The 56026-nt window shown below is 64.2% G+C and carries 58 protein-coding genes and 1 pseudogene (2 of these 59 running past the window's edge); 19 read left to right on the forward strand and 40 right to left on the reverse strand.

The window, feature by feature from the left end; translation table 11 throughout:
- From FJ424_RS21210 to FJ424_RS21225, 4 genes are all read right to left on the reverse strand, one after another.
- Positions 1-632: the 5' portion of a beta-ketoacyl-ACP synthase III gene (locus FJ424_RS21210; RefSeq protein ID WP_140658589.1), read on the reverse strand. The gene continues 340 nt to the left of window position 1, outside the view; the window shows 632 of its 972 coding nt (coding positions 1-632); its start codon is at positions 630-632; its stop codon lies off the left edge, out of view.
- A gap of 9 nt (positions 633-641) precedes the next feature.
- Positions 642-1709: a phosphate acyltransferase PlsX gene (gene plsX, locus FJ424_RS21215; protein ID WP_140658590.1), complete on the reverse strand. Its 1068-nt coding sequence runs from the start codon at positions 1707-1709 to the stop codon at positions 642-644.
- Positions 1710-1839: 130 nt separating this feature from the next.
- On the reverse strand, positions 1840-2388 hold the full coding sequence (locus FJ424_RS21220) for a DUF177 domain-containing protein (RefSeq protein ID WP_140658591.1): 549 nt from the start codon (positions 2386-2388) through the stop codon (positions 1840-1842).
- Positions 2389-2399: 11 nt separating this feature from the next.
- Positions 2400-2942: a ubiquinol-cytochrome C chaperone family protein gene (locus FJ424_RS21225; RefSeq protein WP_140658592.1), complete on the reverse strand. Its 543-nt coding sequence runs from the start codon at positions 2940-2942 to the stop codon at positions 2400-2402.
- A 117-nt stretch (positions 2943-3059) separates the two neighbouring features.
- Between FJ424_RS21225 and FJ424_RS21230 the strand changes: the two genes are divergently transcribed.
- The 3 genes from FJ424_RS21230 to FJ424_RS21240 all read left to right on the forward strand — a co-directional run bounded on the left by FJ424_RS21230 (position 3060) and on the right by FJ424_RS21240 (position 5252).
- Positions 3060-3584, forward strand: coding sequence for an outer membrane protein assembly factor BamE (locus FJ424_RS21230; RefSeq protein ID WP_140641443.1), 525 nt, complete (start codon positions 3060-3062; stop codon positions 3582-3584).
- Between the two features lie 131 nt (positions 3585-3715).
- Entirely contained in the window at positions 3716-4261 is a 546-nt protein-coding gene (locus FJ424_RS21235) for a dTDP-4-dehydrorhamnose 3,5-epimerase family protein (RefSeq protein ID WP_226891823.1), read from the forward strand.
- Position 4262: 1 nt separating this feature from the next.
- Complete coding sequence (locus FJ424_RS21240; protein ID WP_140658593.1) at positions 4263-5252, forward strand: glycosyltransferase family 2 protein; 990 nt, start codon at positions 4263-4265, stop codon at positions 5250-5252.
- A 96-nt stretch (positions 5253-5348) separates the two neighbouring features.
- Here the strand turns inward: FJ424_RS21240 and FJ424_RS21245 are convergent, their stop codons facing one another.
- From FJ424_RS21245 to FJ424_RS21390, 29 genes are all read right to left on the reverse strand, one after another.
- Positions 5349-7490 carry a sodium-translocating pyrophosphatase gene (locus FJ424_RS21245; protein ID WP_140641439.1) on the reverse strand — a complete coding sequence of 714 codons (2142 nt, stop codon included), beginning with the start codon at positions 7488-7490 and terminating at the stop codon, positions 5349-5351.
- A gap of 254 nt (positions 7491-7744) precedes the next feature.
- Entirely contained in the window at positions 7745-8494 is a 750-nt protein-coding gene (locus tag FJ424_RS21250; RefSeq protein WP_140641437.1) for an ABC transporter permease, read from the reverse strand.
- Positions 8491-9429: an ABC transporter ATP-binding protein gene (locus FJ424_RS21255; RefSeq protein ID WP_140658594.1), complete on the reverse strand. Its 939-nt coding sequence runs from the start codon at positions 9427-9429 to the stop codon at positions 8491-8493. Before FJ424_RS21255 ends, FJ424_RS21250 begins: the two co-directional genes overlap by 4 nt.
- The gene (locus FJ424_RS21260; protein ID WP_140658595.1) at positions 9426-10592 is read right to left on the reverse strand and encodes an ABC transporter permease; all 1167 of its coding nucleotides are present in this window, start codon (positions 10590-10592) and stop codon (positions 9426-9428) included. The genes FJ424_RS21255 and FJ424_RS21260 overlap by 4 nt, the downstream gene beginning before the upstream one ends.
- 278 nt (positions 10593-10870) lie before the next feature.
- The gene (locus tag FJ424_RS21270) at positions 10871-11782 is read right to left on the reverse strand and encodes an ABC transporter substrate-binding protein (protein WP_140659087.1); all 912 of its coding nucleotides are present in this window, start codon (positions 11780-11782) and stop codon (positions 10871-10873) included.
- A gap of 158 nt (positions 11783-11940) precedes the next feature.
- Positions 11941-13164, reverse strand: a complete 1224-nt coding sequence (locus tag FJ424_RS21275; RefSeq protein ID WP_140659088.1) for an MFS transporter — start codon at positions 13162-13164, stop codon at positions 11941-11943.
- On the reverse strand, positions 13161-13655 hold the full coding sequence (gene nusB / locus FJ424_RS21280) for a transcription antitermination factor NusB (RefSeq protein ID WP_140641427.1): 495 nt from the start codon (positions 13653-13655) through the stop codon (positions 13161-13163). Before nusB ends, FJ424_RS21275 begins: the two co-directional genes overlap by 4 nt.
- Positions 13652-14146, reverse strand: a complete 495-nt coding sequence (ribH, locus tag FJ424_RS21285; protein WP_140641425.1) for a 6,7-dimethyl-8-ribityllumazine synthase — start codon at positions 14144-14146, stop codon at positions 13652-13654. Before ribH ends, nusB begins: the two co-directional genes overlap by 4 nt.
- Positions 14147-14286: 140 nt before the next feature.
- A complete protein-coding gene (locus FJ424_RS21290; RefSeq protein ID WP_140659089.1) occupies positions 14287-15276 on the reverse strand; it encodes a methyltransferase in 990 nt (329 codons plus the stop codon).
- A gap of 94 nt (positions 15277-15370) precedes the next feature.
- Entirely contained in the window at positions 15371-15988 is a 618-nt protein-coding gene (locus FJ424_RS21295) for a riboflavin synthase (RefSeq protein WP_140659090.1), read from the reverse strand.
- 61 nt (positions 15989-16049) lie between these two features.
- Positions 16050-17177, reverse strand: coding sequence for a bifunctional diaminohydroxyphosphoribosylaminopyrimidine deaminase/5-amino-6-(5-phosphoribosylamino)uracil reductase RibD (gene ribD / locus FJ424_RS21300; protein WP_181182195.1), 1128 nt, complete (start codon positions 17175-17177; stop codon positions 16050-16052).
- A 2-nt stretch (positions 17178-17179) separates the two neighbouring features.
- Positions 17180-17659: a transcriptional regulator NrdR gene (gene nrdR / locus FJ424_RS21305; protein WP_027167964.1), complete on the reverse strand. Its 480-nt coding sequence runs from the start codon at positions 17657-17659 to the stop codon at positions 17180-17182.
- A gap of 113 nt (positions 17660-17772) precedes the next feature.
- A complete protein-coding gene (locus FJ424_RS21310) occupies positions 17773-18366 on the reverse strand; it encodes a hypothetical protein (protein ID WP_246677316.1) in 594 nt (197 codons plus the stop codon).
- Between the two features lie 107 nt (positions 18367-18473).
- Entirely contained in the window at positions 18474-19787 is a 1314-nt protein-coding gene (gene glyA / locus FJ424_RS21315; RefSeq protein ID WP_140659091.1) for a serine hydroxymethyltransferase, read from the reverse strand.
- A gap of 126 nt (positions 19788-19913) precedes the next feature.
- On the reverse strand, positions 19914-21554 hold the full coding sequence (locus tag FJ424_RS21320; protein ID WP_140659092.1) for a Na+/H+ antiporter: 1641 nt from the start codon (positions 21552-21554) through the stop codon (positions 19914-19916).
- Between the two features lie 104 nt (positions 21555-21658).
- Complete coding sequence (locus FJ424_RS21325; protein ID WP_140659093.1) at positions 21659-22597, reverse strand: acetamidase/formamidase family protein; 939 nt, start codon at positions 22595-22597, stop codon at positions 21659-21661.
- Positions 22582-23343, reverse strand: a complete 762-nt coding sequence (locus FJ424_RS21330) for an alpha/beta fold hydrolase (RefSeq protein WP_140659094.1) — start codon at positions 23341-23343, stop codon at positions 22582-22584. The genes FJ424_RS21325 and FJ424_RS21330 overlap by 16 nt, the downstream gene beginning before the upstream one ends.
- 1 nt (position 23344) lies before the next feature.
- Positions 23345-24100, reverse strand: coding sequence for a glutamine amidotransferase (locus FJ424_RS21335; protein ID WP_140659095.1), 756 nt, complete (start codon positions 24098-24100; stop codon positions 23345-23347).
- On the reverse strand, positions 24097-25056 hold the full coding sequence (locus FJ424_RS21340) for a nucleoside hydrolase (protein ID WP_140659096.1): 960 nt from the start codon (positions 25054-25056) through the stop codon (positions 24097-24099). The genes FJ424_RS21335 and FJ424_RS21340 overlap by 4 nt, the downstream gene beginning before the upstream one ends.
- Positions 25053-25970: an ABC transporter permease gene (locus FJ424_RS21345; RefSeq protein WP_140659097.1), complete on the reverse strand. Its 918-nt coding sequence runs from the start codon at positions 25968-25970 to the stop codon at positions 25053-25055. The genes FJ424_RS21340 and FJ424_RS21345 overlap by 4 nt, the downstream gene beginning before the upstream one ends.
- A 13-nt stretch (positions 25971-25983) precedes the next feature.
- The gene (locus tag FJ424_RS21350; protein WP_140659098.1) at positions 25984-27012 is read right to left on the reverse strand and encodes an ABC transporter permease; all 1029 of its coding nucleotides are present in this window, start codon (positions 27010-27012) and stop codon (positions 25984-25986) included.
- The gene (locus FJ424_RS21355) at positions 27012-28547 is read right to left on the reverse strand and encodes an ABC transporter ATP-binding protein (protein ID WP_140659099.1); all 1536 of its coding nucleotides are present in this window, start codon (positions 28545-28547) and stop codon (positions 27012-27014) included. Before FJ424_RS21355 ends, FJ424_RS21350 begins: the two co-directional genes overlap by 1 nt.
- Before the next feature lie 87 nt (positions 28548-28634).
- Positions 28635-29624, reverse strand: a complete 990-nt coding sequence (locus FJ424_RS21360; RefSeq protein ID WP_181167104.1) for a BMP family ABC transporter substrate-binding protein — start codon at positions 29622-29624, stop codon at positions 28635-28637.
- Between the two features lie 53 nt (positions 29625-29677).
- Entirely contained in the window at positions 29678-30679 is a 1002-nt protein-coding gene (locus tag FJ424_RS21365) for a LacI family DNA-binding transcriptional regulator (RefSeq protein ID WP_140659100.1), read from the reverse strand.
- Positions 30680-31170: 491 nt separating this feature from the next.
- Positions 31171-32424 carry a L,D-transpeptidase family protein gene (locus FJ424_RS21370; RefSeq protein WP_140641397.1) on the reverse strand — a complete coding sequence of 418 codons (1254 nt, stop codon included), beginning with the start codon at positions 32422-32424 and terminating at the stop codon, positions 31171-31173.
- A 485-nt stretch (positions 32425-32909) separates the two neighbouring features.
- The gene (locus tag FJ424_RS21375) at positions 32910-33425 is read right to left on the reverse strand and encodes a MarR family winged helix-turn-helix transcriptional regulator (RefSeq protein ID WP_040983294.1); all 516 of its coding nucleotides are present in this window, start codon (positions 33423-33425) and stop codon (positions 32910-32912) included.
- A gap of 302 nt (positions 33426-33727) precedes the next feature.
- The gene (locus FJ424_RS21380) at positions 33728-34150 is read right to left on the reverse strand and encodes a DUF6163 family protein (RefSeq protein WP_140641396.1); all 423 of its coding nucleotides are present in this window, start codon (positions 34148-34150) and stop codon (positions 33728-33730) included.
- On the reverse strand, positions 34147-35190 hold the full coding sequence (locus FJ424_RS21385) for an enoyl-CoA hydratase/isomerase family protein (protein ID WP_140659101.1): 1044 nt from the start codon (positions 35188-35190) through the stop codon (positions 34147-34149). Before FJ424_RS21385 ends, FJ424_RS21380 begins: the two co-directional genes overlap by 4 nt.
- A gap of 137 nt (positions 35191-35327) precedes the next feature.
- Positions 35328-35549 carry a hypothetical protein gene (locus tag FJ424_RS21390; RefSeq protein WP_140659102.1) on the reverse strand — a complete coding sequence of 74 codons (222 nt, stop codon included), beginning with the start codon at positions 35547-35549 and terminating at the stop codon, positions 35328-35330.
- A gap of 90 nt (positions 35550-35639) precedes the next feature.
- Here FJ424_RS21390 and FJ424_RS21395 point away from each other — a divergent pair, with 90 nt between their 5' ends.
- From FJ424_RS21395 to FJ424_RS21410, 4 genes are all read left to right on the forward strand, one after another.
- Entirely contained in the window at positions 35640-36461 is an 822-nt protein-coding gene (locus tag FJ424_RS21395; RefSeq protein WP_140659103.1) for a DUF2066 domain-containing protein, read from the forward strand.
- 121 nt (positions 36462-36582) lie between these two features.
- Entirely contained in the window at positions 36583-37614 is a 1032-nt protein-coding gene (gene hemB, locus FJ424_RS21400; RefSeq protein WP_140659104.1) for a porphobilinogen synthase, read from the forward strand.
- A 98-nt stretch (positions 37615-37712) separates the two neighbouring features.
- A complete protein-coding gene (locus FJ424_RS21405) occupies positions 37713-37841 on the forward strand; it encodes a DUF86 domain-containing protein (RefSeq protein WP_264296195.1) in 129 nt (42 codons plus the stop codon).
- A 190-nt stretch (positions 37842-38031) separates the two neighbouring features.
- The gene (locus FJ424_RS21410) at positions 38032-38679 is read left to right on the forward strand and encodes a dihydrofolate reductase family protein (protein WP_140659105.1); all 648 of its coding nucleotides are present in this window, start codon (positions 38032-38034) and stop codon (positions 38677-38679) included.
- A gap of 244 nt (positions 38680-38923) precedes the next feature.
- Here FJ424_RS21410 and ppk2 read toward each other — a convergent pair whose 3' ends face one another.
- Positions 38924-39844: a polyphosphate kinase 2 gene (gene ppk2 / locus FJ424_RS21415; RefSeq protein WP_140659106.1), complete on the reverse strand. Its 921-nt coding sequence runs from the start codon at positions 39842-39844 to the stop codon at positions 38924-38926.
- Positions 39845-40099: 255 nt separating this feature from the next.
- Between ppk2 and FJ424_RS21420 the strand changes: the two genes are divergently transcribed.
- The gene (locus FJ424_RS21420; RefSeq protein WP_140659107.1) at positions 40100-41143 is read left to right on the forward strand and encodes an aldo/keto reductase; all 1044 of its coding nucleotides are present in this window, start codon (positions 40100-40102) and stop codon (positions 41141-41143) included.
- A 16-nt stretch (positions 41144-41159) separates the two neighbouring features.
- Here FJ424_RS21420 and FJ424_RS21425 read toward each other — a convergent pair whose 3' ends face one another.
- Together FJ424_RS21425 and FJ424_RS21430 are read right to left on the reverse strand one after the other, a co-directional pair.
- Positions 41160-42131 (reverse strand): glycosyl transferase family 90, encoded by a 972-nt coding sequence (locus FJ424_RS21425; protein WP_140659108.1) that lies wholly within the window; start codon positions 42129-42131, stop codon positions 41160-41162.
- A gap of 115 nt (positions 42132-42246) precedes the next feature.
- Positions 42247-42912, reverse strand: coding sequence for a GntR family transcriptional regulator (locus FJ424_RS21430; protein ID WP_140659127.1), 666 nt, complete (start codon positions 42910-42912; stop codon positions 42247-42249).
- A gap of 130 nt (positions 42913-43042) precedes the next feature.
- On the opposite strand from FJ424_RS21430, the gene FJ424_RS21435 reads away from it, so the two are divergent.
- The gene (locus tag FJ424_RS21435) at positions 43043-44290 is read left to right on the forward strand and encodes an MFS transporter (RefSeq protein ID WP_140659109.1); all 1248 of its coding nucleotides are present in this window, start codon (positions 43043-43045) and stop codon (positions 44288-44290) included.
- 37 nt (positions 44291-44327) lie between these two features.
- A pseudogene (locus tag FJ424_RS21440) lies at positions 44328-44701 on the forward strand (DUF423 domain-containing protein).
- Positions 44702-44715: 14 nt separating this feature from the next.
- On the opposite strand, the gene FJ424_RS33665 reads toward FJ424_RS21440, so the two are convergent.
- Positions 44716-44853, reverse strand: coding sequence for a hypothetical protein (locus FJ424_RS33665; RefSeq protein ID WP_181182196.1), 138 nt, complete (start codon positions 44851-44853; stop codon positions 44716-44718).
- 59 nt (positions 44854-44912) lie between these two features.
- Positions 44913-45056: a hypothetical protein gene (locus FJ424_RS33670; protein WP_181167102.1), complete on the reverse strand. Its 144-nt coding sequence runs from the start codon at positions 45054-45056 to the stop codon at positions 44913-44915.
- A gap of 175 nt (positions 45057-45231) precedes the next feature.
- Between FJ424_RS33670 and FJ424_RS21445 the strand changes: the two genes are divergently transcribed.
- On the forward strand, positions 45232-46311 hold the full coding sequence (locus FJ424_RS21445; protein WP_140659110.1) for a LacI family DNA-binding transcriptional regulator: 1080 nt from the start codon (positions 45232-45234) through the stop codon (positions 46309-46311).
- Between the two features lie 56 nt (positions 46312-46367).
- Here the strand turns inward: FJ424_RS21445 and opgC are convergent, their stop codons facing one another.
- On the reverse strand, positions 46368-47582 hold the full coding sequence (opgC, locus tag FJ424_RS21450; protein ID WP_140659111.1) for an OpgC domain-containing protein: 1215 nt from the start codon (positions 47580-47582) through the stop codon (positions 46368-46370).
- Between the two features lie 204 nt (positions 47583-47786).
- Between opgC and FJ424_RS21455 the strand changes: the two genes are divergently transcribed.
- The 5 genes from FJ424_RS21455 (at position 47787) to FJ424_RS21475 (ending at position 52962) form a co-directional block, all read left to right on the forward strand.
- Entirely contained in the window at positions 47787-48461 is a 675-nt protein-coding gene (locus FJ424_RS21455; protein ID WP_246677317.1) for an alpha/beta hydrolase, read from the forward strand.
- Positions 48462-48568: 107 nt separating this feature from the next.
- Positions 48569-49648, forward strand: coding sequence for a toxic anion resistance protein (locus tag FJ424_RS21460; protein ID WP_140659113.1), 1080 nt, complete (start codon positions 48569-48571; stop codon positions 49646-49648).
- A 10-nt stretch (positions 49649-49658) separates the two neighbouring features.
- Positions 49659-51230 (forward strand): substrate-binding domain-containing protein, encoded by a 1572-nt coding sequence (locus FJ424_RS21465; protein ID WP_140659114.1) that lies wholly within the window; start codon positions 49659-49661, stop codon positions 51228-51230.
- 8 nt (positions 51231-51238) lie between these two features.
- Positions 51239-51856, forward strand: coding sequence for a 5-bromo-4-chloroindolyl phosphate hydrolysis family protein (locus FJ424_RS21470; protein ID WP_140659115.1), 618 nt, complete (start codon positions 51239-51241; stop codon positions 51854-51856).
- Positions 51856-52962 carry a substrate-binding domain-containing protein gene (locus FJ424_RS21475; RefSeq protein ID WP_140659116.1) on the forward strand — a complete coding sequence of 369 codons (1107 nt, stop codon included), beginning with the start codon at positions 51856-51858 and terminating at the stop codon, positions 52960-52962. The genes FJ424_RS21470 and FJ424_RS21475 overlap by 1 nt, the downstream gene beginning before the upstream one ends.
- 21 nt (positions 52963-52983) lie before the next feature.
- Here the strand turns inward: FJ424_RS21475 and sthA are convergent, their stop codons facing one another.
- Complete coding sequence (sthA, locus tag FJ424_RS21480; protein ID WP_140541258.1) at positions 52984-54372, reverse strand: Si-specific NAD(P)(+) transhydrogenase; 1389 nt, start codon at positions 54370-54372, stop codon at positions 52984-52986.
- Positions 54373-54541: 169 nt separating this feature from the next.
- Between sthA and FJ424_RS21485 the strand changes: the two genes are divergently transcribed.
- From FJ424_RS21485 to FJ424_RS21495, 3 genes are all read left to right on the forward strand, one after another.
- A complete protein-coding gene (locus tag FJ424_RS21485) occupies positions 54542-55234 on the forward strand; it encodes an isoprenylcysteine carboxylmethyltransferase family protein (protein ID WP_246677318.1) in 693 nt (230 codons plus the stop codon).
- Between the two features lie 108 nt (positions 55235-55342).
- On the forward strand, positions 55343-55768 hold the full coding sequence (locus FJ424_RS21490; RefSeq protein WP_140659118.1) for an RDD family protein: 426 nt from the start codon (positions 55343-55345) through the stop codon (positions 55766-55768).
- Between the two features lie 149 nt (positions 55769-55917).
- Positions 55918-56026, forward strand: the 5' portion of a protein-coding gene (locus FJ424_RS21495) for an arginyltransferase (protein WP_140659119.1). Its footprint extends 656 nt past the window's final position; only the first 109 of its 765 coding nucleotides appear in the window; its start codon is at positions 55918-55920; the stop codon falls past the right edge of the window.

The raw sequence follows: 56026 nt of genomic DNA on the forward strand, positions 1-56026 counted from the left end.
AGATGACCGACGGTTCCCGTGGTAGAAGGACCGCCGTCGACGAAGAGCTTGTCCTTGTGCACGCCATCGGAACGCAGGCTCGCCGCCAGCACGCCGCGATCGGCAATCGCGCCCGCTCCGTCTGCCGCTTCCAGAACCAGCGCGCCGGCGCCGTCGCCGAACAGCACGCAGGTCGAGCGGTCGCTCCAGTCGAGGATGCGCGAGAATGTTTCCGAACCGATCACCAGGACGCGTTTGGCCAGGCCGCCCCGGATATAAAGGTCGGCGGTGGCGACCGCATAAACGAAGCCCGAGCACACCGCCTGCATATCGAAGGCAAAGCCATGATGCATGCCGAGCCGGTTCTGGATTTCGACGGCGGTCGCCGGGAACGTGTTGTTGGGCGTCGAGGTCGCCAGGATGATGAGGTCGATATCGGCGGGCGTCATGCCGGCGCTATCCAGCGCCGCGCGCGCCGCCGCCTCGCCAAGCGAGGCTGTTGTCTCGTCGTCGGCCGCGACGTGGCGTTGGCGAATGCCGGTGCGCTGAGCGATCCACTCGTCCGAGGTTTCGACCATGCCTTCGAAGTCGGCATTCTTCATGATGCGGCGGGGCAGCGCGGCACCGTTGCCGCGCACGACTGATCTGATCAAGGCTCTGTCCTATTCCTCGGCGTCGGCGACGCCGGATTTCCTGTTTGCCTGCGCGGTCGGGTTGCGCGCATGGAACAGATCGAGGTCGGCCTCGATCCGGTCAAGCAGATTGTTGCGCACCATGTCGTAGCCGAGTTCGACGGCGGCCGCGAAGCCGTCGGAATCGGCGCCGCCATGGCTCTTCACCACGATGCCGTTCAATCCCAGGAAGACGCCGCCGTTGGAGCGCCCGACATCCATCTTCTCGCGCAACCTGTCGAAGGCGCCCTTGGCGAAGACATAGCCGATCTTGGCCATGAACGTGCGGCTCATGGCGGCGCGCAGATAGCCGGCGATCTGCCTTGCGGTGCCCTCGGCGGTCTTGAGCGCGATGTTGCCGGCAAAACCCTCGGTAACCACCACGTCGACCGTGCCCTTGCCGATATCGTCGCCCTCGACGAAGCCGCGATAACTCATCGAAGCCATGTTGGCCTCGCGCAGCATGCGGCCGGCTTCCTTGACCTCTTCCTGGCCCTTGATCTCCTCGACGCCGACATTGAGCAGGCCGACGCTCGGCCGCTCGATGCCGAACACCGAGCGCGCCATACCGGTGCCCAGAATGGCGAAATCGATAAGCTGGTGCGCATCCGCGCCGATGGTGGCGCCGACATCGAGCACCACGCTTTCGCCGCGCGTCGTCGGCCAGAGCGCTGCGATCGCCGGGCGGTCGATGGTGGCCATGGTGCGCAGGCAGAATTTCGACATCGCCATCAGCGCGCCGGTGTTACCGGCCGAGATGCAGGCCTGCGCGCCGCCGTTCTTGACCGCTTCGACGGCCTTCCACATCGACGACTTCCAGCGACCATGGCGCAGCGCCTGGCTCGGCTTGTCGTCCATGCGCACCGCGATCTCGCAATGGACGAACTCGCTTATCTCGGCGAGTTTCGGGAACTTGGCGAGTTCGGGACGCACCACGTCCTCGCGGCCATAGATGACGAAGCGGATGTCAGGGCGGCGGATGGCGACCGTCATCAGCGCCGGGATGACCACGCTCGGTCCGTGATCGCCGCCCATGGCATCGATGGAAATCCTGATCACGTAGTGCTTTTCTCACGGGTTGCCTGGCTTGCGGCTGACGCCTGCCAGGGTAAGGGGGCTCGCGAAGGTTCGGCGAAAATAGCGGTTTTGCGCCTAGGCACAACCAACTTTTCCAAAATCCGGACCACTCTCAGGATTTTCCGAGCAGCGAACGCAGCTTTTTCTGGAATTCGCTTTCTTCGGATTGATCGTCGCCGGCGACGTCGAGCGAGGCTCCCGGCTTGCGCGGATAGGGGTCGATCGCCAGGCCGAAAAACTGTTCGGCCAGCGCGCCGACATCGATGGTGTCGCCGGAAAATATTTCCGGACTGTCCGGTCCGTCGGCGTCGAGGATCATCTCGCCGCCGCCCTCGAAACCCTCGCGCCCAAGCTTCGACTGCTCGGGCAGAAACAGCGCCTCGACGGGCTCGTCGATATGCGCGGTGACCGGATCGAGCGTGACGATGCAGGCCTGCGTGATGTCGGCCTCGACGCGACCGGTGACCTTGACGCCATTGCGCTTCCAGGAGGCCACAAGCAGTTCGGCGCGATAGTTTTCGACCGAAAGCAGTTCGTATTCGGCGGCAAGCGCCTCGCGCTGGCGCTCATCGGCCTCGACCAGGACAGGCAGGCCCTTTTGCGGCAGCCGTGCGACATTGGCGACAAAGGATACAGGGCTGCGCAATTCGTCGTCTTTCATCCCGGCCTCCTTCACGCGGCCCCGGCGGACGGGAACGCGGCGATGCCGGCGACGATCGATTCGGTCGGCTGCGCGGCAAGCTTCTGGCTAGCCTCGCAGACATAGTCCGCCAGCAGCGGCGCCTGCGGCCAGGGGCCGGAGTCCGGCCTGACGTTGCGGGCGAGCGCCGCCGCAAGCGCCACCCGGTCGTCTTCCTTGAGCGCGTCGTCATAAGCGGCCGTACGGCCGTAAAACATCTTTGCCAGCTTCTTCATGCGCTTGGGCACGCCGACATCGCTGATGCCAAGTTCGCGCAGCGAATGCTCGACATCGAGGAAGAACTCGTCGATCAGCACTTGCGCGACTTCGGCGGCCACACCTTGCTCGCCACGCAGCCGGTGTTGGACGAGATACATGTGCAGCGACAGCATCTCGAAGCGGCCGAGCGGCGTATCGGGCACATTCCAGTCGGAATAAAACACCGCTTGCCGCGCCGCCGCCACGATTCGTGCGTAGAGCGCGTCGGTGATAGCGCGGTTGGCATTGCGTTCGCGGCCAAAAAGGCGCTGGAACATTGAGGGCGGTCTCCCGGGGACCTGTTGTTTGATTTGGCCTTGTTGCATCGGCATGCAAGCTGGTTTACCGGTTTTGCGGCCCAGCGCAAGTTGCGGGGATGTGATGGAGAATTGTTGTTGGGTGCGCTGAAATTCAAGTCGTTCTTTGCGCCCGCCCCGTTGGGCGTGGCTTCGCTGCTGGTAGTGGTGTCAGCGCTTTCCGCCTGCAATTCGTCCAAGATGTTCGGCGATCTCCATCCGAGCGAAACGCTGACGAAAGGCTACGTCATCGACCAGCAGGCGATCGATTCGGTGCCGGTCGGGTCGAGCCGCGAGCAGGTGCTTTTGGCGCTGGGCACGCCGTCGACGACGGCGACCTTCGACAACGAGGCCTTCTACTACATCTCGCAAACGCGCAAGCGCTATGTCGCCTTCGACAATCCCCGCATCATCGACCAGCATGTGCTGGCGGTCTATTTCGGCGCCGACGGCCGCGTTACCCAGATCGCCAACTACGGCCTCAAGGACGGCAAGATCTTCGACTTCATCTCGAGGACGACGCCGACCGGCGGCAAGGACCAGAACTTCCTCAGCCAGATCATCAGCGGCGCCAGCAAGCTGGCGCCCGGCATCCCCGGCGGCGGCAGCGGCGGTACGCCTTAAGTCTATCGACGGCCTGCAGAACAATCAAACCCGCCGCCTAGCCGGCGGGGTTTTGTTTAGGTGCGGCCAAGACGCATACTTGCTTATATTCCGGCGTCCCCCTATCAATTTGCTGGGGATTGGGACCGGTCATGAGCAACAGCGATCGTACTGTGCCGCAAGGTTGGATGGCGACAGGCACGCCTGACCGGCAAACCGTGACACCTGACTGGCTTGTCGTCGAAGCGCCGACAATCGACGGCGTCGCGCTCAAGGAAATCCGACCTGTCGCGACTTCGACCGGCTACCTCACCGAGGTTTTTCGCGAGGAATGGGATCTCGACGGACTTCCGGTCGGACAGGTGTTTCAGCGCACGCTTTATCCCGGCGCGGTGACGGGATGGCATGCCCATGGCGTCACAACCGACCGGCTTTTTTGCTCGGTGGGCAGCGTTCGAATCTCGCTGTTCGACGGTCGCAAGGCCTCGCCGACATTCGGCACGGTTTGGCACAAGATTGTCGGAGCGGTCAGGCCCGCTATCGTCATCATTCCGCCCGGCGTCTGGCACGGTGTCGTCGCGCTCGGAGCGGAGACTGCTTTGGTGCTCAACCTCGTCGACAAGGCCTACGCCTATGACGCGCCCGACCATTGGCGCCTGCCGCCGGACACCGAACAGATCCCCTACAAGCTGGTGTAGCGTGGAACAGGCCGGTCAAGGCGCGGCGATCGGACCGATCGAACCGCTGGTCTCGGTCGTGATAGCGACGCACAATCGTCCGGCGGTGCTGCATCAAACGCTGAAGAGCCTCGTTGGCCAGACCCTGCAGGACTGGGAAGCCATGGTGATTGGTGATGCGTGCCGGCCGGACACCGCGACAACGGTTGCCGCTTTCGGCGACGCCCGCATCTCCTATATCGATCTTCCCGTGAACTTCGGCGAGCAGTCGGGGCCTAACAATATCGGCTTTGCCAGAGCACGCGGCCGTTTCGTTGCCATATTGAACCATGACGATCTCTGGTTTCCCGACCATCTGACGTCCATGAGCGGCTGGATCGACGCCACCGGCGCCGATGTGGTGATCGCCCGGGGTGCGGTCATCGAGTCGGCCGCGAGCAAAGGTTCCAGGCATATGATCCTCGGGACGGGGCGGCACGGCTTCTATGACCCGGTCACCACAGTCGGCTTCGGCTCCGCGCAAATGGTCCGGAGAACGTCGCTGCCAAGGCTTGGGCCATGGCGCCCGGCCAGCCAGTGCGTCTGCGAGAGTTCCCAGGACTGGCTGTTCCGTGCATGGCGCAACGGTGCGGTGATTGCGACAATGCCGCATCTGACCGTGCTCATGCTGCATTCGGGCAAGCGCGAAGACAGCTATGCGCGTGATACGGCGCAGGAGCAGGAAGAACTGATGAACGCGATGAGTTCGCCAGACGCGTTGCGCGTCAGGATTCTTGGCAACGCCGAGGAGCCGGCTCCCCTCAAGCGCTTCCGCTACCTCAAACGCAGGCTGCTGGCTGCCCTCGGCATACATCCGCGAGCGCGTTCCTTCCGCCGCCAATTTCGCCACGGCGCGTTCATTGCCATGCTGCGCCAGACTCGCGGCTTACCGCCAATGCCCGAACGCGAACCGGATGCCGAAGCGTTGCTGGCCCGCTATCGCCATGACAGCGAAAGGCCAGAGGCCGGTTGAGTGCCTCCCGGGGCGGAAAGCATGAAGGATGTCATGCCGAAAAACAAAGCCCGCGGGATCGCTCCCGCGGGCTTTGTCATGGAATAGCCGCCGCGATCAGCCGTGCGCGAGCACGGCGAGCAGGAGCAGCGCGACGATGTTGGTGATCTTGATCGCCGGGTTGACGGCCGGGCCGGCGGTGTCCTTGTAGGGATCGCCGACGGTGTCGCCGGTGACCGATGCCTTATGCGCCTCGGAGCCCTTCAGGTGCTTGACGCCGTCCTTGTCGGTGAAGCCGTCCTCGAACGACTTCTTGGCGTTGTCCCAGGCGCCGCCGCCGGAGGTCATCGAGATGGCGACGAAGAGGCCATTGACGATGACGCCGAGCAGCGAGGCGCCGAGCGCCGCGAAGGCCGAGGCCTTGGAGCCCGAGATCAGCAGCACGCCGAAATAGACGACGAGCGGCGCCAGCACGGGCAGCAGCGACGGGATGATCATTTCTCGGATCGCCGCCCTGGTCAGGATGTCGACGGCGCGCGCATAGTTCGGCTTCGAGGTGCCGGCCATGATGCCCTTGTCCTCGCGGAACTGCTTGCGCACTTCCTCGACGATGGAGCCCGCGGCGCGACCGACGGCGGTCATCGCGATGCCGCCGAAGAGGTAGGGAATCAGGCCGCCGAAGATCAGGCCGGCGACGACATACGGATTGGAGAGGTCGAAGGAGACCTCGCCCATGCCCTGGAAGTAAGGATACTTGTCGCCATTGGCGGCAAAGAATTTCAGGTCGTTCGAATAGGCCGCGAACAGCACCAGCGCGCCGAGGCCGGCGGAGCCGATGGCATAGCCCTTGGTGACGGCCTTGGTGGTGTTGCCGACAGCGTCGAGCGCGTCGGTGGAGTGGCGCACCTCCTTGGGCAGGCCGGCCATTTCGGCAATGCCGCCGGCATTGTCGGTAACAGGGCCGAAGGCGTCGAGCGCCACGATCATGCCGGCAAGGCCGAGCATGGTGGTGACGGCGATCGCGGTGCCGAAGAGGCCGCCGAGCTGGTAGGTGGCGATGATGCCGCCGACGATGACGATGGCAGGCAGCGCGGTCGATTCCAGCGAGACCGCGAGGCCCTGGATGACGTTGGTGCCGTGGCCGGTCACGGAAGCCTGGGCGATCGAGTTCACCGGGCGCTTGTTGGTACCAGTGTAGTATTCGGTGATCACCACGATGAGGCCGGTCACCAGGAGGCCGATGAGGCCACAGATGAACAGGTTCTTGCCGGTGATGGCGATGCCGGCGACATTGCCGACCTCGCCCCAGCCGACGGTGGCCGAAGTGGCGATGGCGAGACCGACGATCGACAAGAGCCCGGTGACGATCAGGCCCTTGTAGAGGGCGCCCATGATCGAGCCGTTCGACCCAAGCTTGACGAAGAAGGTGCCGACGATAGAGGTCAGGATGCAGGCGCCGCAGATGGCGAGCGGATAGAGCATCGACGCACCCAGCGCGGCCGTGCCGCCGAAGAAGATGGCGGCGAGCACCATGGTGGCGACGACGGTCACCGCATAGGTTTCGAACAGGTCGGCGGCCATGCCGGCGCAATCGCCGACATTGTCGCCGACGTTGTCGGCGATGGTGGCCGGGTTGCGCGGATCGTCTTCCGGAATGCCGGCCTCGACCTTGCCGACGAGGTCGCCGCCGACGTCCGCACCCTTGGTGAAGATGCCGCCGCCGAGACGGGCGAAGATCGATATCAGCGAAGCGCCGAAGCCGAGCGAAACCAGCGAGTCGATGACGACGCGGTCATTCGGCTGCAGGCCCATCGGGCCGGTCAATATGGCGTAGTAGATCGAGACGCCAAGCAGCGCCAGACCCGCCACCAGCATGCCGGTGATGGCGCCCGACTTGAAGGCGATGTCGAGGCCGGCAGCAAGGCTGTTCGAAGCGGCTTGCGCAGTCCGCACGTTGGCGCGCACCGAGACATGCATGCCGATGAAGCCGGCGGCACCCGAGAGCACCGCGCCGATCAGGAAGCCGATAGCGGCGGTGATCGAAAGCAGCCACCAGGCAAGCAGGAGAACGACGATACCGACGACCGCGATGGTCGTGTACTGGCGCGCCAGATAGGCCTGGGCGCCTTCGCGGATGGCGGCGGAGATTTCCTGCATGCGCTGATTGCCCTGATCGGACGCAAGGACCGAACGTGTCGCCCAGATGGCGTACAGAACTGACAGCAAGCCGCAGGCGATGACGGCGGTAATGATGGTCATTGCCGGATTTTCCTCGATTGTTGGCCCAAAAGAACCCCTCCCTGGGCCGTTGGAACGGAGATGGATGCCGCGCACGGATTCCACCCCTTGGCTAGGGTGTATGCGAAACAGGGCTTGGAACGTCAAGATATTGTTCGGTTTTTGCCCGGCTTTCGCCCAAAAGAAGAGGGCAGGAATTGTTGTGCCAGCGCAAGCTTGGAATTAGATCGATTGAAATGGCGCTGGGGCACATTCGCCAATCCGCAGACGTAGCGTTATTCCGCCCCCTGCCCCATGCGTCGCGCGGCGTAGCGTTCGACCGCCGACAGACCGTCATAGATCAGAACGGCAAGCGCGGCGACGATCAGGCCGCCCTGCAGCACGAAGGCAAGGTTGTTCGAGATCAGGCCGGCGATGATCACCTCGCCAAGCGTCTTGGCGGCAACGGTCGATCCGATGGTCGCGGTGGCGAGGCTGATGACGACCGAGAGCCGGATGCCGCCAAGGATCACCGGGGCGCTCAGCGGCAGCTCGACCTTCATCAGCCTTTGCCAGCCGGTCATGCCGGCGCCACGCGCCGCTTCCATGACGTTGCCGGGCAACGTGGTGAGCGCTGTCAGCGCGTTTTCGAAGATCGGCAGCAATCCGTAGAGGAAGAGCGCGATCAGCGTCGGCTTCTCGCCAAAACCGACGGCCGGCACGGCGAGCGCCAGCACGGCAACCGGCGGAAAGGTCTGGCCGATATTGACCAGGCTGCGCGACAAGGGCAGGAACTCGGCGCCGGCCGGCCTGGTGACCAGGATGGCGAGCGCCACGGCGACGATCGTCGCGGCCACCGTCGCGACCAGGACGATCCGCAGATGCTGCAAGGTCAGCGTCAGCAGGCTGCCCTGGTTGTAGATTGCCGGCGCGCCATTCTCGGTGAGGGGCTTCAGCAGCGGCTCGAACCAGTTGGGGCTGGTGATGAAGACCACCAGCACCACCAGAACGGCCAGCCTCAGCAGCGCGGGCAGCCAGGCTTTCATTGCGGCCTCGCCGCGCGCTTCACCAGGCTTTCGATGGTGACGCGGCCAATGAGCTTGCCGTCGGCGCCCTTCACCGGCAGCGCAGGGCGGCCCGACCACAACAGCTCGGCCAGCGCGTCGCGCTGCGTGGCCTCGCTGGGGATCGCCTCGCCTTCGGCGCCGCCCGGCTCCACGGCATCGCGCACAGGCCCCAGCGACAGCAGCCGGAACGGCCTTTCGCTGGCGCCGACCAGTGTCTCGACGAAATCGCTTGCGGGTCTCGCCAGGATTTCAGCCGGCTTGGCGTATTGCACCAGCTTGCCGGCATCCATGACGGCGATCTTGTCGCCCAAGTGCACAGCCTCTTCCATGTCGTGGGTGACGAGGATGATGGTGGTGCCGAAACGCTTCTGGATCGCCAGCAGATCCTCTTGCGCCTTGGTGCGGATGATCGGGTCGAGCGCGCCGAAGGGCTCGTCCATCAAAAGCACGTTGGGCTTGGCGGCCAAAGCGCGGGCGACGCCGACGCGCTGCTGCTGGCCGCCGGAAAGCTCATGCGGATAGCGCGGTCCATAGGCCTGGGGGTCGAGCTGGTAGAGTGTCATCAACTCGTCGACGCGCGCCTTGATGCGATCCCTGTCCCAGCCGAGCAGCAACGGCACGGTGGCGATGTTCTGCGCCACCGTGCGATGCGGAAACAGGCCGTGACCCTGGATGGCGTAGCCGATGCTGCGGCGCAGCTGATAGCCGGGCACCGAGCGGTTGTCGGCGCCGTCGAGCTTGATGACCCCGGAGGTCGGCTCGACCAGCCGGTTGATCATCCTGAGCAGCGTCGTCTTGCCGGATCCCGACGTGCCGACAATGGTGGCGATAGTTCGGGGTTCGATGATCATCGAAACATTGTCGACCACCGTCGTTTGGTCATAGCGCTTGGTGATGCCTTCGATCTCGATCATGCCGTTTCAACTGCCCTGCGCCTGGTGGCGGCCATTTCGATGACCGCGTCGAGGATAATGGCCGCGGCAAAAGCCAGCGCCACGGTGGGCAGCGCGCCGAGCAGCACGAGGTCCATCGCCGTCTGGCCGACACCCTGGAAAACAAACACGCCGAAGCCGCCGCCGCCGATCAGCGCGGCGATGGTGGCGAGGCCGATATTCTGCACCAGCACGATACGAATACCGGTCAGGATCACCGGAAAGGCGAGCGGGAACTCGACATCGAACAGGCGCTGGCGGTCGGTCATACCCATGCCGCGCGCGGCGTCATTGGCCGCGCGGGGTACACCAGCCAGCCCAACCACGGTGTTGGCCACCACCGGCAGCAAGGAATAGAGGAAGAGCGCGACAAAGGCCGGCGCGGTGCCGATGCCCCTGATGCCGATGGCGGCGGCGCCTGGCAAGTGCACGGCAACCCAGCCGAGCGGAGCGATCAGCAGGCCGAAGAGCGCGATCGACGGAATGGTCTGGATGATGTTGAGTACATTCAGCACGCCTGCCCGCAGTTTCTCGACGCGATGGCAAAAGATGCCGAGCGGTATGCCGACGATCACCGCGCCGGCCAGCGAGCCAAGCGCCAGCGTGACGTGCTTGGAGGCTTCGGCCCAGAAACTGTCGGCGCGGCCGGCATATTCCTTGAGGATGGAAAGGCTGTCCCAGCTTCCCGAGACGAGCAGCACGGCGATGGCAAGCGCTGCAAGCACGAGCACGCCGACGCGTGACCAGGGCGAAAGGTTCAGCCTGGTCAGCACATCGGCGAGGAGCAGAGTGAAGGCAAAGATCAGCAGCCAGAAACCGGACGCCGGAGCGACGCGGGCGAACGTGTTGCCGGCCGGTGTCAGGAAACTGCCGGCTACACCGATGAGGACGGCGAGTGCGGCGAGCGCCACGATGCTGGCGGCCAGCCTTAGGGTGAGCGGCGTCCGCAGCAAGGCGACGATGGCGGCCGCGATCACTATCGCCAGCAACAGCATGCCAAGCGTGGGCGGCAACGACTCGAGGATCGAACGCGCCTGCCCGGGTACGATGCGGTTGGCGCGGAACGTGGCAAAGGGGGCCAGGAAAGCGGCGTAGGCGACGATCGCGGCGATGACCACGCCGAGCTTGTCGAAACGCAGGGTCATGGCCTCCCCCTTGCGGCCTTGGCGGTTGGCGAAAGCCGGCGGGAGAACCGATCTCCCCCCTTGCGGGGGAGATGGCCGGCAGGCCAGAGGTGAAGGAACGCCAACCTTGGAATACGAGCTCGTTCAAAGGTAAACCCGCCGAAGGACTTTCCTTCGATAGGTTGAAAGGTCGGCGGGACAGCACCCTCCTCCGTCCTGCCGGACATCTCCCCCGCAAGGGGGGAGATCAGCAGTTCCGCCAACCGCACCTCTCCAGCTCGCACTTATTATGCCGCGATCTACTTCAAGAACCCGTTCTTCTTCAAAAAGTCCTCCGCCACGCCCTTGGCTGGCTCGCCGCCCAGTTGCACGCGGCCGTTGAGCTCCTGCAGCGTGACGAGGTCGAGCTTGGCGAAGACCGGCTTCAGCAGCGCCTCGATTTCCGGGTGCTGCTTCAAGACCTCTTCGCGGATGATCGGCGCCGGCTGGTAGACCGGCTGCACGCCCTTGTCGTCCTCGAGCACGACGAGGCCGGAGGGCTGGATGCCGCCATCGGTGCCATAGACCATGGCGGCGTTGGCGCCGTTGGTCTGGTTGGCGGCGGCTGCGATCGTCGCCGCGGTATCGCCGCCGGAGAGAGTGATCAACTGGTCGGGCTTCAGCGTGAAGCCATAGGTCGTCTGGAAGGCCGGAAGCGCTGCGGCCGAATTGACGAACTCGGCCGAAGCCGCGAGCACCACCTTGCCGCCGCCCGCGACGTATTTGCCGAAGTCCGTCAAGGTGACGAGCTTGTTCTCGTCGGCCACTTCCTTGCGCAGCGCGATCGCCCAGGTGTTGTTGGCCGGCGACGGCGACAGCCAGACGATCTTGTTGGCGTCGTAGTCCAGCTTCTTGGCGGTTTCGTACGCCTTGGCGGCATCCTTCCAGACCGGATCATCGGCCTTCTGGAAGAAGAAGGCGGCATTGCCGGTATATTCGGGATAGATGTCGATCTCGCCGGCGGTGATCGCCTTGCGCACCACCGGCGTCGCGCCGAGCTGGATGCGGTCCGTCGTCTTGATGTTGTTGGCGTTGAGCACGAGCCGGATGATGTTGCCCAGCACCCCGCCTTCCGTGTCGATCTTCGAGGAGACGACTACCTGGGCGTTGGCCGAGGCGGTGGCAAGGCCGAGCGCGATGGCAGCTACGGCGAGCTTTCCGATTGAAAACATTGTGAAATCCCTTGCTATGAACCGAGGATCCGGTGGCCGCATATGAGCACGGCTATAACGGCCAGTCGGGGTACACGGTTTCATAAGTAGGGGGATCAGCGCAATATTTTTGTTCCCCGCGCGAGGCCGGTGCCCGGCCCGGTCCCGACAGCGTAATGTCAGTTGGCGGCACGCAAGCCCTGCAGCTTGAGCGTGCCAAGCGCCAGGAAGCAAAGCACTACGACCGGGAAAACGATCCAGTTCAGCATGGTCCAGCCCCAGGCGTTGTAGATCGCGCCCGACATCAGCGAGGCAAAGGCGACGGAGCCGAACAGGACAAAATCATGGAAACCCTGGACCTTGCTCTTCTCGGAGGGCCGGTAGCTGGCCGCGACCATGGCGGTCGCGCCGATGAAACCAAAATTCCAGCCGAGGCCAAGCAGGATCAGTGCCGTCCAGAACTGCCACAGCGCCAGGCCGGAAAGCGCCACGGCGCCGCAGCCGATGAGCAGGACAAGACCAGTGGCAACGATGCGCTCAGCGCCGAAGCGGTGGATCAGCGAACCGGTGAAGAAGCTCGGCCCGAACATGGCCATGACATGCCAGGAAATGCCAAGCGTCGCATTGTCTTCCGACAGGCCGCAGCCGACCATGGCGAGCGGCGCGCCGGTCATGACGAAGCTCATCAGCGCGTAGCTGCCGACGGTGCAGAACAACGCGGCGACGAAACGCGGCTGGGTGACGATTTCGATCAGCGGGCGGGCGTCGCTTGCAGCGGTTTCAGAGACGGCGTCGGTCCGCGAGGAAACGCGCAGGAACGACAGGATGAGCGCGCCGACCGCCGCCAGGGGCAGGATCGAGGCGAAGGATCCCGCAAACATCACCGGGGCGAGCAATTCGCGCGTGTAGATGACGATCTGCGGCCCGAGGATGGCGGTGATGATGCCGCCCGCCAGCACGAAGGAGATGGCGCGCGCCTTGAATTCGGGTGGCGCGTTGTCGGCGGCGGCGAAGCGGAACTGCTGGACGAAGGCGCCGCCGACACCGATGACGCAGAGGCCGAAGGCGAACAGCCAGAAGCTCGCCTGATAGAGCGCGAGCGCCGCGACCAGGCCGCCGAGCGCGGTGACTATGGTGCCGATCATGAAGCCGCCGCGATGGCCGAGGCTGCGGATGATGGCGGCAGCCGGCAAGGCGCCGAGCGCCACGCCGATGTTGAAGCCGGTGACCGGCGCGGTGGCCAGGGATTTGTCGGGACCGAGCAGATATTGTCCGGCCAGCGCGCCGAGCGAAATGGCGATCGGCGCGGCCGAACCGACGATCGCCTGCGCGGCGGCAAGGAGCACCGCCGTGCGACGCCCTTCCCTGCCGGCCTCGGCGACCCCGGCCGTTGCGGCTGTCATGAAGCGTCCTTGCCACGCCCCTCGCCGCGAACCCGGCGCGAGACGCGATCAAGAACGGCGTTGACCAGCTTCGGCTCGTCTTCCTCGTAGAACGCCTTGGCGATGTCGACATATTCGGAGACGATGACGGCCACCGGCACATCCTCGCGCTTCATCAATTCATAGACGCCGGCGCGCAGAATGGCGCGCAGCGTCGAATCCAGCCGCGACAGCGGCCAATCCTCGGTCAGCGCCTGGCGGATGACGGGGTCGATGGTCTTCTGGTTCTCGACGACGCCGGTCAGGATGGCGCGGAACCATTGCGCGTCGGCCTCGCGATAGAGCGCGCCATCGACTTCCTTGCCGAGGCGAAAGGTCTCGTATTCGGCCGTGATCTCGAAAACGCCGCTGCCGGCCACATCCATCTGATAGAGCGCCTGGACGGCGGCAAGACGGGCGGCGCCGCGCTTGTTGACGTGGCGCACCGCTCCGGTCGAGGCGGGCTCGGTCACGATTGGGCTCCGAATTTCTCTTTGAGCGCGATCATGGTCAGCGCCGCGCGCGCGGCGAAGCCGCCCTTGTCGCCTTCGGTCTTTCGCGCACGCGCCCATGCCTGCGCGTCGTTTTCTGTGGTCAGAATGCCATTGCCGATCGCGATCGCCTCCTGCACCGAAAGATCCATGAGCGCGCGGCTCGATTCATTGGCGACGATGTCGAAATGGTAGGTGTCGCCGCGGACGACGGTTCCTAGCGCGACAAAACCGTCGTAATGCGTGCCGCCTTCGGCCGCGCCATCGAGCGCGAAGGTGATGACAGCAGGTATTTCGAGCGAGCCAGGAACCGTGACGACGTCATAGGTGGCGCCGGCCTCGTCGAGCGCGCCGGTCGCGCCTTCGAGCAGCGCGTCGGCGAGATCGTCGTGAAAGCGCGCTTCGACAATGAGCAGATGCGCCTTCGCCTTCGGGCGAATGAACGCTTTGCCGTGTTGGGATGTGCCTGCCATAAAAGTCTCCGGGGGGTTGCCGGTGACTTAGGCCGAAGCCAGGTTTATCGCAAGCGGAAGATTGGCGGACCGACACCAACGCTGTATCTCTCGAAGGATTCAGATCCCGGGGCAGCGCGATGTTTCGGTACTTTGTTTGGCTAGGCAGGCGAAGCCTCAAGGATCGAGATCGGCGCGGTGGTGTCGATCACTCGCTCGAGCTTCAGCCCTGCGGCCTCGAACAGCCTGGCGTATTGCGCCTCGGTCCGCTCAAGGCCGCCGGTGACCGCGAGCATGACCACATCGATGGCCTTGATCTGGGCTGGTTCGTCGCCCGCAGGGACGAGCGTCTCGGCCACAAGCACCCTGCCATGCGTTTGCATTGCCTCGCGGCAACGGCGCAAGATCAACTCGGCGCGTTCATCGTCCCAATCGTGGATCACCTTCTTGATTACATAGACGTCGCCGACGGGGACGCTATCGAAGAAGTCGCCGACGACGAAGTCGGTGCGCGACGGATCGCTCCCGGCCTCCTGGCGCGCCGCCGCCACTCCGGAGGCGAGATCGAGAAGAACCCCGCTCAAATGGGGATTGCGGGCAAGGATGGCCGAGAGAAGCTGTCCATGCCCGCCGCCGACATCGACGACCCGCGTATATCGGCTGAAATCATAGGCGTCGGCGACCGCCTCGTTGCTGCCTTGGCCCTGGGCAATCATAGCTCGCTGAAACAGGGCAGCCTGTTCCGGGTGGGCCGAAAGCCAATCGAACCTCGGACTTCCGAACACCTTGTCGAAGGCCGGCTTTCCGGTGCGGACGGAATGCAGAAGCTGCTCGAACGCAAGATAGGCCTCGCTGTTGACCATCCGGATGAAGTCGCGTGGTCCGGGCCGATCGGAACGAAGCGCCGCGCCCACCTCCATCAAGGTAAAATGACGAGGGCGAACTTCAGTGAAGACCCCCTCCGGCGCCAGAAGCCGCATGACGCGATAGAGCGATTCCGCATCCGTCTTCGTGGCGGCCGCCAAATCTTCAACTGACTGCTCGCCGGAAGCCAGAAGATCGGGAATGCCGAGTTCGATGACGACGCGCAGCGCCTGTGACACGGCAAATCCGAAACCCAGCCTCATGACTTGTTGCGACGGGTTGGTCATGGCTTTCCCCTCCGGACAGGTGAAAAGCTTACGAGGGGCGCGAGCAGAAGTGAAGCGGGACGCAGTGTTGAACGGCGCGGCCTCACGACTTTAGTCAAAGCCCCTCTTTCGCCGCCTCCGCCAGGCGCGCGGCATAGCGGGCCATGGTGTCGATCTCGAGATTGACGCGGTCGCCGGCCTGGCGTTGGCCCCAGGTGGTGACGCTCAGCGAATGATGGATGAGCAGCACGTCGAAGCGGGTGCCTTCGACCTTGTTGACGGTGAGCGAGGTGCCGTCGAGCGCGACCGACCCTTTCGGCGCGATGAACTTCGCCAGATGCCGCGGCGCTTCCAGCGTGAAGCGCACGGCATCGCCCTCCTCCTTGCGCTCGACGATCTCGGCCGTGCCGTCGACATGGCCGGAAACGATGTGGCCGCCGAGCTCGTCGCCGATCTTCAGCGCCCGTTCGAGATTGATCCTGGTGCCTGATTTCCAGCTGGATGCCGTGGTGAGCCTCAGCGCCTCCTCCCAGGCCTCGACCTCGAACCAGCGCGCGTTGGAACCAGTTTCGGGGAGCGCCGTGACCGTCAGGCAAACGCCGCCGCAGGAGATGGAGGCGCCGATGGCGATGGTTTCGGGATCATAGGTGGTGTCTATGCGCAGCCCAACGCCTTCGGCCAGCGGCTTCACGGTAGCGACAGTGCCAACGTCAGTCACAATCCCAGTAAACATCAGAGAGCGTCTTTCATTTTGACCATGATCTAACCCAAAAATCGGTTCCCACTTTTTGGGATCATGGTCTTACCCACTCGGCGTAACTGTCTTCGCCGAAGCGCATATCACGCAGCTTGCGAAAACCTGCCGGGATATGGTCGGCGTCGATAGGCGATGCAATACCGTCTTTGCCGATCGCCTCAGGTCCCTGGAACAGGACGATGCGGTCGACAAGGTCTTCCTCGAGGAAGGCCTTGGCTACCTTGGCGCCGCCTTCGACCAAAACGCTTGCCATGCCAAGCGCGGCAAGGTCTTCCAGCAATTCCGGCAAGGCGACCACGCCATTGTGGGTTTCGGTGCCGATGAAGCGCACGCCCGCGCGTTCGAGCGCCGCCCGCCGGTGCGGGTCGGCTTCCAGACAGGCGGCGATATAGAGCGGCACGCGGTCGACGCCGGATATCAGCTTGGATGTCTCCGGCAGCCGGATCTGCCGATCGAGGATGATGCGCGCCGGCGAGCGGTTCTCCAGTCCCGGAAGGCGCACGGTCAGCGCCGGGTCGTCCTCGAGAGCGGTGCCGATGCCGACCAGGATGGCGTCGGACTCGGCGCGCATCAGATAGACATCGCGCCGCGCGATCTCGCCGGTGATGGCGACCTGGCCCGCGCCTTTGCGGCCGATCTTGCCGTCACTCGAAAGCGCAAGCTTCAGAGTTACTTCCGGGCGTTTTTTTAGAGAACGAGTCAGATAGCCGGCCATCTGCTCGGCGGCCTCGGCGGCCAGCACTTTCTCCACCACCTCGACACCGGCGGCGCGCAGTATGGCGTAGCCCTTGCCGGAGACGCGCGGATCGGGATCGCTTGCCGCGCCGACGACGCGCGCGATGCCGGCATTGACCAGCGCGTTGGCGCAAGGCGGCGTGCGGCCGTGGTGGGCGCAAGGCTCCAAAGTAACGTAAGCCGTAGCACCACGCGCGAGTTCGCCGGCCTCGGCCAGCGCTTCGGTCTCGGCATGCGGGCGGCCGCCGACGGCCGTCACGCCGGTACCGACGATCATCGGGCCGGCGCCGTCGTCGCGCACGATGATGGTGCCGACGGAAGGGTTGGTCGACGTGCGGCCGGCGTTGCGGCGCGACAACCTGATGGCCGCGGCCATGAAACGGCGATCAAGGGCCGCCTGCGCGGCCTCGTCCAGTCGCTGTCCCGCCATGATCAGCCAGCGTCCTCTTCGGTCTTTTCCTCGTCGCCCTTCAGTTCGCCCAGCAGCTCATGAAAATCCTTGGCCTCGCGGAAATTGCGATAGACCGAGGCGAAGCGGACATAGGCGACGTCATCCAGCGATTTCAGCGCATCCATGACCAGCCGGCCGACTTCGCCCGAAGCAACCTCGGTTTCGCCGGAGCTTTCGAGCTGGCGCACGATGCCGGTGACCGCGCGGTCGATGCGCTCGGGGTCGACATTGCGCTTGCGCACGGCGATCTCGACGGAGCGCAGCAGCTTGTCACGGTCGAAAGGCACCTTGCGGCCGGACTTCTTGACGACGACGAGGTCGCGCAGTTGGACGCGCTCGAAAGTCGTGAAACGGCCGCCGCAATCGGGGCACACCCGCCGCCTGCGGATCGCCGCGCCGTCCTCGGCGGGACGCGAATCCTTCACCTGCGTATCTTCGGACTGGCAATAGGGACAGCGCATGGAGAGCCTTGGGTTCGCGATTCTGTGGGCGAAAGGCTTAGAGCCTTTCATGCCTCAGAGATAGCGAGGCATAAGCAAGATTGCCAGCGCTCCACCCCGCTGGCCGACGGGCGTCAGGGCGCAACATCCTTGGTCGGAAACCCGCACGATGCGCCTAGGTTGCGATAGGCCTTGGTGAAGCCGTCCATCGGGATGCTGGTGACCTTCTGTTTGCCGAAGGTGACGTCGAGCGAGGTGACCTTGCGCATGGCGCGCAGCAGGGCGAGGCTGGTCTTGGCCTGGTTGTCGACCATCCAGCTGGGACGACCACCGGCGGCGCCGTTGGAGGTCACGGTCGCAGCGACCTTCACGCCAGGATCGCCGAAGGTCGCGGCGATCTTGTCGCCGGTCGGCAGGTTGCCGTTGTCGATGATGAACATGATGGCCGGATACGCGTCCGGCGGCAGCGCATCGCCGGTCGAGATCGACAGCGTCAGGGATCCGGCATTGCCGTCGCCGTCGACGAATGCAGTCGAGGCGGCGCAGGTCTTGTGCGCATCCTGCCCGGTATCGAGCGTATCGATGATGGTGGTCCACTTGCCGAAGGTATTGGTGGCCGGCATGTCGGAGCCGGGCTGCGCCTGCTCCTGCGCAACCGCGCCGGACAGGGCGAAAACGGCCAGCGAGCCGGACAGGGCCAGGGTGGCAAGACGGAAAGTGCGCATCATCAGGTCTCCGGTAAGCCGCGCCGCCCGATCAAGGAGCGGCGCGAAGCGCAAGGATAAAAGATGACGTATGTCGCGCGGTCAACCGACGGAGGGCAACCGAGCGTGGATCAGCCGAGATAGGGGTAAAGCGGGAAGCGGTCGGTCAACGCCGTGACCTTGGCTTTGACGGCGGCCTCGACGGCCGCATTGCCGTCGTCGGAATTCGCCACCTTCAGCCCATCCAGCACCTCGGCGATCAGCTTGCCGATCTCGCGGAATTCGGCCTGGCCGAAGCCGCGTGTGGTGCCGGCCGGCGTGCCGAGGCGTACGCCCGACGTCACGAACGGCTTTTCCGGATCGAACGGGATACCGTTCTTGTTGCAGGTGATGTTGGCGCGGCCGAGGGCGGCTTCCGCACGCTTGCCGGTGGCGTTCTTCGGCCGAAGGTCGACCAGCATCAAATGGTTGTCGGTACCGCCGGAGACGATATCGAGGCCCGTCTCCTGCAGGCTGGAGGCCAGCGCCTTGGCATTGGCGACGATGCTTTCGGCATAGGCCTTGAAGCTCGGCTTCAGCGCCTCGCCGAGCGCCACCGCCTTGGCGGCGATGACATGCATCAGCGGGCCGCCCTGCAAGCCCGGAAACACCGCCGAATTCATCTTCTTGGCGATGTCCTCGTCGTTGCACAGGATCATGCCGCCGCGCGGACCGCGCAGCGATTTGTGGGTCGTCGTGGTCACGACATGGGCATGAGGCAACGGCGACGGATGCACGCCGCCGGCGACGAGGCCGGCGATATGCGCCATGTCGACCATCAGATAGGCGCCGATCGAATCGGCGATCTCGCGGAAACGCTTCCAGTCCCAGATGCGCGAATAGGCGGTGCCGCCGGCCAGGATCAGCTTCGGCTTCGTCTCATGCGCGGTCTTCTCGATCGCGTCCATGTCGAGCAAATGGTCTTCCTTGCGCACGCCATAGGAGACGACCTTGAACCATTTGCCGCTCATGTTGACCGGCGAGCCGTGGGTGAGATGCCCGCCCGAATTCAGGTCGAGGCCCATGAAGGTGTCGCCGGGCTGCAGCAGCGCCAGGAACACGGCCTGGTTCATCTGGCTGCCCGAGTTCGGCTGAACGTTGGCGAAGTTGCAGCCAAAGAGCTTTTTCGCGCGCTCGATGGCCAGTTCCTCGGCCACGTCGACGAACTGGCAGCCGCCATAGTAGCGCTTGCCTGGATAACCCTCGGCATATTTGTTGGTCATGATCGAGCCCTGCGCCTCGAGCACGGCGCGCGACACGATGTTTTCCGACGCGATCAGCTCGATCTCGTGGCGCTGGCGCCCAAGCTCGTTGCGGATGGCGCCGAAGATTTCCGGATCGGCGTCGGCAAGCGTGGTCTCGAAGAAGGATTCGAATTTGCTGGAGGCTGCCGCTGCGTTTGACATGGCTTGCTTTCCCTTGGGGCCGGAGGTCTGCGAGGTCGCCGCGCATTAACACAGTTGTTTCCGAGCCGCCACGTTTGCGGCGCGAAATTTGCTGGCCGGTTTGCGCCAAGACAAACCCGTCCAGTTCTAATCCCGCGGTTCGCGGCCCTTGAGGATCGCTTCCGAGAAGGTGATCTCGGTGAACAGCTTGCGCGCCGTATGGTCATTGATGTCGCCACGGCGAAGCATCGCCTGCAGTTCGGCCCGCTCGGCCTCGATGCCGGCAAGCCTGAATCCGAGCTCGATCCGCCCGGATTCGCGGGCCTCGGCGCGCGCTTCGTCGGCGCCGTCGGAGAGCGAGATGCGCCGCCGGTAGATGGATGCGACGCTCTCGGCGATGGCAAGCTTCATGTCCGCCGCCTCCCCTTCATTGCCGTCGCTGGCGAGGCCTTCGATCCTGGCGATGGCCGCGTTGGCGGCGCCGACGCGGGCCCGGCGCTCTTCGGCCGCACCTGGATGCTCGCCGGGTTCGACGAGACCGCGCGCGACCGTAGGCAGGGTAAGGCTCGCAATCGCCAGCGAGCATATGATGACGCCGGCGGCGAGGAAGATCACGAGGTCGCGGGCCGGAAAGGGCGAGCCGTCTTGCAAGGTAAGCGGCAGGGACAGGATGCCCGCCAGGGTGACGGCGCCGCGCACGCCGGCGATCGAACCGGCAAGCCTGACGCGAAAGCCAAAGGGTTCGGCTTTGCGCTTGCCGAGCCGCGCGGCAAGCACGGCGCCCACGTCGCCGATCCAGATCCAGACATAGCGCAGCCCGATCAGGCAGAGCGTGAGCAACAGCACGGTCAATGCCGGCTCGAACAGCCAATGCCGGTCCGTCAGTTCCGGCGGCACCTTGCGGATGATGTCGGGCAGTTGCAGGCCAAGCAGGATGAACAGCGAGCCGTTGAACATGAAGATCAGCATCGACCAGAGCGAGATCGTCTGGATGCGCGCCGAGACCGCCATGTGGCGGACGATGCCGGAATATCCGGTCAACAGGCCGGCGGTGACCGCCGCCAGAACGCCCGACGCGTTCAAATGCTCGGCGATCAGATAGGCGACAAAGGGCAACAGCACCATGACCAGCACCTGCGCCTCGGCCGGTGTGCTGGTGATGCGGCCGAGGATCTGCAACGACTTCGCGGCGATGAACAGCGCCGCGATGCCGGCGAGAATGCCGATCGCCGCTGCCAAGAGGAAGCTCAGGGATGCCGCGGCGAACGAAAAGCTGCCGGTCAGCGCCGCCGCGACCGTGAAGCGGAACATCACCAGACCCGAGGCGTCGTTGAGCAGGGATTCGCCTTCCAATATGTGCATCAGCCGCGCCGGGACGACATTGCGGTCGACGATCGAGGACACGGCGACCGCATCGGTCGGCGACAGCACGGCGGCCAGAGCGAAGGCGACCACCAGCGGGATGCTCGGCACCAGCCAGTGCAAGGCGTAACCGAAGCCGACGATGGTGAAGAAGACGAGCCCGATGGCGAGGTCGAGGATCGGGCTGCGCAGCGCTATCAGCTCGCGCTTCGGCGCCGAGAACGCATCGCCGAACAGAAGCGGCGGAATGAATACCAGGAGGAACAGCTCCGGGTCGATCTCGACATGCAGGCCGCGTGCCGGCCAGGCCAGGGCGGCGCCGATCGCGATCTGCAGCACCGGCAGCGGCACGCGCACCAGCCGCACCAGCGCACCGGAAACCGTTACGAAGGCGAGCACGACGAGAATGAAGACGGCAACGTCCATGGCGAGATTCCGGCTGGTCGACCGACCATGGGCAATTGCCAGCGTCGCGTCCAGCCGGCCGGACGTCACGCGGCCGTATCAACCGCGGACGCGTCGCCGTTCCGCTAATGCGACAGAACCGCCTTGGGTACGGAACAAAGCGCCGTGAAAGCGGGATTCACGACATTGCCGATGCGCAGGCTGCAGGTCTGGCTGACCAGTTGATGCGCGTCCATCGTGTCCAGGCCTGTCCGTTGCGCCACCCAGCGCACCAGCCCGGCGACCGCGATGCGGGCGGCGTCGTCCAGCGGCCGCGCGCAGCCAATGACGCCGATATGGCTTTCAGTCTCCAGGCGCGGCCAGTCGAAGCTCTCATCCGGCATCGCCTTCTCGGCGGACAGGGAAGTGAAGAAGGCGCCCTCGACCGCGGTGCCCGCGATCTCGCCATCGCCCTGCGCGTAATGTCCGTCACCGATATAGATGTGCCCGCCATCGACATTCGCCCGCAGGTAGAGCGTCGCGCCTTCCCTCAGGTCCGGGATGTCGAAATTGCCGCCGAAGTCGCCGGGAACGACGCCGAGGCGAACCTCGCCATGAGCGGGCGCGACGCCCAACGTGCCGTGGAACGGCCGGTAGCTGGCGGAAAGCGTGCGGCCGGAGGAGGTCCGTGTGGTTAATTGCGTTCGATCCGGCGAGAGGCGCCAGATCCACACCCGCTCGTCCTGCTCCTGCTGCAAGTTGGGCGAGGCGCGGGTTCCCGACAGGAAGCCGAAATTCGGTGATATCGTCGCCACGCCCCAGTCACGAGCGGGCTCCAGGCGATGCAGGCGGATCGCCATGATATCGCCGGCCCTGATGCCTTCGACGGCGATCGGACCGACCAGCGGGTTGACTTTCGGATAGGGCGCGACCTCGCGCGGCTTACCGTCGACGCTCGTCAGCTTGCCGGAAAAGCAGTCCTCGGTGAACACCGTGAATTGTTCGCCAGGCCTGACGGAAAGCCGCGGCGCATGCCCTCCCAGTTGGAAGACGAAATCGTGCCCGTCGTTCAGCGGTCGAACCAAGTGCCGGCTCCCAGTTTCTCGACTATCTCGACAAATGCCTGCGTGGCGTCGCGATGGATACTATGGCCGACGTTGGGCATCACGACGACAGACCGCTCGCCGACCTCTGCCCGCAGGCGCGCGGTGTCGTCGGGCGGGACAAACCGGCTCACTTCCGGCAGGACCCAAACCGTCGGCAGCATCCGGGCCAGGCGCACCGCCTCATCCCGCAGATCCCAGGGCGCGTTGCCCGCGAAGGCTGAACGCGCGTCATCGAACGATATCTGCTCGAGCGACACGACTTTCCAGGCGGCGTCACGCCGCGACCAGCCGGGATTGAGTTTCAGCAGCCCCTCGATGTCGTGGGGCAGATTTGCTTCGTCCCAGTCCAGCATGCCCTTCGGTGTCGCCTTGTCGGCAAAATGCGAGACCGGGTCTTCCAGAAGCATCGCCTTCGGCCGGAACAGGCCGCGCAACACGCCAAGCTGCGCCAGCGTGCCGCCGAAGGAATGACCAAGCAGCACGTCCGGTCCGGCGGGGAGGTTCTCGGCAAAATCGGAGAGCAGGCTGTCGAAAGAGAAGTCGCCATTGCCTCGCGCGCTTTCGCCGTGGCCGCGCATGTCGGGAGCGATCACCTGCCAGCCGCGTGCGGCAAGCATCCGCGCCGGCTCGGTCATGGCGCCTGCATTGGCGGTGATGCCGTGCAGCGCCACCATCGCCTTCGGCGCGCCGCGGTCGCCCCAGCGCATGATGTTGAGCGTCACCATGTCAGGCTCCCGCCGCCCAGCCGACGATCTGCCGCCAGAGCGTCGTGTAGCCCGGCCAATCGACAAAAGCGGGCGGCGCCCAATGCGGCCCGCAATCCGAGGCAAAGGCGACCGACCGCCCCTTGCCGAACTCCGCCGCGACGATCAAGGGATCGTTGCCGACGGTCGCGACCACCGTCGCCTTCTGCCTGGCGGCAAAGCGGTTGTAGCCGAGCAGCGCCGGCCACTCCGCTTCCAGCCCGCCGACGATCGGATGACTTGCTGCGGCAACACGCGGCTTCACGCCTTGCGGCCGCTCGGCGCGGTCATCACCCGCCTCCATTTCCACGCCCAGCACCTCCGCGACTTCGGTGTCGCGATAGCGCGCCTTGGCGTCGATGCCCTGGAAGGTCATATAGCCGCCGATCATCACCAGTCCGCCGCCGCCGAGGACATAGTCGCGTATCGCTTCGAGGCGATTGGGCAGCATCTTCGACCGCATGAACGTGTCGGAATGGAGCAACAGGGTGTTGGCGCCGATGTCGCTCAGCATAATGCAGTCGAACTTCGCCAGCTCGCCGGCGCTGAAGGGGAAGTCGCGCGCGGCGATATGGGCCGGCTGGTAGACAACGTCCCAGCCACCGCCTTCGAGGGCGTCGCGCAGCCAGCGCACGCCTTCGGCGTACTCCGTCGTGGTGAAGGAATCGAAGCCCTTCTGGTGGATCGAATGAACGGTCCAGGATTCGCCCGCGATCAGGACGCGACGGCTCTTTGTCATACTTCCTCTCCTGTTTTGTAAGACCGGCTGGCCAGCCGCTTCAATGCGGCGATGAAGGCGGCGTGGATGCCCTCGCCATCAAGCTCGACGGCGATTTCGGCGTTCGGCGGCCCCGAGCGTCCGGCAAAGTCGATGACCGTGCGGCCATAGGTGAACTTGCCGGCGAGCTCGACCTCGACCCGAGCCGGAACGGTCCTGGCCAGGGAGGGTTCGGCCGCGACGAGCGATGCCACGGGATCGTTGAGCGGCATGGCGCCAACCCCGAACACGCCCGGGCGGAATGTCGTGTTCAGCGAGCGCAGGAGCTCGGCGGCGAAGCGCCCGACCTTGCCGCCAATCGGCTCGGCGTCCGCGATCAAGCGATCGGTGATAACCGCCTGCGGTCCCACGTCGATCGGAAGAAGCGTCAAAGGAATGCCGGCCCCGAACACGATGGCTGCCGCCTCCGGATCGCACAGAACGTTCCACTCCGCCGCAGCTGTCTTGTTGCCGAGCCCCCAGGCCCCGCCGAGCGAGACGATGCGCCCGATCCTTTCCGCCAGGCCGGAATTGCGCCGCAGCGCCATGGCCAGATTGGTCAGCGGACCGGTGGTGACGACGGTAGCGGCAGCGCCTGAAAGGACAAGCTCGGCGATGAGGTCGCTGGAGTGGCGTGGATCGAGGTTGACCGCTTCGAGATCCGGCCGCTCCGGGTCGAGCGCGCTCGCCTGGTCGAGGATGCCGGCGATCAGCCTTTCGCGCACCAATGGCCCCATGGCGCCGGCCGAAACCGGGACATCCTTGCGCTCCGCAACGGCAAGGACGATGGCGCCGTTGCGCGCCGTGCGGTCCCCGGCGAGATGACCGGCACCCGTCGTCACCGCCTTCAGGTCGAGCGCCTTATGGCCGGCGGCGACCAGGATGCCCAGGGCATCGTCATTGCCCGGATCGCAGTCGAGGATGATCGGCTTCGTCATTGGGGATTGTCCTGAATTCTGGCCGGGCGGTTGCGCACCAGGATGCGCCAGCGGGCGAAGGTCAGGCCGATGATGGCGGCGAGATAGGGCAGCATCAGCACGAACTGCGAGGGGATGGCGAACACTTGCAGGCGGTCGCCCAGCGCGCCGAAGAAGCCGAACAGGAAGGACGCCGCAGCCGTCATCCAGGGCTGGCCGCCGCCGAATAGCGTCGCGGCCAGCCCGATGAAGCCGCGGCCGCTGGTCATGTCCGGCAGGAAGAAATGCAGCTTGTCCATGGCAAGCTGCGCGCCGGCAAGCCCGGCCAGCAAGCCGCTGATCGCCAAGGACAGGGCCTTCATGGCAGCGATGCGGATGCCGGCGGAACGCGCTGCGTGCTCGTCCTCTCCCGCGGCCCGCAGGCTGGCGCCGAGCGGCGTCTTGTTGAGGAAGACATAGGTGAGCGGGACCGCGACAAGTGCGATCAGCACGATGATGCTTTGGCCTTCGAAGGCCGGGCCGAGCACCGGCAGCCAGGACAGCGATCCGGCCGGAACATGCCAGATGTCGGGAAAGGCGATCGGCCTCAGCCCGCCTGGACTGTTGTAGTAGCGCTCGAGGATGAAGAGCGTGCCGCCGGCGGCCAGCAGATTGATGCCAAGGCCCGCCACGATGAAGTCGGCGAAGAAGCGCAAGGTCAGCAGCGCCAGAAGCTGCGAAAGCACCACCGCGACCACCAGCGCCGATAGGAAGGCCGGCCAGGCGCTGCCGCTCCAGTCGCCGACGGCGACGGCGGCGAAGGCGGCCGCCAGCATCATGCCCTCGACCGCGACATTGAGGATGTTGGCGCGCAAGGTGATCATGGCCGCCAGCGCGGCAAGCAGGATCGGGGTCGACTGTTCAAGAACCGCGGCGAGCAGCGATGCGAGGTTCATCCCTTGCCTCCCCTCACGCTGCCTGGGCGGCGCGACGCAGCCGCGCCGTCATCAGCAGCACGAGCAGGCCCGTCAAAAGGTTGACCAGCGAGCGCGGCACATCCGTGGAAATCTGCATGTAGGCAGCACCATTCAGCATCGCCGCGTAGAACAGCGCGGTCGTCAGCGAACCGATCGGATGGACGCGGGCAAGCAGGGCGCAGGTCAGGCCGACAAGCCCGTAGCTCGGCGAGAAATTCTGCTCGAAGCGGTGTCCGACGCCGAGCACATAAAGCGCTCCGGCCAGCCCGGCCAATCCACCGGCAATGACCATCGCCGAGATCACCCGCCGCGCCGCCGGCACGCCCGTGGCCTCGGCAAAGCGCAGATTGGTGCCGGCCGCGCGAACCTCCGCGCCCCATCGGGTGCGGAACAGCACGATCCATGAGACGACGGCAAGCACGGCGGCGACAAGGAAGCCGCTGGTGGCGCGCGGAACGAAAGGCAAGGGCGGCAGCCAGATCGAGCTCGGTACCATCCAGCTCACCGCGCCATAGGCGGTGGTGTCGCGGATCACCTGGTTGGCCAGCCAGGAGGTGATCAGGAGAATGATGATGTTAAGCATCAGTGTCGTGACCACCTCGTCGACGGCGAGACGCACCTTGAGCACGCCCGGAATCCAGCCGACCACCGCGCCGGCAAGAAAACCGGCGACGATGGCGAGCGGCATCAGCATAAAGGCCGGCAGCGAAGCGCCGGCGATGGCGACGACGGTGGTGGTGACCGCGCCCGCGTAGAGCTGGCCCTCGCCGCCGACATTGAAGATGCCGGCGCGAAAGGAGAAGACGACACCGAGCGCGATCAGGGTGAGCGGCGTGGCGCGGTTCAGGAACAGGGCGAAGTTGCCGAGCGAATCGAAATTGGCGAGCAACAGGTCGCGATAGGCGCGGACCGGCTCATCCGTGATCGATGCGACCAGCAGGAAGCCGAGCGCCAGCGTGAGCAGGATCGCGGCGAGCGGCGCGCGAATGACGCGCAGGAAATTGGACAGCGCCGGCGCCATTACGCAGCCTCCTTCGATCCGCCGTTCATCAGATATCCGACGGTCTCCTCGTCGGCCTCGGCGCGGTCGAGGACGCGCATCATGCGCCCTGAATACATGACGCCGATCCTGTCGGAGAGCGCGAAGATCTCGGAGAGCTCGGACGAGATCAGGAGCACGGCGCGGCCCCGGTCGGCGGCCTGCAGGATGCGCGCGTGAACGAATTCGGACGCGCCGATGTCCAGTCCGCGCGTCGGCTGGCAGATCAGGAGCAGCGATGGGTCGCGCTCCAGCTCGCGGGCAATCACCAGTTTCTGCATGTTGCCGCCGGAGAGCCAGCCGGCCTGCGTGGCAGGCTGCGCGCCGCGCACGTCGAACTCCTTGATCTTCTCGCCCGCGAAGCTGTCCAGCTTCCGCCGATTGATCAGGCCGCCGGACAGCAATCCGGCGCGGCTGTAGTTGGTCGCCGCGACGTTCTCGGCGACGCTCATCGTGACGCTCAGGCCACGGTCGAGGCGGTCTTCCGGCACGAAGCCGAGACCGGCCTGCTGGCGCTCCCAGAGGTCAGCGTCGGTCAAATCCCGGTCGCCGAAACGGATCCTGCCCGCCTGCACCGGCATCAGCCCGGCAATCGCCTCGGCGAGTTCGGTCTGGCCGTTGCCGTCGACGCCGGCGATGCCCAGAACCTCGCCGGCGCGTACCTGGAGAGAGATGCGGTCGAGCAGACGCCGGCCTGAATGATTGGTCATGCTGACACTGTCGAGCGTCAGGACCGGGGCGCCGAAGCTGCGCTGCCCACTGCCCTTGCGGCCGACCAGGAATACGTCGCGGCCGACCATGTCGCGGGCGATGTCGGCTTCGGTGACATCGGCCGTATTGCGCGTCGAAATGCTGCGGCCATGGCGAATGACGGTCACGCGGTCGGAGACGGCTTTCACCTCGCGCAGCTTGTGGGTGATGAAAAGAATGGTGCGGCCCCTGGCGCGCAAGCCGTCGACCACACCGATCAGCTCATCGACTTCGGGCGGAGTCAGCACGGCGGTCGGTTCGTCGAGGATCAAGAGATCCGCGTCGAACGCCAGCGCCTTCAGGATCTCGACGCGCTGGCGCTGGCCGACCGAAAGCGTGCGCACCGGCGCTTCCGGATCGAGGCGGAAGTTGTAGCGCGCGATCAGTTCGCGGGCGCGCTCGACCATCTGCCAGCGGTCGGAGAAGATACCCAGCCGGCGCGGCTGGCGGCCGAGAAACAGGTTCTCAGCCACGCTCATGGACGGCACCAGCGTGAAGTGCTGGTGCACCATGCCGATGCCGAGGCGGCTCGCGGCGATAGGGTCGGCGATCGTCACGGTCTTGCCGTTCAGCACGATGGAGCCGGCGTTCGGCTGGTGAATGCCCGCAAGGATGTTCATCAGCGTCGACTTGCCGGCGCCGTTCTCGCCGCAGATGACATGAACCTCGCCGCGCCGGACATCGAGGTCGACATGACTGAGCGCGGCCTTCTCGCCAAACGACTTGGCGATGCCTGCAAGGCTCAAGATGATGTCCGGGTCACTCATCGGCACGCTTCCTGGGGGCACGCTTCCTGGTCGGCATGGGGGGGGACGCCGCCTTGGCGGCGTCCCGTTTCAAGGTCCTGGGAGGGCTTACTTGAAAGCAGTGTCGACCTTGATCTCGCCGCTGACCACCTTGGCCTTGGCGGCGTCGACCTTGGCCTTGATGTCGGCGGGCACCAGCTTGTCGTTATAGACAAGGCCGACGCCCTCATTGGCGAGGCCGTAGACCTTGAGCTTGCCGAACTCGGCCTTGCCGTCCTGGATCTGCTTGATCGAGTCGTAGATCGAGTTGCCGATCTGCTTGATCATCGAGGCGATCACATTGTCCGGGTGCAGGCCGCTCTGGTCGGAATCGACGCCGATGGCGTATTTCTTGGAGTCCGCCGCGCCCTTGAGGATACCGAGGCCGGCTGGGCCGGCGACGTTGAAGACGACGTTGGCGCCGTTCTGGATCGCGGTCTTGGTCAGGTCGTAAGCCTTCTGCGCGTCGTTGAAGTTGCCGATGAAGATCACCTGCACGTCGATGTCCGGCACGACGGTCTTGGCGCCCTGCTTGAAGCCGAGGATGAAGTCCTGGATGACCGGCAGGTCCATGCCGGCGACCACCGCGATCTTCGGATCGCCGGAAGTGAGCGGAAAATCCTTCTTGTCGGTCGCCGCGATCGCGGCCAGCGCGCCGGCGAGATAGGAGCCTTCGTTCTGCGCGTATTTCACCGAAAGAACATTCGGCTGCTTCAACTCGTCGTCGAAGAAGACATATTTCTGGTCGGGATGCTGCGGCGCGACATCGGCCAGGTTGTCGTGCATGTTCGGGCCGGTGAAGACGACGCTCCATTCGCCCGAATTCGACACTGCCTCGAGATTCTGGCGCCAGAGCTGCGGATCGGTCGGCGATGCCTGCAGCAGGCGCGTCTTGACGCCTTCCTTCTCGGCGCGGGCGAAGCCGGTGGCGGCGTTGTCGTTGAAGCCCATGTCGCCGAGATTGTCCGACATCACATAGACGGCGCTGAAGTCGGCGGCGAGTGTCGGTCCGGCCACCAGGCCAAGCCCGAGAGCCGCGGCGTATGCTATTGATTTCATGATCGATCTTGTCATTTGTTTCATTCCCCTTTCTTGGTTGCGAACTGTCTGTCTCAGGAGCGCGGCGGCGCTACTGAGTTGCGCTTGACCAGCGCGACCGGGAGCCGTGTGAGTTCAGGCGGCGACGCCTTGTCGATCAGCGCCTTGAGTGTGCTGAACCCGATGCGGCCGAGTTCGGCGGTCGGCTGACGGATTGTGGTGAGGCCTGGCGCGAGGAGGTCGGCAAACGGCATGTCGTCGAAGCCGACCAGCGAGATGTCCTGCGGCACGTTGAGGCCTTTGGAACGCACCGCTTCCATGATGCCGATAGCAATGAAATCGCTGCCGGCGAAAACGGCCGTCGGCGGCTGGCCGCCGGCCAGGATGTCCAGCATGGCGGCGCGGCCGAACGCGCGCGAATACTCGCCCTGGCGGACATCGCCGTCGTCGACTTCTATCCCCGCCTCGGCCATGGCGTCGCGGTACCCGGCCAGTCGTTCGATGGCGCTGAACAGCTTCGCCGGGCCGCCGATATGGGCGATGCGCCGGTGCCCGGCCTCGATGAGGTGGCGCGTCGCGGCGCGAGCACCTTCGCGGTTCTCGACGAAGATTTTCGGAACGTTGACGCCCGGAATGTCCTCGTCGATCAAAACGATGTGGCCGTAGTGATGAAGGGTTGCGGCTAAAGAGCCGTCGTCCGGCCGGTTGGTCATCATGATCAGCCCGTCGACATGGCCGTCCTTCAGCCGCCTGAGACTGGCGAGCTCGCGCTCCCGGTTGCCGCCGGTGCTGCTCATCAGCACGGAATAGCCGTGCTTTTCCGCCTCATCCTCGACGGCGGCGGCCAGTTCGGCAAAGAACGGGTTGGCGATTTCAGGCGTCAGCATGCCGATCGCCTCGGAGCGGCCGAGACTCAGGCGCTTAGCGAGGATGTTCGGGCGGTAGTCGAGCGCCACGATGGCCGCGTCGATGCGCGCCGCCGTCTCCGCCGGAAGCTCGATGCGATTGTTGAGATAGCGCGACACGGTGGTGGTCGACACCCTCGCCATTATCGCGACTTCATTGATGGTGCTCATGTCCGCCCCAGCCAGCAACGAACCAAACGCTATCCCATAAAATTTGGCTAGTAAAGCGGTTGCGTAAAGTGGTTTACTGACTTTTGTGAGCTACGCTGACATTCAACGCCGACCGCGGCCATCGCCGCGGCGGCGGGCTTGTCATTCTTGTCAGGGAGTCATCGGCAGGACGAGTTCCAGAACCCCACCGGCTATCCGCGGGGGCGCCATCTGAGGCCGCGCCGCGCGGCCCGGGTGCGGCAAGGGCCTTGCCATGCTGGCGCGATTGTCTTGTTGCAGGCCGCTCGGAAAGCCGAAGATGCGCCCCTACTGCCCCCACGCCCAAGCTCCGTTTCACGGAAACGGCGAACCGCTCTATCTCCTTACTTTCACGCAATTCCGGACGGAAAACCGCACACACTTTTCCTGGAATTGCTGTAAGGCGCGCATTGCGTCGCCCAAACAAAAAGGCCGCTGCGAGAGCGGCCTTTTTTCTTTTAAGGATCAGATGCTTACTGCGCGGAGCTGATCTGCAGCTCGGTGGCGCCGTCAAGGGCGTAGATATCGTCGCGGAACTGCACGACGCCCGGAGCCGTCGACCATGCCGAGAGATAGAGGAAGTGGACCGGCACCGGATTGACCACATTGATCGGCGTGTTCTCGCCGGTCTTGATCGCCGCCTCGAAATGCTGACGGTCCCAGCCGGGCGTGTCGCGCAGGATCCAGGTGACGAGGTCGCGCACGTTCTGGACGCGTACGCAGCCGGAGGAATCGAAGCGCATCAACTTGCCGAACAGGCTCTGCTGCGGCGTGTCGTGCATATAGACGCCGTCCGGGCTCGGGAAGTTGATCTTGACCGAGGCCATCGCATTGTTGCTGCCCGGATCCTGGCGGAAACGGTATTTCGCGGCATCGTCCGTCGACCAGTCGATGGTCATCGGATCCACCTCGCTGCCGTCCGGCGCGAACAGGCGGATGTGGCTGTCCTTGAGGTAGTTCGGGTCCTTCCGCATCAGCGGAATGATGTCCTTGCGCACGATCGAAACCGGCGCATTCCAGTACGGATTGACGATGATCTCGTTGATCTTTGAGTTCACGATCGGCGTCTGGCGGTCGATCTTGCCGACAATCGCCGTGTGGCGCAGCACGACCCGGTCGTTCTCGACCGCTTCGACCTGGGCGCCCGGAATGTCGACCAGCACGTAACGGTCGCCGAGCGTGCCGGCCTTTTCCTTCAGGCGCTGCAGGTTGGTCTGCAACTGGCCGAGCCGGACCTGCGCCGACACGTTCATCGCGGCGTAGGTGTATTTGCCCATGGCGCCGTCGGCCGGCAGGCCGTGACGAAGCTGGAAGCGCTTGACCGCCGAGTCGACATAGGAATCGAAGGCCGTCGAAATGCCGGCGCTCTGCGGCAGGTCGCCCGACACCATCAGGCGCTTGCGCAGCGGGACGACATCCGGGTCGTCGACGCCGAGCTGCAATTTCTTGGTCGCCGGAACCTGTTCCCAGCCGCCCTGGGAGACGATGTTCTGATACTGCGCCACCGCCTGCTCGGTGAAGGCCACCGTCTGCTGGCTGAAGATCGGCAGCGTCGAGGCGACCTTGTTGGTGTCGGTGCCGCGGGCGTCGAACTGGTCGTCCCAATTGCCGCGCGTCGAGGATTTCAGGATATCCCCGATCACATCCTGGGCGCTCGCATGGCCGGCGACCACGGCGGCGGCGAGCGCGGAGGCTCCGGTAAGGAAGAAACGGCGGCTGGTTCTCATGGCAGACATTCTTGCTTTATCGCTCTCGCTCAACTCGCTTGCCGGGCGGCTTTGTCCACACTCTAGGGGTGGCAAACTTAACAATTCGCCAACCATGACCTGACGTTGATCGGCTGCCAGAACGCGCCGCCGCAACGCAGGTTCCAAGGAGCGCAAGGCATAGGCCCGCAGCATCACCCACCACTCGCATTGACCGCGATTATGGCGGCAACGTGGCCTTGGCCCGCGATTTGCATGCGGCGGCCAGATGAAAGAAATGACAGCGATGCTTTTTTGCACCGGCAGGATGCCAGCGCGTCCTTATGAAATCTGTGCCCTGCCCTTCAGGCGCAGAGCCTTCATGCGCGCGAAGCGACGGTCAAGCTCCCGCAGATACCCGCCTTCGCAATAAAGAAGAAGACCGGCGCGCTTCGGCGCCGGCCTCCTATTCTTTCCCCGGGGCCGTGCTTCTTCGGCGCGGCTTTCCCGTCCCAATTCCGAAGCACTCACATCCGATAAGCGATCGTGTCGTTCCAGAAGCGGTCGAGCCGCTGCAGGGCGCGGTTCATCTGCTTGAACTCGTCGGTGTTGATGCCGCCGACCGCCTCGATCGAACCGACATGGCGCTCGTAGAGCCCGGCGACGACGTCGGCCACCTCGTTGCCCTTCGGCGTCAGCGAGACGCGGACCGAACGGCGGTCGATGCGCGAGCGCTGGTGGTTGATGAAGCCGAGGTCGACCAGCTTCTTAAGATTGTAGGAGACGTTGGAGCCGAGATAGTAGCCACGCGAGCGCAGCTCGCCGGCGGTCAGCTCCGAATTGCCGATGTTGAAGAGCAGCAGCGCCTGGATGGCGTTGATGTCGGAGCGGCCATTGCGGTCGAACTCGTCCTTAATCACGTCAAGCAGGCGGCGGTGCAGACGCTCCACCAGCTGCAGCGATTCCATGTACAGCGAGCGGATAGCCTCGCGGCGATCGTCGGATACGTTTGCGGTCTTCGCCGCCGGACGCGAATTGATCATTGTCTTTGCCTCTCGTTTGTCGCCTTGGTGATTTTTTGTTTTTCACCTTGATCGCGACACTATCGAATACTCATAAAATTCGACTTAAACGCCAGGGCTAACAAGAGCTTACCGGTAAGAGGTTTCGAAAGACGCTTAACGATCGGTCACCCGAGCAAGAACAATTAACCTAAAGATTTAGCCAATGGATCTTGGGGTGAAACGGGGCTGAGAAAGCGCCCCGCGGAGGCAGGCCATCGGCCGGCTTTATGGGTGGAGCATGATGTCATCCGAAAACCGCTTCACACTTTTCGGCATCATGCTCATTGGCGAAGTTGGCGCTTCTGCAGCCATATGGTGACGCGAAAGACGATGTAGAGCAAGGCCACGCAGGCATGCGAGACGACGATCAGCAGCCGATGGCCGAAGAGATCGGGGAAGCCGGCATACATCACCGTCTCGGTCGCCGCGCAGATGAACCAGATCACCGGTCCCCACGATGCCAGCATCCAGAGGCCGGCGGCGGCGAAGGGGAAGAAGACGGCGAGCATGGCCGCCGCCACCTGCCAGTGCACAGGCATCAGGTCGAAGCGCCACAGTTCGCCCGGATAGATGCCGATCAGGCGGATCCAATAGAGGATGCCGAACAACAGGCAATAGCCGGCGATCACGCGCTGGAACCAGGCGAAGATCACCTCGGTGGTCGAGGGCTGCAGCACCACCCGCCTGGAGGTGACTTCGCTCACAGCGCGAGTTCCTTATCCCCGAGCGGCGCGAAATAGGCGTCGATCTCGGCCGCATCGACCTCATCCAGCCCCGCCGGCCGCCACTCGGGCTTCGAGCCCTTGTCGATGATGGCGGCGCGGATGCCTTCATAGAAATCGTGGCCGGCAAGCATGCGGTTCAGGATGCGGAACTCCATCCTCATGCATTCGTCCATCGACAGCGTCGAGCCGGCGCTGATCTGGCGCCAGGCGATGTTGAGGCTGGTCGGCGAGCGGGTTTTCAAGGTCGCCAACGTCTTGGCGGCGAAAGCGTCGCCGGCGGCGGCTTGTTCGAGACTGGCGACGATATCGGCCAGCGAGCCTTTTGAGAAATGGCGCGCGATCGAATCCAGGTCCTGCCGCTCCGTCTCGCGTTTTGCCGGCACGAAGAAATCGCGCAGCTCGGCATTCGGATCGTTGCTGGTCGCCAGTTCGTCGAGCAACCCCGCCTGGTCCTCCGCCTTGATAGTGTGCGTGGCGAGCCCCGACCAAAGCGCATCGCCGTAACGGATGCGATTTCCGGTCAATCCGAGATACATGCCGAAAGAGCCGCCGAGATCCGGCAGCAGGTGGCTGGCGCCGACATCCGGGAAGAAGCCGATGCCGACCTCCGGCATGGCGAACTGCGCGTTTTCGGTCAGCACGCGATGCGAGCCGTGGAAGGAGATGCCGACGCCGCCGCCCATGACTATGCCGTCGATCAGCGCGACATAGGGTTTCTTGAAGCGGGCGATGCGGGCGTTGAGCCGATATTCGTCGGCGAAGAAGTCGACGGGCGGCTTGCCGGCCCGGCCGGCCTCGTAGATGTGCAGGATATCGCCGCCGGCGGAAAACGCCCTGCCCTCGGCCTTGACGACGACGACATTGATGCCGGCGTTCTCTTCCCAGGCATCGAGCGCCTTGCCGAGCGCGTTGACCATGTCGTGCGTGACGGCGTTGAGCGCCTTCGGCCGGGTCAACGTAACCACACCTGCCTTGCCCAGCCGCTCGAAGCGGATCTCGTCGCCTCCGCCAAAATCCATAATGAGAGAATCCTCCCCCGCGCCTGCGGGAGGAGAAGTGCTAAGCGGCGACCGGGCCAACGTCAATTGTCGAGTGCCACGGATAAGGCAGCGTCTTTCGCGGCAAGCAGGCTACCATACGAATGGGATAAGCGCATTCACCGCGCCGATGCCGCCCAGGGCTGCGTTGACGGGAGCGAAGTTGACGAAGCCGAACAACGGCAGGCGCGCGGCAGCAGGAAGGCGGCGATCATGGCAAACATCAAACCGAAGCTCTGCAGCAAATGCGGCTCGGTATCGCGTTTTACGCCGATTGCCTGAACGGTCAGATAAACAATCAGCAGCAGCCAGGCGGCATAGATGAACCAGATCAAGGTCATGCCTTGCTCCTTCGTTTAGCCGGCAATCCGCCTTGGCCACCGCACGCACCCGGTGCTAGAAAATGGGCATCTTGAACCGGACGGCAAGCCATGCCCGGATTTTCCCGCTTCGCGGCTGCAGCGATCGGCCTGATCGCCATCCTACGGATGTCTTGCCCTGGCGAGGCCGCGGCTGCGAACGAGCTTTATCAATCTCAGACCATCGTCACCGGCACTGGAGACGTAAACCGGCAGATCGGCTTCAAGGATTGCCTCGACAAGGTGCTGGTCAAGGTCTCGGGCGACCAGCGCCTGTCGCAGAAGCCGGAGATGCTGGCCCTGCGCGACAAAGCGGCCGACTTCGTGCAATCCTTCCGCTACCGCGACCGGCTCGAAGGCATCCCGATCCATGACGAGCAAGGCACGCATGACCGGCCGCATGATCTCACCTGCCTCTATAAGCCGGCCGTCGTCGACAAGCTCCTGGCGCAGCTCGGCAGCAGGCCCTGGCTCGGCGAGCGGCCGTCTATCGCCGTCTTCATGACCGCTGAGCAGGGTTCGCGGCATTTCGTGCTGACGGCGGATGAGGACAACGGCAAGACGATGAGGGAATCCTTCGCCAACGCCACAAGTCCACTGCTGATGCGCATTGCCTTTCCAAAGGCCAGGCAGGTCGGCGGCCTCGACGAAAAGGCGGTCGCGGCGGCCAATATGGCAAAGCTCGACAAACTCGCGAAGAAAGCGGGAGCGGCCCGGGCGCTCGCCGGCAGCATCGTGTGGAGCGACAAGGACCTCGGCTGGATCGCCGACTGGCGGCTGGCCGATCGCGGCAAGACCTATCGCTGGCAGGTCCGCGGCGTCAGCTTCGACGAGGCCTTCCGGGTTGCGATCAGGGGCGCAGCGCAGATCCTGTCGGGGAACGGGCAGCCCTAGGGGTTTCCTCGTCCCTACAAAGTGGGGGAGAGGAACGTGTGCCACGTCCCTGGCACAATCGTGTCGCATTGGTCAGCGGCGGAGACGCGTGATAAAAGCCGGCGCAAAAGAGAGTTTGACCATGAACAAATTCACCCCCGCAAAGCCTGCCGGCGCGCGCAGCGTCGACGAGATCACCGGCAGCCGGCGGCTACGGCGCATGCGCAAGGCCGACTGGTCGCGCCGGCTGGTGCAGGAGAACCAGCTTTCGGTGAACGACCTGATCTGGCCGATCTTCGTGGTCGACGGCAAGAACACGCGCGAGCCGATCGCCGCGATGCCGGACGTCTACCGCCTGTCTATCGACCTCGCGGTGAAGGAGGCCGAGCGCGCCGCAAAGCTCGGCATTCCGGCCATCGCCACCTTCCCCAATGTCGAGCTTGCGCTGCGCGACCAGACGGGATCGCACATCCTCGACCCCGACAATGTCATCAACCGCGCCACGCGCGCCATCAAGGACGCGGTTCCGGAAATCGGCATTATCACCGATGCCGCGCTCGACCCGTTCACCAGCCACGGCCATGACGGCATCCTGCGCGACGGTATCATCGTCAATGACGAGACGGTGGAACAGGTCGCCGCCGCGGCTGTCATCCAGGCAGCGGCGGGCGCCGACATCATCGCGCCGTCGGACATGATGGACGGTCGCATCGGCGCCATCCGCGACGCGCTCGACGCCAACGGTTTCCAGGACGTGGCGATCATGTCCTACGCGACGAAATTCGCCTCGGCCTTCTACGGGCCCTATCGCGAGGCGGTCGGCACCGCCGGCCTGCTCAAGGGCGACAAGAAGACCTACTACATCGATCACGCCAATTCGGACGAAGCGGTGCGCGAGGCCGAGCAGGACCTCGCCGAAGGCGCCGACATGCTGATGGTGAAGCCCGGCCTGCCCTATCTCGACATCATCCGCCGGCTGAAGGACGAGTTCCAGATGCCGACCTTCGCCTATCAGGTGTCGGGCGAATATTCGATGATCAAGGCAGCCGCCGCCAATGGCTGGATCGACGGCGAGAAGGCGATGCTGGAATCGCTGCTTTCGCTGAAGCGGGCGGGCTGCGACGGCGTGCTGACCTATTTTGCGCCGGTGGTGGCGCAGATACTGAAAGGCTAGGCCTGCCTCGCGATTTTGGAATTCTGACGGGATCCGTTAGAATGGATCTATGAGCAGGAACGATGTGATCGAACGGTTGCAGAAGTGGCATAGGCAACATCCTGCGTCATGAATATCACAAGACTTCCGAAGCCATCGTCTGGGCTGTCGTGACAGACAATTTGCCGGCGCTACGTGTTGCCATTGAACGCATTCTTGATGCTGCCGGCCCAGAGTTGCCCAGCTAATCGCTTTCTCGACGAAAAATTGCGACGGCATCCCTTACCCGCTTCGCCCCAATATCCCGGGCAGCTGCCTTTCCGGCGACGATCCCGACGCCGCCCGACTCGATCGCGCCGGAAAATACCGCTTGCATTTCGCAATCGGCCAAGTTACTCAACAACCGATTGCAAATTACAACTAGTTTAGGAGGCAATCATGTCCAAGCTGCGTGTCAACGGTTTTACCCTGTCGCTCGACGGCTACGGCGCCGGTCCCGATCAGACGCTTGAACATCCGCTCGGTGTCGGTGGCGAGACCCTGCACAAATGGTTGGTCACCACCCGGACATTCCACAAGATGGTGATTGGCAAGGATGGCGGCGCGACCGGTGTCGACGACGACTTCGCCATCTGCAGTTTCGAGAATGTCGGCGCCTACATTCTCGGCCGCAACATGTTCGGGCCGATCCGCGGCGAATGGCCGGACGACAACTGGAAAGGCTGGTGGGGCGACAACCCGCCCTATCATGTTCCGACTTTCGTGCTGACCCGCTACAAACGCGCGCCAATCACGATGGAAGGCGGCACGACGTTCTACTTCGTCACCGACGGCATCCACTCGGCGCTCGAACAGGCTAAGGCCGCGGCCGGGAGCAAGGATGTGCGGATCGGCGGCGGTGTTTCGACTTTCCGGCAATATCTCCAGGAACGGCTGATCGACGAGATGCATCTGGCGATTTCGCCGGTGCTGCTCGGCTCGGGCGAGCATCTTTTCGCCGACCTCGACATGGTGAAGCTCGGCTATCGCTGCACCGAGCAAGTGGCAACGGCGAACGCTTTGCATGTGATGATCGGGCGAGCGTGAGTACAGCTCTTTCTCCCCCTCACTATACGCGGAGAAATGCCCGGCAGGGCAATAAGGGCGGCGCGACCTTCGAGATTAGCGGCAAGCTCTCAATGGCAGCGAATTGGGGCCCAATCGCCGACGCCGGCGCAGCCCCTCATCCGTCCTTCGGGCGTTCGTCGTTCGAAAAGCCAAGCAATTGGCTTTTCGACCGCTGCGCGGACCACTCCTCACCTCCCCGTGAAACGGGGAGAAGGAAAAGACCTCAATACTTCTCCGGCACGTAGAGCTCGCGCGGCAGCACCTGGCGCTCGTAGGACGGGTTGAAGACGCGGTCGGGCAGCGAGATGTCCTCGTGCGGAACCTCCTCATAGGGCATCTGCTGCAACAGATGGTCGATGCAGTTCAGCCGGGCGCGCTTCTTGTCGTTGCCCTCGACGATGAACCAGGGGGCTTCGGGAATGTTGGTGCGTGCGAAGGTCTCTTCCTTGGCCTTGGTGTACTGCTCCCAGCGCACGCGCGACTGCAGGTCCATTGGCGACAGCTTCCACTGCTTCATCGGATCGTGGATGCGCATCAGGAAGCGCATCTGCTGTTCCTCGTCGGTGATCGAGAACCAGTACTTGACGAGCGTGATGCCGGAACGGACCAGCATACGCTCGAATTCCGGCACGTCGTTGAAGAACTCCTCGACTTGGTCCCCATTGGCAAAGCCCATCACCCGCTCGACGCCGGAGCGGTTGTACCAGGAGCGGTCGAACAGCACGATCTCGCCGCCCGCGGGGAGATGCGGCACGTAGCGCTGGAAATACCATTGCGATTTCTCGCGCTCGGTCGGCGCCGGCAGCGCCACGACGCGGGCGATGCGCGGGTTGAGCCGCTGCGTGATGCGCTTGATGACGCCGCCCTTGCCGGCGGAATCGCGGCCTTCGAAGACCACCACCAGCTTCTTCTTGTGGTAGGCGACCCAGGACTGCAGCTTGATCAATTCCGACTGCAGCCTGAGCAGCTCGCGGAAATAGGTCATGCGCTCCATGGAGGGCGGATGCGACTTCTTGTAGATCTTGGCGATCTCGAGCGAGAGCGCCGGCTCGGAAAGCTCCAGCTCATAGTCCTCGTCGAGCGTATCCTCGAGCTCGGCTTCCAGCCAATCCTTCGCCCCGGAATTCGGTTTCACTTCATTCATCGCGCAGCTCCGTCTGCCTGTCGGCCATCATCGCTTCGGAATCCGCTCCGTCTCCGGGCGGACACTCCGTAAGTCGACTGAGATACAGAGGCGCAATGACGGTTTTATTGCAATCGCCCGGCAGCAGGCCTCGAAGATATGTGATCGGTCCGTATCGATAGCGGGGCGACAAGCGGCGGGAATTGTCCTACAAATCCCCTCGCCTCTTCCCGGCGCTCGCCACGGCGCCTCTTCAAACAAATTGCGAGGACTGACATGGAATACCGCACGCTGGGCCGATCGGGCTTGAAAATCTCGACATTGACGCTTGGCACCATGACCTTCGGCGGCGCCGGTCCGTTCGCCGCCGTCGGCAATTCGGATCTTTCGGAAGCCACACGCATCATCGACACCTGCATCGATGCCGGCATCAACCTCATCGACACCGCCAATGTCTATTCCAACGGATTGTCGGAAGAGATCATCGGCGAGGCGCTTGGCGGCAAGCGCAAGAACGACGTGCTGATCGCCTCGAAGGCGCGCATGCGCATCGGCACCGGCCCCAATGACGAAGGCCTGTCGCGCCACCATCTGATTCGCGAATGCGAGAAGAGCCTGAAGCGGCTCAGGACCGACGTCATCGATATCTATTTCGTCCACCAGTGGGACGGGCTCACGCCGCTGGAGGAGACGATCGCGGCGCTCGACACCTTGGTCAACCAGGGCAAGATCCGCTATATCGGCTGCTCCAATTATTCGGGCTGGCAGGTGATGAAGGCTCTTGCCGTCAGCGACAGCCGCCATCAGGCCCGTTTCGTCACCCAGCAGATCCACTACACGCTGGAAGCGCGCGAGGCCGAATATGAATTGCTGCCGATCTCGGTCGACCAAGGCCTGGGCGTGCTGGTCTGGAGCCCGCTGGCGGGCGGCCTGCTCTCCGGCAAATACCATCGCGACAGCCCGACCGCGCGCCAGGTCGGCGGCTGGACGGAGCCGCCGATCCGCGACGAGGACCGCCTGTGGCGCATCGTCGACGTGCTCAACGAGATCGGCAAGGCACGCGGCGTCTCAGGGGCGCAGGTCGCGCTTGCCTGGCTGCTTGGCCGCCCGGCCGTGAGTTCGCTGGTGATCGGCGCACGCAACGAGGCGCAGCTCAAGGACAACCTCGCCGCGGCCAGCCTTTCGCTCACCGAGGAGGAGCGGCAGCGCCTCGACGTCGTCAGCCGGCCGCCGGTGCTTTATCCCTACTGGCACCAGCAGTTCACCGCCAGGGACCGTTTCGGGCCGGCCGATAAGGTGTTCGACCGCTCTCACGCTTAGGGCTGCGGCCGGACGTTCAGCCGGCGACGAAGCGCCAGACTTCCGCGTCGGGCTTTATCTGCCCGCTCAGCACGAAATATTTGTAGAGGACGAGCAGCGAGATCGCCTGCTCGTCCTGTTCATTGCCGAATTTGCGGCAATAGGCGTTGGCGGCGGCGGTTATCCGCCCCGCCTCGGCGGGGTGTTTTTCGAAATGGGCCACCTTGTCGACCAGATCGGAAAAATCCTGCCGCAGCGGCACGTAGTGGACATTGGGCTCGACCTGGGCTTCCGCGAACCAGGTTTCGTAGGTCGGCTCCGGCATCAGGCAGAGCGAATTGGAGCTCATGATCCATTTCAGGTTCGTCGCGACATCATTGCCTTCGAGCGAGACGATGTAGCGATACTGTCGCTGCTGCTCGATGTTCAGGAACGGCTTGCGGTATCCGTCCGGCGCGTCGGGCTTGTGGGAACCCGCGTCGCAAAACGGCAGGTCAGCGGCCTTTTCGACGAAGCGGGTGCGAAGCGGATTATTGAGATGCCCCCGCCAGACCACCATCGGCCGCTTGTCGGCGAAAGACACCTTGTCGGGCGGCATGTAGAAGTGGCGGAACTTGTTCAACTTCATCAGCACGCCGTTGGCGTTGTCGTCGCCAATGGGGCGGTCCTTGACGATCCTCGGCACCTCCGGAATGCCGACGACATCGCCATATTCGAAATCGATCAGCAGGCCGGGATCGAAGTAGCGGGCGAATTCCTTGAGATCGTAATAATACATGCTGGACGCGGACGGCAGCTTGCCGACGGCCACGGCGTCGGGACTCGGCACGAACGGGTGTTCCAGCTTGTTGTAGTAATTCAGTCGCTCGCGAACCGTTTTGCCCGAGAGCCTGGCCTGCTCGAGCCGGCTGGCCAGGCGGTCGCGGAACAGGGATTGCGGTGCGCGGTCACGCGCGAAATTGCGCGCGTAATAGAACAGCTTTGCGGCGGTTCGTGAGAGTGTGGCCATGCGTCCGCGAATTCAGCAAGATGGTCAACGGTAGTCTGCCTTCATCCCCCTCGTCTCCTACAGCATTCTCCCGGCCATGTTGCAAGCCTGCTAATGCGAATGCCACACGAGAACCTTACGCCGCGACGACGGCGAATCCTCTGGCGCGCAGGCCGCGCCGGTCGTCATGCAATGAGGTGACCAGCCGATCGCGGCTGCCTGCTATGTGAGCGGAAAGCAGCCCCGCCGCTTCGTCCGCGTGGCCGGCCTTGACGGCGGCGAGGATGGCATGATGTTCGGCCCAGGCACGACCGAGCGCGCTTTCATCGCGCACCTCCAGCCAGCGCGCCCGCGACAGCCTGGTCATCGCGTCGCGAACGGCCCTGAGCAGAAACTCGTTGCCGGAAAGCCTGGCCAGCTCAATGTGGAAATCCATGCCGACGCGATGCCATTCCTCGCGCGGCGTCTCGGTATCGCAGGAATCGAGCATCGCCGCGATCACCTCGGTGCCGCCACGGTCTTCGAGCGCCGCCGTCAGGCGAACCGCGGCGACCTCGACCGCCTCGCGGTAGACGGCGATCTGCCCGAGTTCCGCCAGGTTGATCGGCGCCACCGTCCAGCCGCGGCCGTCGCGGCCGATCAGCCCTTCCGTTTCCAGGCGCAGCAGCGCCGCCCGCACCGGCGTTCGCGAAGCGCCGAACCGGCTCTCGATCCAACGCTCGGTCAAACGTTCGCCCGGGCCGATCTCCAGGCCGAGGATCATTTCGCGAAGCTGTCTTTCGACATTTTGCATCTGCGACATTGTCGTCTCGCTTTCCAAAGCCGCATCGACAGCGCCCGCATTGACAGCGGTGAGTGTCAGGTCCATGACGAATACCGGCTTGGTATCCCAAATTGGTATCCGTAACAACCCCAGCATCGGCACGCATGACATGACGCCCAACGAATCCGAACAGAGCGACTTCAACATCCATTGGCGACGCAACCTCGCCGTCTGCTTCGCCGGCTCGTTCAGCACGCTTATCGCCATGACGCTGCTGCTGCCGTTCCTGCCGCTTTACGTCGAGCAGCTCGGCGCCGAAGGCCACGCGGCGATCGTGCAGTGGTCGGGCATCGCCTATGGCGCGACCTTCTTCGCGGCCGCGCTGGTCGCGCCCTTGTGGGGACGGCTGGGCGACCGCTACGGCCGCAAGCTGATGCTGGTGCGCGCTTCGTTCGGCATGGCGATCTGCATGTCGCTGACCGGGATGGTTGAGAGTGTGTGGCAACTGGTGCTGCTTCGGCTGCTGATCGGTTTTGCCGGCGGTTATTCGTCGGGCTCCACGATCCTGGTGGCAATGCAGACGCCGAAGGAGCGCTCGGGCTGGGCGCTGGGCGTGCTCGCGGCGGGTATCACCGCCGGTTCGCTGGTCGGACCGCTGCTCGGCGGCTTGCTGCCGCCGCTGATCGGCATCCGCGCGACCTTCCTGCTTTCCGGCGCCGTGATCTTCCTGGCCTTCCTGGCGACGACTTTCCTGATCAAGGAGAATCCGCCGGCGCCTAAGCCCGCCTCGACAGCGAAGCCGAAAAGCGGCTGGTCGCAGATCCCCGACAAGCGGCCGATCGTCGCCATGCTGACCACCGGCATGCTGCTCGCCTTCGCCACCATGTCGATCGAGCCGATCATCACCGTCTATGTGCAGCAGCTCGTCGAGGACCAGAGCAAGGTGACCATGGTCGCTGGCGTCGTCATGTCGGCGGCAGCGCTCGGCACCATCCTGTCCTCGTCTTGGCTCGGCAAGCTCGCCGACCGCGTCGGCCACTGGAACGTCGTAGTCGGCGCACTTGCCGTCTCGGCATTGCTGCTCATTCCGCAAGCCTTCGTCACCAATGGCTGGCAGTTGATCGGTCTGCGCTTCCTGATGGGCCTGGCGCTGGGCGGGCTGTTGCCCTGCATCACCAGCGTCATCCGCCACAACATCCCCGACGGGATCGGCGGCAATGTGCTTGGCCTGGCGATCTCGGCGCAATATGTCGGCCAGGTCGCGGGACCGCTGTCGGGCGGTTTCGTCGGTGGGCATTTCGGCATGCGCTCGGTGTTTTTGGGCACATCGGTGCTGATGGCGCTGGGTGCTGCCTACAACTGGATTGTCCAGTCGCGCCGCGCACGGCATATGCTGCTTGAAGCTGGCGAATCCTGATCGGCGCACCGCCCAAGCGCAGCATGGAGCATCCAAGATGAGCCTTACGGGCCAACCATCAGGCGGCGGGAGCCGCGTCCTCGTGCTGGCAGCCGGCCTCGTCGGCGCGGCCGGCGTGGCGCTGTCGGCTGCCGCCGCGCATCGCGGCGGCGCCTTCACTGGCACCGCGGCCAATTTCCTGCTGATGCATGCGCCGGTGTTCCTTGCCATCGGCCTTGCCGGCGGCAACCGCTGCCTCAGGATCGCCAGCCTCGTCCTGCTCGCGGGCCTGCTTCTGTTCTGCGGCGATCTGCTCGCCCGCGACTTTCTCGGCTCGCGGCTGTTCCCGATGTCGGCGCCCATTGGGGCACCCTTCTGATCGCCGGCTGGATGGCGATCGCCGTCTCGGCGCTGTGGCGCCCTCGCCCTTAGGCTATTTTCAACGGCTATTTTCGGCCGATCCGCCGCTTGTGCTGGCGCGCAGGCAACTCGCCGACGCGGCGCCGTTCAGGCTGCTCGGTTCCGGGCGTGATGCCCCAATAGTTGCGGTAGATGTCCTGAAACAGATGACCAATCGGATGCATGATCATTTCTCCTTAGGATTGAACCGATCCAATCTATCGACGCTGAAAATCGCTGCGGCTCAGCCGCGCTTGCGCTCCACGAGAAAGCGCGGGGCGCGCCTCCATGGACTCGACCTGCCGCGCCGCTTCTCGCTGACGATGACCGAGGCGATGCCCCAATCGTTGCGGTAGATATCCTCGAACAAATAGCTCACCGGATGCATGGCACCCTCCTGTCGAAATCCGCTCCACCATGAAGCGGAAATTTGGATCGATTCAAATCATAGGCCTTATTTGCCCCACGTCAACTGAATTTGAATCGATCCAACAAAAATGTTAGATGACCGACAACAATTCAGCGGTCATGTTCATCGCGTTGACCGGATTCGGAGGAACGACATGGCATCACTCCTCGAAGGCCAGCCAAGACCGATCAGGTTGGCCGACATCGCCAAGGCCGCCGGCGTCTCGCATGGCACGGCCTCGAATGTTTTCAGCCGCCCCGAGATCGTACGCGCCGAAGTGCGGGAACGGGTGAAGGCGGTCGCGGAGCAGATGGGCTATGCCGGCCCGGACCCGAAAGGCCGCCTGCTGCGCGCCGGCAAGGTCAACGCCATCGGCGTCGCCACCACGGAGCCCCTCTCCTACTTCTTCGACGATCCCTTCGCCCGCGTCATGATGGCCGGCATTTCCGAAGCCTGCGACGCCACCGGCGCGGGCATCGCGCTGGTTTCGGCCGCCAACCAGGAAAAACTCGCCTGGAACATCCAGAGCGCGCTTGTCGACGGTTTTGTGCTGTTCTGCATCGAAGGCGGCTCGCGCCTTGTCGACCTGACGCGCGAGCGCAGGCTGCCCTTCGTTGCGCTGGAGCTCGGCTTCCAGGACGAGACCGTGTCGGCCATCGGCGTCGACAATGTCGCAGGCGCAAGGCTTGCCGCCCGCCATCTCGCCGAGCTTGGCCATCGCCGCTTCGCCGTCCTGTCGCTCGGCTTTGCCGACAACCGCACCGGCTTCGCGACGCCGGAAGCGGTGCGCAGCGCGGTCTACACCGGAACGCGCGATCGCCTTGCCGGCTACTTCGAGGAGCTTTCCCGCTTCGGCATCGATACGGCGAAAATCCCGGTCTATGAGACCGAGAACGAAGAAAAAAGCACCAGGGCCGGCCTCGAGGCGATCTTTGCCAAGGGGGAGCCGCCGACCGCCATCCTGGCTATGTCGGATCGCATGGCCCTGATCGCCATCGACTGGCTGAGGGCACGCGGCCTCAATGTTCCCGGCGATGTCTCCATTGTCGGCTTTGACGGCGTGCCGGACGGCGCGCTGGCCACGCCGCCACTGACGACGATCGCCCAGCCGATCATGGAGATCGGCCGTCGCGCCGCGCGCATGATCCTCGACCATGACGGCGCGGTGCGGCGCGAGACGATGGGCGTCGAGTTCGTCGTCAGAGGCTCGACCGGTCCGGCGCCGAAAGCCTGAGCGGGCTCAGGTAATTCCGCGCGGATAGACCACCCGGCACTTTCCTTGCGCTGCGGTCAGTAGCCGCCCGCCCGCGCCGGCAGCGGCTGCACGCCGAACGTCGCACGCGCAGGCTCCTCGCGTACCGGCTTGGCGCGGGAGGGGCCGAGGCTCGCAAGCCATTCGAGGTAGAGTGCAAGCGCGAGTTGCATGGCGATGCCTGCAGCGATCAGAAGCGTGTCGTAGGCCGGGCCGCCCGGATTGATCAGCTTCAGCACCTGCGCCGCCATGGCAAGCAACGTGCCGGCGATGAACACCGGCAGCGAGCGCTTGCCCAGGATCGCCAGCGGATTGTCGGGCCGGACGCGGAAGAGGTTCGAGACAGCCGGCAGCGCCACGATCAGATAGCTGACCGACAGGATATGCAGCAGCCGAGGCAGCGACAGGAAGGTCTTATCGAAGCCGCCGATCACCACCGGCAGGTCGAACCAGGTGATCTGCCCCCAGAGCGGGCTGTGCACCCAGATCGCCGCTCCGATCACATAGATGCCGGCGGCACCAAGCAGCCACGGATTGACTGGGATCCGCCCGCCGCGCTTCACATGCAGCATGGCGGCAAGGCCGATGTTGAAAAGGAACTGCCAAGACAGCGGGTTGAGGAACCAAAGGCCTGGCTCCGGATAGTTCGGCGGCGCGATCTGCCAGATGCCTGCGACGAGCCACAGCAGGCCGGACGCGATCAGCGCCGGCACGGGCCGATAGCTGACGAACAGCACGAAAGCAGGCGCCGCCAGAAGCAGCGCCGCATAGACGGGCAGGATGTTGTTATAGCCGAGTTGGTGGCCGAGCGTGACGATGCCGAGCAGCACCTGCGGCGTGTTGCGCATCAAGGGTTCGATGTTGATCATCATCAGGATTTCCGGCCGGTGCGCGAACAGCGCGGCGGCGCAAAACAGCGCGATCACCACCATCGTGATGACGATGTGGGAGATGTAGAGCACGCCAGCGCGCCGCCACATCTTCAAGGTCGCGAGCAATCGGCCGCCCGGCTTGAACGTCGTGCCATAGGCCAGCGCCACCGAGATGCCGGAAATCAGCACGAAGGCCTCCGCCGCATCGGAAAACCCGAAATTCTTATAGGTCCAATTCTCGAAGACCGTGCCAGGCACATGGTCGACGAAAATGGTGAGCAGCGCGAGCGCGCGCAGCACGTCGATCCGCGTATCGCGCTCGACGATACGCTTGTTGCGATCGTTACGCTTGTCGCGATCGTTGGAAACAGGGGTGGTCATCGACAAAAGGCCTCAAAGCTGGTTGTTCATAGCCAGCAATGCGACCCCCGGGGCGCACCGCTTCGATTCCTCCCAGGAGGAGTGTATCGGCGGAAAAACGGCCTGAATTGCGCCTGGTTCAATCAACTTTCGCGGAGCGCGAAAATATTCCGTTTTGAAGCCGGCAAATCAACGAATCTCTCATGGAATCAAATGGATGTGAGCGTGTTCGAATATAGCGACGAAAACAGCATCCTGCGCGAGGATCTGACATTTCCCTACCGTCTGCTGAAGCCGGCAAACGCCAGCGGCGACTGCCTCTTCGTGCTGCACGGGTCAGGCGTGGACGAGACGACGATGCTGCCGCTGGCGATGCAGATCGCGCCGCGTTCGGTGATCGTCGCAGCGCGCGGCCGCATTCGGCAGGAGGACGGATTTCGCTGGTTCGAGCGAATCACGCCGACCAGTTTCGAGCAAACCTCCATCCGTGCCGAGACGGCCGCCTATGCCCAGTTCGCGACGGAAGCCGCGCGGCAACATGGGCTCCACCTGCAACGCGCGACCTTCCTTGGTTATTCGAACGGCGCCAATGTCGTCTCCAGCCTGATGCTGCTCCATCCCGGCCTGGTCAAGCAGGCGGCGCTGTTGAGGGCGATGCCGGTGCTCGACAATCCTCCAACGTCAGATCTTAGCGGCACACGGGTGCTGATCGTCGCCGGCGCCGCCGACCAGACCTATGGTCTGTTCGCTCCTGCCCTGGTGACGCTGTTCAGCGAGCGCCGCGCCGAGGTCGACGCGCGCATCGTCGCCTCGGGCCATGAATTCGGCGATGCGGACGCCGCGATCGTGCGACAATGGCTGGCGGCGCCGGCTGCAGAAGCGAGGGGTCCCTCCGCATAGGCCCTGAAATGTAATCTATTTCACGGCCCAAGCGCCACGCCCGGCCATTGTCATATGTCTGTCACACACTGTCTATCGAGATACTGTTCACCGAGGGGGAGGTCTCAATGGCCGACGAGAACAGCATCACTCTGCTCGACGACACTTCGAAGTTGCCCGCCATTGCCGCCAGCCCGGGCGAGGTCGCCAGGATCGAAGGCGGCATCGATATTCGCGACCGAGCGGCGATTTCGGTCTTCGGCGACCGCGCCCAGCAAGCGGTCAGCGACTATGCCGACAAGGTCCTGTCGCAGATCCGCAACCGCGATCTCGGCGACACCGGCACATTGCTTACCGACATCATCATGAAGGCCAGGAACCTCGATCCGGCTTCGCTGAAGGACGAAGGGTTCTTGAGCAATTTGTTCTCCTCGTTCAAGGCTCGGCTCGAGCGCTTCAAGGAAAAGTACGAGGACGTCGCCGGTCAGATCGACCGTATCGGCCTTGAGCTCGACCGTCATAAGGACACGCTCAGGCGCGACATCGCCGTGCTCGACGACCTGCACGAGCAGACCAAGGACTCCATCCTCAATCTCGACGCCTATGTGCAGGCCGGCAAGAAATTCGTCGATGAATACCGCGCCGACGAGCTGCCGAAGCTGAAGGCCGCGGCGGAGGCGAAGAGCGCCGACACCGCCGGCTCCCTGGAGGCGCAAACCTACCAGGACGCCGTGCAGGCGCTCGACCGGCTGGAAAAGCGCATCTTCTATCTGGTGCAGGCGCGCCAGCTCGGCATCCAGCAATTGCCACAGATCCGCATTGTGCAGTCGGGCGACGAGACGCTGATCGAGAACCTGCAGGCCACCTCGGTGCTGACCGTGCCGGCTTGGAAACAGAAGATGGTCATCCTGCTTGGGTTGACCAACCAGAAGTCGGCGCTGGAGCTGCAAAAGACGGTGACGGACGCCACCAACGAGATGATCCGCCAGACATCGAAGATGATGAAGGATCAGGCCATCTCAATCGAGGAGCAGGCGCAGCGCGGCATCGTCGATGTCGAGACGCTGGCGCAGGCCAACCGCGATCTGATCGACACGGTGCAAGGTGTGCTCAAGGTCCAGGAGCAAGGCCGGCAAAAGCGGGCCGACGCCGAAAAGCAGATGGACCAGATGACCGCCGACCTCAAGAAAGCGCTCACCCAGGGCTGACGGGGCGTCGATGCCAATGAAGCTTTCGTCCGTTCTGGCGTTGGCGGCCGCGCTGCTGCTGGCGGCCTGCAATTCGAGCAACGTCAAATTCTCGATCGTGTCCGGTTCGGAGAACACGGTGCTGGAGCCGATCGTGCAGGAGTTCTGCGCCAAGCAGGGCGCGACCTGCACCATCTCCTACCAAGGCTCGCTCGATATCGGTCTCGGTCTGCAGAAGGCCAGCGGGCTCGATCAGGACGCGGTCTGGCCGGCGTCGAGCGTCTGGGTCGACCTGTTCGATACCGGCCGCAAGGTACGCAACCTCACCTCGATCGCGCAGATGCCGGTCATCCTCGGCGTGCGCAAATCCAAGGCCGCCGAACTCGGCTGGATCGGCAGGCAAGTCTACATGAAGGACATCCTTGCCGCGGTGAAGGACGGCAAGCTCAAATTCCTGATGACCTCGGCCACGCAGTCCAACTCCGGCGCCAGCGCCTATCTGGCGATGCTCTCCAGCGCGCTCGGCGGCAAGGAAGTGATCCAGCCCGGCGACCTCGACAACCTCTCCGTGCACGACACGGTCGGCGCCCTGCTGCAGGGCGTCGAGCGCTCTTCCGGGTCTTCAGGCTGGCTGGCCGACCTCTATGTCGATTCCGCGCGCAAGGGCACGCTCTATGACGCGATGTGGAATTACGAGGCGACGCTGAAAGAGACCAACGACAGACTGAAGCAAATGGGCGACGAGCCGCTCTACGCGGTCTATCCGGCCGATGGCGTCGCGGTCGGCGATTCCCCGCTCGGCTTCATCGATCACGGGCGCGGCGCCGATGTCGAAAAGTTCTTCGCCGACCTGCTCGCCTATCTGCAGTCGGACACGGTGCGCAAGCGCATCGCCGACACTGGCCGGCGACTGCCGCTCGGCGGCGCCTCGGTCCAGGCGACGGCTGAGCCCGACTGGAATTTCGATCCGGGCAAGCTGGTGACGTCGATCCGCATGCCGGAACCCGCGGTGATCCGCAAGGCGCTTGACCTCTACCAGCAGGCGCTACGCAAACCGTCATTGACGGCGCTCTGCTTCGACTTCTCGGGTTCGATGGAGAACGAGGGCGAAACGCAGTTGCAGCAGGCCGCGCAGTTCCTGTTCACGCCGGAAAAGTCGAGCGAAGTGCTGGTGCAATGGACGCCGTCCGACCACATTTTCGTGCTGCCTTTCGACAGCAAAGTGCGCGACATTTTCGACGCGACCGGTGATCCTGCGGGCCAGAACCAGCTGCTTGGCGACGTGGCGCAGCAGCGCGCCGGCGGCGGTACCGACATGTATGCCTGCGCCTCGCAGGCGCTGCAGAAGATCCTGACGACGCCCGACCTGCCGAAATACCTGCCGGCCATCGTCATCATGACGGATGGCCGCACCGACGGCAGCGCCGAGCCGTTCTTGGCTGAGTGGCGCCAGGCGCCGCTGCGGGTGCCGGTGTTCGGGATCACCTTCGGCGATGCCGACAAGAGCCAGCTCGACAGTCTCGCCAAGGCGACCTCGGCGCGTGTCTTCGACGGCGGCGGCGACCTTGCGGGTGCCTTCCGCGCGGCGCGCGGCTACAACTAAGGCCAACCATGCGCGGCTTGTTCGGCAATGACTGGAACTGGATCGCGGCGGGGCTGGTGTCGGCCGCGCTGCTGATTGGTCTCGGCACGTTCACCCACTTCCCCTTCCTGGTCTCGGCGGTGATCTCGGTTCTGGTCTTTGCCGGATTGATCTTCGTGCTGGCGCCACGCCAGCTGTTCGAAGGGCTCGACCTGCGCTCGATAGGCGGCGGCCAAGTGGCGTTCGCGCGCGAATTGCTGGCGCAGGCGCAGCCAGCGGCCGACCGGCTGGCGGCCGCGGCCGGCTCTATCGCCGACAAGGACATAAAAGCCAAGGTGAAGAACCTTTCCGATATCGCCGCCGACGTCATCTCCAAAGTCGAGGCGAAACCGGCAAGCGCTGCTTCCGTGCGGCGCTTCCTGACCTATTACGTGCCGCAGGCGGCGGAAGTCGCGGAAGGCTATGCCACGCTTGCCGATCGCCGCGCGCCAAGCCAGCAGCGGCTTGCCACTGTCGGCGCGGTGATCACCAAGCTGCAGGACGCCTTCGTCCACTATGCCGACAGCCAGGCGGACTCCGAGCTTGGCACGCTCGACGTTGACCTTCGACTCATCCAGGAGTCGCTGAAAGAGGATATCGGTCGCTGATGGCCCTTTCTCGCCGCGCTTTCGGACTGGGACTGCTTGCCGCCGCCGCGGCCGGAACAGGCGGCTATCTGACGCTCAAGGACCGGCCGGAGTTTCGCGGTTATCTCGGCAACCGCGCGCATCTGTTCGGCTTCGTCGGCGGCGAGAAGCAGGCTTTCCTGGCCGACCCCGATGTGATCGGCGCGCTTGGCGGCTACGGGCTGGAGCTCGACGCCCGTGTCGCCGGTTCGGTCGAGATGGTGCGCGAGCCGGCGCTCCTGACGCAGAAGCCGCAATTCCTGTGGCCGTCCTCGTCGATCATGGTCGATCTCGCCCGCAAAAGTGGCGTTTCCGTCCGCAACGACCAGGTCGTGCTCAACTCGCCGATCGTCGTCTACACCTGGGGCCCGGTGGTCGAAGGCCTGAAGAAGAGCGGCCTGGTCACCGTCGCCGCCAAGGGCGGCTACAACCAGCTCGACCTCAAGGCGCTGCTCGATGCCATCCTGGCCGGCAAGAACTGGTCGGATCTCGGCATTTCCGAACTCTATGGTCGCGCACGCATCGTCTCCACCGACCCCAACCGCTCCAATTCCGGCTTCATGTTCGCAGGGCTCGTGCTCAGCCTGATGAGCGGCGACGTGGCGACGCAGGAACTGCTTGCCCGGCATGGCGAGGAGGCGAAGTCGATCTTCCGCAGCATGGGCCTGAAATCGTCCTCGTCAGGCAAGCTGTTCGACCAGTATATCGCCGGAGGGCTCGGCGCCGAGCCGATGGTGGTGGGCTACGAAAACCAGCTCGTGGAATGGGCGCTTGCCGATCCGGAGCGCTGGCAGCGCGTACAGGCCGGCGCCGGCGCCAAGCCGGAGATCCTCTATCCGCGCCCCACCGTCTATTCGGCGCATCCGCTGATCGTCATCGATCCGGCGGTCGATCCGCTGCTCGAAGCGCTGACCAGCGCGAAGCTGCAGCAACTCGCCTGGTCGAAGCACGGGTTCCGCGGGCCGCTCGGTACCGTGGCGGGCGATGCAGACGCCATCGCCGGCGTGCGGCCGGCCGAGATCGAGGCGGTGCTGCCGATGCCTTCGGCCGACGTCATGCTTTCTCTGCTGTCGCAGATGGAAGGCTGACCGGCCAGCTTGGCCGATCCCTCACCCCTGCCCCATCCTGTTCCAGGCATCCAAACCCGCAATCTTGTAAGCCTCGGCCAGCGTCGGGTAATTGAAAGTGTTGTTGACGAAGAAGTCGACCGTGCCGCCGAGGTTGATCACCGCCTGGCCGATATGGATGAGTTCGGTCGCGCCCTCGCCGACGATATGGGCGCCGAGCAGGCGGCGCGTCTCGACCGAGAACAACAGCTTCAGGAAGCCGCTTGAGACGCCCATGATGTGGCCGCGCGAGGTCTCGCGGAAGCGCGCCAGGCCGACCTCGTAGGCTGCGCCGCTGTCGCGCACCTGTTCTTCCGACAGGCCGACCGTGGAAATTTCCGGCACGGCGTAGATGCCATAGGGAAAGCTCTCCGGCGGCGGCGGCAGGTGGACCCCGAAGGCGTGGCAAGCCGCCACCCGGCCCTGCTCCATCGAGGTCGAGGCGAGGCTCGGGAAGCCGATGACGTCGCCGGACGCGTAGATGTTTGAAACCGTGGTCTGGAAGGTATGCGGATCGACCTTGATGCGGCCGCGGGCGTCGGCCTCGATGCCGACCGTGTCGAGGCCGAGGCTGGCGACATTGCCTGTGCGGCCGGCTGCGTAGAGCACCATCTCGGAGCGGATGGTGCGACCGTCGGCCAGCGTCACTTCGGCGTGGTCGGGTTTCGAGGCGATCTCCTTCACCGTGCTGCCGAGGCGGATGGTCATGCCGCGGTCGCGCATCTGGTGAATGAAGTCGTCGACGATCTCGCGATCGATGAAGTCGAGGATGGTGTTGCGCGGCTCGACCAGTGTCACCGGGACGTCGAGCGCGGAAAAGATGGTGGCGTATTCGACGCCGATGACGCCGGCGCCGATCACCGTCAGCGTGCGCGGCAGATGGTGGAGTTCCAGCATCTCGTCGCTGTCGAAGACGCGCTTTTTGTCGAAGGGCACGTCGGCCGGCCGGTGCGGCCTGGTGCCGACGGCGATCAGCGCGTTGGCGAAGCCAACTTCGCTGTAATCGCCATTGTCGGCGGTCAGGCTGACCTTGTTCGGCGTGAGGAACTTCACGGCGGCGCGCGCGCTCTTCACCGTGTTGCGCATGAACTGATGCTGCAGCACCTCGACCTCATGGTCGAGCGTCTTGTGCAGCCGGTCGACCAGATCTGAGATCGAAATGTCCTGCTTGACCCGGTAGCCACGCCCGTAGAAGCCGCGTTCGCGCCAGCCCGAGAGGTTGAGCACCGTCTCGCGCAGCGTCTTCGACGGGATGGTGCCGGTGTGCACCGAGACGCCGCCCAGGCGCCGGCCCCGGTCGACCACCAGCACCGACTTGCCGAGCTTGGCCGATTGCACCGCGGCGCGGCGCCCCGAAGGGCCGCTGCCGATGACCAGCATGTCGTAGTCCATGTCCCGTCCCCTTTGTGCGCCGCAGCAAGCTAGACCGGGAAGAATGTCATGTTCAACAGGCAACACCATTCCCTCGGCAGACGAATCCGCCAATGCAGCCGAAAGCAGGCGAATCCTTAACTGGACGGCAAGGCTTGCGTGCAATGGTCCATGTCGAGGGACCACCGGGGTGGCAGGGTTGACGATTTCCAAAAGCGATGCGTTGCCTGGCGCGGAAACGGGTTTCTGGCACGGCCTTCAGAGCAGCGCGGTTCTTACCGATCTGCGCGAAGGCCTGTTCCGTTTCATCGCGTTGGCGGTCGCCGCGGTCTTCGTCTATCGCGGCGCGTACCAGATGGTTATCGATCCGGGCAGGCTGAACGTCCTGCTGCTCATGATCTCAGATGCGCTGACTTTCATCTGGCTGCTGCTGGCGCGCCGACCGATTGTCCGCGACTGGAGCCCTTTCACGGTATTCATCTCGCTGACGGCCGGTTTCGGCTCGGGTTTCGTATCGCTCCAGGACGGAACCGCCATCATCCCGCTCTATATCGCGGCGCCGCTGCAATTCCTGGCGCTGTGGCTGGTGATCTGGGGCAAGATGTCGCTTGGCCGCTCCTTCGCCATCCTGCCCGCCAATCGTGGCGTCGTCACCGGCGGCGCCTATCGGTTCGTGCGGCACCCGATCTATGCCGGCTACCTGGCGGGGCACATCCTTTTCCTGCTGTCGAGCTTCTCGATCTACAATTTCACGGTCTACGCGATCATCACCCTGTTCCAGATCCATCGCATCCTGCGCGAGGAGCGCATCCTGGCGCTCACGCAGGAGTATCGCGACTATCTCTGGCGGGTCCGCTACAGGCTCTGCCCCGGCATCTTCTGATATCGCGCCGGTCCGCCGGCGGGCACCTTCCTTGAATTCCGGGCCACCCTCACCATTTGAAAAGGGCGGCAGGCATCCTCAAGCGGATGCCGCGATTGAGGAACGGATATGAACACTCGCGCCTATCGCGGGGTGCGGATAAGGCGCATCTTCGCCTTCCTGCTCGACTATTTCTTCGTCGCGCTGCTGACCATTCCCTTCGCCATCCTGGTAGCCATTCTCGGGCTTTTGACTTTCGGCCTCGGCTGGGCGCTGTTTTCGGTGCTGGTGCCGATGGTCGCCATTCTCTACATCTGGAACACGCTGGGCAGCCGCGGCCAGGCGACGACCGGCATGAAGATCATGGGTATCCGCCTGGAGAAGCTCGACGGCAGCCGCATCGACGGCATGACGGCCGTGGTTCACTCGGTGCTGTTCTGGGCCGGCAACGTCATCCTGACGCCGCTGGTGCTCCTGATCACGCTGTTCTCCGACCGCAAGCGCACGCTGCACGACCTGCTGCTCGGCACGGTGGTCACCCGCACCGATATCTGACGGCGTTCCACGGCCGTGTCGATCAGACCGCCGCGCCGCCTGCGCACAAATATGAACAGGTCGAGCCCGTCGCGTCCGCACAATCCTGTTGAATTTTTCGTCGACCGGGCCAAAGGTAGGGCGATTCGCAGGAGCGTTTCCAAGATTAGATGACGCAGCATCCGACCCAGTCGCCGCAGTTCTTCCTGACCGCGCCGTCGCCGTGCCCTTATCTGGAGGGACAGTTCGAGCGCAAGGTGTTCACGCACCTTGTCGGCG

The sequence above is a fragment of the Mesorhizobium sp. B3-1-8 genome, from assembly GCF_006439495.1.
In the GTDB taxonomy this organism is placed as follows: domain Bacteria; phylum Pseudomonadota; class Alphaproteobacteria; order Rhizobiales; family Rhizobiaceae; genus Mesorhizobium.

Bases quoted from the DNA above. Each gene is read 5' to 3' on its own strand.
- ppk2 (WP_140659106.1), bottom strand. From the start codon at position 39,844: ATGAATGAAGTGAAACCGAATTCCGGGGCGAAGGATTGGCTGGAAGCC.
- FJ424_RS21290 (WP_140659089.1), bottom strand. From the start codon at position 15,276: ATGACCAACCCGTCGCAACAAGTCATGAGGCTGGGTTTCGGATTTGCC.
- FJ424_RS21330 (WP_140659094.1), bottom strand. From the start codon at position 23,343: ATGGTGACGCTCAACATCATGCGCTGGGGCGACCGCGGCGCGCCGAAG.
- FJ424_RS21425 (WP_140659108.1), bottom strand. From the start codon at position 42,131: ATGGCCACACTCTCACGAACCGCCGCAAAGCTGTTCTATTACGCGCGC.
- FJ424_RS21375 (WP_040983294.1), bottom strand. From the start codon at position 33,425: ATGATCAATTCGCGTCCGGCGGCGAAGACCGCAAACGTATCCGACGAT.
- FJ424_RS21460 (WP_140659113.1), top strand. From the start codon at position 48,569: ATGGCCGACGAGAACAGCATCACTCTGCTCGACGACACTTCGAAGTTG.
- FJ424_RS21295 (WP_140659090.1), bottom strand. From the start codon at position 15,988: ATGTTTACTGGGATTGTGACTGACGTTGGCACTGTCGCTACCGTGAAG.
- FJ424_RS21310 (WP_246677316.1), bottom strand. From the start codon at position 18,366: ATGATGCGCACTTTCCGTCTTGCCACCCTGGCCCTGTCCGGCTCGCTG.
- FJ424_RS21340 (WP_140659096.1), bottom strand. From the start codon at position 25,056: ATGACGAAGCCGATCATCCTCGACTGCGATCCGGGCAATGACGATGCC.
- FJ424_RS21410 (WP_140659105.1), top strand. From the start codon at position 38,032: ATGTCCAAGCTGCGTGTCAACGGTTTTACCCTGTCGCTCGACGGCTAC.
- hemB (WP_140659104.1), top strand. From the start codon at position 36,583: ATGAACAAATTCACCCCCGCAAAGCCTGCCGGCGCGCGCAGCGTCGAC.
- FJ424_RS21225 (WP_140658592.1), bottom strand. From the start codon at position 2,942: ATGTTCCAGCGCCTTTTTGGCCGCGAACGCAATGCCAACCGCGCTATC.
- FJ424_RS21475 (WP_140659116.1), top strand. From the start codon at position 51,856: ATGGCCCTTTCTCGCCGCGCTTTCGGACTGGGACTGCTTGCCGCCGCC.
- FJ424_RS21250 (WP_140641437.1), bottom strand. From the start codon at position 8,494: ATGAAAGCCTGGCTGCCCGCGCTGCTGAGGCTGGCCGTTCTGGTGGTG.
- ribH (WP_140641425.1), bottom strand. From the start codon at position 14,146: ATGGCAGGCACATCCCAACACGGCAAAGCGTTCATTCGCCCGAAGGCG.
- ribD (WP_181182195.1), bottom strand. From the start codon at position 17,177: ATGGCGGGACAGCGACTGGACGAGGCCGCGCAGGCGGCCCTTGATCGC.
- FJ424_RS21365 (WP_140659100.1), bottom strand. From the start codon at position 30,679: ATGAGCACCATCAATGAAGTCGCGATAATGGCGAGGGTGTCGACCACC.
- FJ424_RS21390 (WP_140659102.1), bottom strand. From the start codon at position 35,549: ATGACCTTGATCTGGTTCATCTATGCCGCCTGGCTGCTGCTGATTGTT.
- FJ424_RS21345 (WP_140659097.1), bottom strand. From the start codon at position 25,970: ATGAACCTCGCATCGCTGCTCGCCGCGGTTCTTGAACAGTCGACCCCG.
- sthA (WP_140541258.1), bottom strand. From the start codon at position 54,372: ATGGACTACGACATGCTGGTCATCGGCAGCGGCCCTTCGGGGCGCCGC.
- FJ424_RS21360 (WP_181167104.1), bottom strand. From the start codon at position 29,624: ATGAAATCAATAGCATACGCCGCGGCTCTCGGGCTTGGCCTGGTGGCC.
- FJ424_RS21430 (WP_140659127.1), bottom strand. From the start codon at position 42,912: ATGTCGCAGATGCAAAATGTCGAAAGACAGCTTCGCGAAATGATCCTC.
- FJ424_RS21270 (WP_140659087.1), bottom strand. From the start codon at position 11,782: ATGTTTTCAATCGGAAAGCTCGCCGTAGCTGCCATCGCGCTCGGCCTT.
- FJ424_RS21465 (WP_140659114.1), top strand. From the start codon at position 49,659: ATGCCAATGAAGCTTTCGTCCGTTCTGGCGTTGGCGGCCGCGCTGCTG.
- FJ424_RS21260 (WP_140658595.1), bottom strand. From the start codon at position 10,592: ATGACCCTGCGTTTCGACAAGCTCGGCGTGGTCATCGCCGCGATCGTC.
- FJ424_RS21235 (WP_226891823.1), top strand. From the start codon at position 3,716: ATGAGCAACAGCGATCGTACTGTGCCGCAAGGTTGGATGGCGACAGGC.
- FJ424_RS21420 (WP_140659107.1), top strand. From the start codon at position 40,100: ATGGAATACCGCACGCTGGGCCGATCGGGCTTGAAAATCTCGACATTG.
- FJ424_RS21245 (WP_140641439.1), bottom strand. From the start codon at position 7,490: ATGACCATCATTACCGCCGTCATCGCCTGCGGCTTGCTGTCAGTTCTG.
- FJ424_RS21470 (WP_140659115.1), top strand. From the start codon at position 51,239: ATGCGCGGCTTGTTCGGCAATGACTGGAACTGGATCGCGGCGGGGCTG.
- opgC (WP_140659111.1), bottom strand. From the start codon at position 47,582: ATGACCACCCCTGTTTCCAACGATCGCGACAAGCGTAACGATCGCAAC.
- glyA (WP_140659091.1), bottom strand. From the start codon at position 19,787: ATGTCAAACGCAGCGGCAGCCTCCAGCAAATTCGAATCCTTCTTCGAG.
- FJ424_RS21275 (WP_140659088.1), bottom strand. From the start codon at position 13,164: ATGACAGCCGCAACGGCCGGGGTCGCCGAGGCCGGCAGGGAAGGGCGT.
- FJ424_RS33665 (WP_181182196.1), bottom strand. From the start codon at position 44,853: ATGCATCCGATTGGTCATCTGTTTCAGGACATCTACCGCAACTATTGG.
- FJ424_RS21355 (WP_140659099.1), bottom strand. From the start codon at position 28,547: ATGAGTGACCCGGACATCATCTTGAGCCTTGCAGGCATCGCCAAGTCG.
- FJ424_RS21490 (WP_140659118.1), top strand. From the start codon at position 55,343: ATGAACACTCGCGCCTATCGCGGGGTGCGGATAAGGCGCATCTTCGCC.
- FJ424_RS21385 (WP_140659101.1), bottom strand. From the start codon at position 35,190: ATGGATTTTGGCGGAGGCGACGAGATCCGCTTCGAGCGGCTGGGCAAG.
- nrdR (WP_027167964.1), bottom strand. From the start codon at position 17,659: ATGCGCTGTCCCTATTGCCAGTCCGAAGATACGCAGGTGAAGGATTCG.
- FJ424_RS21395 (WP_140659103.1), top strand. From the start codon at position 35,640: ATGCCCGGATTTTCCCGCTTCGCGGCTGCAGCGATCGGCCTGATCGCC.
- FJ424_RS21435 (WP_140659109.1), top strand. From the start codon at position 43,043: ATGACGCCCAACGAATCCGAACAGAGCGACTTCAACATCCATTGGCGA.
- FJ424_RS21445 (WP_140659110.1), top strand. From the start codon at position 45,232: ATGGCATCACTCCTCGAAGGCCAGCCAAGACCGATCAGGTTGGCCGAC.
- FJ424_RS33670 (WP_181167102.1), bottom strand. From the start codon at position 45,056: ATGCATCCGGTGAGCTATTTGTTCGAGGATATCTACCGCAACGATTGG.
- FJ424_RS21320 (WP_140659092.1), bottom strand. From the start codon at position 21,554: ATGGACGTTGCCGTCTTCATTCTCGTCGTGCTCGCCTTCGTAACGGTT.
- FJ424_RS21350 (WP_140659098.1), bottom strand. From the start codon at position 27,012: ATGGCGCCGGCGCTGTCCAATTTCCTGCGCGTCATTCGCGCGCCGCTC.
- FJ424_RS21370 (WP_140641397.1), bottom strand. From the start codon at position 32,424: ATGAGAACCAGCCGCCGTTTCTTCCTTACCGGAGCCTCCGCGCTCGCC.
- FJ424_RS21255 (WP_140658594.1), bottom strand. From the start codon at position 9,429: ATGATCGAGATCGAAGGCATCACCAAGCGCTATGACCAAACGACGGTG.
- FJ424_RS21335 (WP_140659095.1), bottom strand. From the start codon at position 24,100: ATGACAAAGAGCCGTCGCGTCCTGATCGCGGGCGAATCCTGGACCGTT.
- FJ424_RS21220 (WP_140658591.1), bottom strand. From the start codon at position 2,388: ATGAAAGACGACGAATTGCGCAGCCCTGTATCCTTTGTCGCCAATGTC.